Origin of the sequence: Nostoc sp., assembly GCF_036919615.1 — a bacterium.
Lineage (GTDB): Bacteria > Cyanobacteriota > Cyanobacteriia > Cyanobacteriales > Nostocaceae > Nostoc.
The window spans coordinates 1-57,671 of the sequence record NZ_JBALCN010000005.1 but is presented as its reverse complement, the minus strand read 5'-3'; the positions used below and the strand labels follow the sequence as shown (position 1 = coordinate 57,671).

Sequence of the window (57,671 nt, the reverse complement as noted above, 5' to 3'; positions counted from 1 at the left end):
GACCGTTGTTAGATAAAGTCAGTGGAATCTCATCACTGGTGCGGTTGCCGTTATCATCAAATACTGCTCCTGTTTTTCTGAGATTGCCATCAGCATCACGGGCAGAAACTCGTTGATACTGTAAACCCGCTGAGGCAGTCCAGACAGAAGTTTTGTAGGGATTGGCAGACAGGGGACGGGTAAAGGTGACACCACCACCTAAACGGAGAATCCGGGGGCGATCCTGAGAATCTCTATTAGTGGGATTATCTGGGTCAAAGGTCCTAATATCTTCATCTTTGCCATCAAAAATCAACGAAATCGAACTGCGACGAAAAATATTGGTTGTGTAAGAAGTCCGGTAGGGATCTCCCGCGATCCAGGGGTCTGTAAACCGGATGTCAAACAGCAGTTCCCGTTCTCCCACCTGTATTTCTGTCCCCAGTTTTTGATTCCTACCATTCAGGTTTTGCTGTTGATAGCTAACTGTGCCAAAAAGTCCGCTAGCAGAACTAATCCCTGCCCCAGCCGCAATAGAACCGCTGCTACGTTCAGCTACATTCACTACTACATCCACCTTGCTGGGGTCAGTACCAGGGTCAAGGGAAACATTCACATCTTCAAATAATCCCAGTCCATACACGCGCTGTAGGTCTTTTTGCACCGTGTTGCGGTTGAATACTTGTCCTGGCTTTAATTCCAATTCTCGTGTAATAATGTAATCTTGCGTCCGTCCGCGAATTGGTTGTCCCTTCTCGTCTGTCTCCTGACCATCTTTATTACGGAACCGGACTCTAATGTTTTCTACTACACCTTCTGCTACTTGCAAGGTAACAACTCCGTTTTCAGAGACTTGTGGCGCTCCAATCACGTTTGCTAGCACGTAACCTTGGTCTTGATACCGCTTATTTAACTGCTTGATGCCTTCCTGCAAGTCACGCAAGTTGAGGATTTTGCCATACTGTTCGCGAAAGACTTCATCTACAGTATTGGCTGGTAGTACAGAAGCAACACCAGTGCCAGGATTAGCTTGCACTTGTACCTTGCTGAGGACGGGGTTAGGCTGTACAACAAAGCTCACTCGCACTCCCAAGGGGGTATCTTCTGGTGCTGCTTGGACATTGGAGAAGAAGCCAGTACCAAAGATGGCGTTAATATCTTCTTGCAGTTGGCTGCGAGTTGTTGTTTGTCCTGGTTGGGTACGAATTACTCTATAAACTTGGTTTTCCAGTTCTGGTGATAGTTGTCCAGCCTGTGATCTAACTACTACTTCCGACACCAGTACGCGGGGGTCATTTGCTTCTGGGGCTGTGTTGGGTTGAGTATTTCCTGGAGTTGTCGTCGGTGGGTTAACATTCTGCGGACTTGGAGTAGCGCCTGGGCGTGGGGCAGGTGTTCTTTGTTGACTACCTGGGGGGGAAATGTCTGGAGCTGCTGATGGTTTTGGAGTTGTGGGTAATAAAGGTTCGGTTGTCGGTGGATTAACATTTTCTGGGACTGGAGTTGTCTCAGGAGTTGGGGAAGGCGTTGGTTGTTGAATCTCTGGGGGAGGAATATCTGGAGCCGCTGATGGTTTTGGAGTTGTGGGTAATAAAGGTTCGGTTGTCGGTGGATTGACATTTGCTGGGACTGGAGTTGTCTCAGGAGTTGGGGAAGGCGTTGGTTGTTGAATTTCTGGGGGGGGAATATCTGGAGCGGGAGATGGCTGTTGATTAGGATTGGGATTTATTTGAGGGATTTGTGCAGTTGTTGGCGTTGTGGAAGTTGGTACTATTACCTTTGATGTTGCGTAGGCGTAGCCCGCCGCAGTCATTGCTGCTGGATTGGCAGGGTAAATTGCGACAACACGGGATTGGGGACGCTCCGCCTCTATAACCCTTGTGAGTTTAGGTAGAGATTCTAGACTTTTACTAGAGTTACCCTGACCAGTGTCCTTTTCTGACTGCTGATTTGTTTCTAGTGTCAAAACTTCTGTTGTCTGTTTTGAACTGTTGGCGGTTTGTGCATTTGCACTCAGTGAGCTACCCAAAGGGACTGTAATTGCCACTGCTGCCAGCAATACGGGAGATAAACGCATTTTACTTATGATTCCTCTTCACAACCACACACACACGATCACAAGGCAATAATGCCCTTATACCAAAGGTAAAACTCAAAACATAATTTTTTTCTTTTGCTTTTTTACTTTACAAGGCAAAAGGCAAATTTAATTCCTTCTTAACTTTTGGTTTTTACCTGTTTAACTTTTAGTTTCTACTGCTTTTAGCACTCTCTGTAAAACCTCCTGGTAGGCATCCTCTACATTTCCTAAGTCCCGGCGAAAGCGGTCTTTGTCCATTACCCGGTGGTTTGAGTCCTCTTCTCTGGTATCCCACAAACGGCAGGTGTCGGGGCTAATTTCGTCTGCCAAGAGCAACTGCTGTTGTGAGTCCAAACCAAACTCTAGTTTGAAGTCTACTAGAGTAATGCTGCACCGCTGCCAAAAGTTACTGAGAAATTCGTTGATTTGCAATGCTAGATGGGTAATTGCGTCTACTTGTTCCGGAGTAGCTAGTTCTAGCAGGTACAGGCGATCGCTTGTCAACAAAGGATCTCCTAACTGATCGTTTTTGTAATAAAACTCAACCAAAGGCTGTTTCAGAATTGTACCCAATGGTAACCCTGTTTGTTGACACAGACTGCCAGCAGCAATATTTCTGATAACTACTTCTAAGGGTAAAATCTTTACTGCCTTCACCCGCATCTGATTCGGGGCAGGGCTGTCGATAAAGTGAGTTTTTATACCATTTGCTTCCAACTGTTTAAAAAGCTGGCTGGAAATGCTACAATTAATTTTTCCTTTCCCTTGGATACTGCCACGCTTTTGGGCGTTAAACGCCGTGGCGTCGTCCTTAAAATCTGCCAACAAGACTTCCGGATCGTCCGTTGTATAAAGAATTTTCGCTTTGCCTTCGTATAACTTGGAATTAACAAACATGGTGGCAGGTAAAGTTCTAGGCGATGGACAAAAGTTGTCCTTTGAGGCTTCACCATTTTATCTTTAGTTATTAACTATTAGCCATTGGTGATTATTGAAGAGGATGCGGGGATACGGATAACTGGGCAAAGGGGCAGAGAGCAGGCAGCAGAAGGGAAAGATTTTCCTCCATACACCCCGTCCCTTTTTTTCCTTGTCTCTTCTTAGTAACTGGTCAGTAGCCAGTTACCAAAGATTCACAACTCAATCTCTAACTTTTAACAGAGGGTAATTTGCTTTAGTATATAGTAGATTTACATAAGTATTTTCACTAATACAGTTTGTAAAAACTTTTGCAAATGAAAATACTCTTCGGATATACGGGTATGTTTTAATAGTTTATAACTCAGGGTTTAAACTGAAGTTAATCACAATCCGAACTTCATAAATTAAGATGAGATAAATTGACAACTGGAAGGAAAGTCAAACATACTCTCCAGTTACTTGCACAGGGTTTTTTTTGTAACATTTATCGTAAAAGGACTTCAAGTTCAAAGATTAAAACACAAGGTGAATTGAAAAAATTGGATAAAAAAATAGTGAACAAGGATGATTTTCTCTACCCTCGTGGTCGCTACTACGGTCAGGTAAAGCCAGAAAACTTGGTTTTTAATGCGAATCTACAGGAATTTGCCCAACGAGTAAGCTACATTTGCAACTTGGAAACAGGTGGAAAACTGCCTCCAGGTGCAGCTTACGAACAAATCAAGGATCTATGGAAACAGTTGAAACGCTCAAAAAAAGAGCTGAGAATCGGTGAAGACCCGTTTCAGGATGACCAGGGAGAGGTTCAAGGTTGAAGGGGAGACGCGGGAACACGGAGACCCAAAGACACGGAGACTCCAAACTCTACCAATTTTGAATTTTGGATTTTGGATTGCATAAAAAATCTAAAATCCAAAATTGAACGACTCCTAACTCTTTGACTCAAAACTACTTAGTAAGCATTGTCCAAACACCATCCCAAGACACTGGAGGCGGCGTTTGTTGATAATTACGCGCCCGTTCTAGGTGGATATCAACAGCTTGGTCTTGGGGTTGGATGCATTTGGCGGCTTCAAAACAGGCGATCGCTTGTGAAAAGTTGCGTGATAAATAAGCCGAGCGTCCAGTATGATAGTGAAACAAAAACTCTTGCGTATTGGCATCTAAGGGAGTAGTGCGATCGCCAATCAACTCGTAGATATTCACCGCCTGGTGTTTCCCTTTGACGCGAATTTTATCTAACTGGCGCACCCAAATGCGATCACGGCAAAGCTGGTAAGTAAATTCACTTAAAAGAATATCACAACCATAATCCTTAGTTACCGCTTCCAAGCGCGAACTCAAATTTACGCTATCTCCAATTACGGTGTAATCCATCCGTTTGCGGGAACCAATATTACCCGAAACCACATCCCCAGAACTAATTCCAATACCAATATGAATTTGTGGCTGCGTCTGGATAATTCGCCGCTGGTTAAACTCCTCTAGACGGCGTCGCATATCTAACGCTGACTGCACAGCCCTCCAAGCATGATTTTCTGTAAGTGGTAACGGCGCACCAAATACCGCCATTAAGGCATCACCAATAAATTTATCTAGAGTGCCTTCGTGGTTAAAAACTGCCTCCACCATCGTTTCAAAATACTGATTGAGCAGCGATACCACCTCCGCTGCACCGAGATTTTCCGTAAGTGTTGTGTAGTCCCGGATATCAGAAAACAAGATAGTTACTTCCTTGCGCTCACCCACCATTAAAGCATCTTCCCCTAGAGCCATAACTTGTTCGGCTACATGAGGCGTCAGGTAACGGGACATGGTAGTTTTCATCCGTTTTTCCTGACTAATGTCTTCCAACACCACCAAACCACCCCGGACTCCGCCTTCTGGGTTAGTCAGGGGATTAACAGTAAGATTGATACTGCGCTCTAACGTTTGTACCTGATCAGAGGTGAGAAACTCAGATTGGGGAGTCAGGGGTTGATTCCAGGGAATGAAAACATCGGGGTTAGTGCGATCGCGCACTGCTAAAATTGAATGCTGATTCCTAAGTCCTGTTAGCGGATAGCTATGGTTTAGTCCGTATTGAGTTTCACTTTTAACTCCTAACTCCTCACTCATAACTTGGTATAGTCCTACCATCAAACTTTGCTCTGGCACATAATGTTTAGCTCCGGTTTTTAAACTATCTTCTAGTCGCATTTGGAGATTTTCAATCGGCACAACTTCCCAAACTAGGCAGCCAATCAAATTTTGTTCCCACAAAAGCTTGTTGTTCTTAGTATTAGCCTCTCCTATCGGACAACCTAATAATTCCAGTGCCGCATCATTAATAGTGACAATCCGTCCTGCCATATCTGTAGAAATCACAGCATCTGACAGACTTTGCAAAATGTCTTTTTGATACTGTTTTTCTAATAGCACATTTTCAAACAGGCGAGCATTTTCTAAGGCAATTCCTGCCTGAATATTAAAAGCCCGCATAAATTCTTCATCAGAAGCAGTAAAACTGCTTTGTTGCTTATTAATTAATTGTGTGACGCCAATCAATTCATTTGCAGAATTAAATACTGGCAAACATAGGATATTACGAGTTATATAACCAGTTTTTCTATCTGTAGTCGGGTCAAAGCGGGGGTCTTTGTAGGCATCGGAGATATTTAGAGCTTCACCAGTGGAAGCCACATAGCCAGCAATGCCACGGTTAGCAGGAATGCGGATTTCTATCAAGTTTGTGCCATCTGCCGCTGCTGCAACTTTCGTCCAGAGTTCGCTCATCTCTTTACGATATAAAAACAGTGTACTGCGGTCTGCTTGCATTAAAATTCGAGCTTGTTCCATGACTATCTGCAAAGTTGCTTCTAAATCCAAACTTTGCCCCAGTGTCTGAGTTGCCAGTAACAAAGCCGTTGCACCTCGTTGATTGCGAGCTGCTACATAAAAAGATTGGCAGCTTTCCAGAATAATACCAATAGAAGCGGCGAAGTCTCGAAAACGTTCTTCATCATCAGAATTAAACGGAATATTCCCGGTTTTATTAGCCAGTTGAACTACCGCTACAGTCTGGTTTTTACTACTGATAACAGGCATACATAAAATATTGTGGATTTTGTAGCCCATTTGTTTTTCAAGTTCTGGGCTAAATAGGGGATGAGTATAAGTTTCAGATATATTTAGATATTGACCTGTACTGGCAACATGACCGGGGATACCCACTGTAATGGGAATACGAATTTCTAAGAATTTTTGGGTATTATCTTGAGGAACTTTTGACCACAGTTGACCTTTGTCATAGTCAACTAAAAAAATGGCTGTGTGTTCTGCTTGAAGAATTTGACCAATTTTGAGTGTGATAGCTTCTAGCACCTTCTCCAACATAGTTTCTAGAGCTTCATTATTGATCAGTTCAATAGCTCTAAGAAATTGCTGGAACTCAGCAGTTATGAAGTCGAGTAAGCAAACAAATTCATTAACAGATAAGTCTTTTACGCGACGCAGTAGGGCATGAGTACGATTAACTTGAGTCAGTTCAGTTAATGTAGCCAAGACGCTGCCAGGGTAGGGGAGTGTCATGGGAATTTTAGATTTTAGATTTTAGATTTTGGGGATTGGGGATTGAGAGGTTTGAGGTTCTGAGCTTCATTAATGAGTCTTTGAGCTAGATGAACAAGTCTCTAATTCCCCCAGTACAGCGGGCGCGTAAATAAACCAACCATACCCTCCGGGAAGCCGCTCTGCGTCTACAAAATGGTGCAAAAGCCCAGAATATAATTCTTTTGACTTTTGACTTTTGACTTTTAACTTCCGCCTTGCGGTACTAGTCCCCAGTCCCCTATTTTGTCAACTGTTCAGAAAATATCACCTTTTGGTAGTAATCTTGTAACTGCCTAGTAGCAGCTGCCCAACCCCAACTTTCTGCTTCCCGGCGAGCATTTTGACGGATGATGTCTCGTTGTTGTTTTTGTTCTAACAGGCGAATAGTAGCAGCGATCGCTCCTTGAACATCTGCTGTTGGCTCAAAAAGATATCCATTTACCCCATCTGTCACAATATCAGGAATCCCTCCCGAACGGGCTGCTACCACCAAACAGCCAGCTGCCATTGCTTCTAGTAGGACTAAGCCTAGTGTTTCTGTACGGGAAGGAAAGATAAAGGCATCAGCACTCGCAAAGGCAGAACCTAACTCTTGCCCGATAAGATACCCAACAAAATAAGTGTTTGTGCCAGCAAAGTGTTTTTGCAATGCTTGACGGTGGGGGCCATCCCCAACCAATGCCAACCGCGCTTGGGGAATTGCCTCTAAAATTGGTTTGATGCGCTCAATTTCTTTTTCAGCAGAAAGCCGCCCAACATAAAGTAGCAATGGACTTTCTGGATGATTTTGTGATAAGCGCGATCGCATCTGTACACTAGCCAAATCGGGGTGAAATAATTCCGTATCCACCCCGCGCTGCCACAAATCTACACGTTCAATACCATGTGCCGTTAGTTCCTCAATCATTGCTGTTGAGGTACATAGATTCAAAGCTGCTTGATTATGAGCGCCTTTCAGCAGTTCCCAAAGAAAACCTTCCAGCATTCCCAAGCCGTAATGCTGGAGATATTGGGGTAAATGGGTATGATAAGACGCCACTAAAGGGATTTTGAGAATTTTGCTATAAAATATGCCAGCTAAACCCAAAACTGCTGGATTCACGACATGAATAACATCTGGCTTAAACTCTTCTAAGGTGTAACCAATGGCTGGGCGGGGTAATGCCATTTTCAATTCTGGATACAATGGCAGAGGAAAGCCAGTAACCCCGTAAACTTTAGCGCCTTTGTATTCAGTGATGCCTCCATCAGGTGCAATCACTAGCACTTGATTACCACTGCGCTGTAAATGGTCAACGGTATGGCGCAGGCGCGTCACAATGCCGTCAACCTTGGGTAAAAAGGTTTCGGTAAATAGAGCAATTCTCATATAAAACTATTCAGTCCAGGCAGATAATCCCAGCTTTGCTTGCGTTTCTCCATTAAACACAGAGTAAACTGTCTCCTGTGGTGTAATCAATTCTGTACACTCAGACTTAATGTTTTGCCGCTGCTTTTGTATAAAGTCCGAAATGTCCTCAATGTTCACAATCCAATCTTTGGCGTAAGCAGCTAGCACTTGACCACTTAACCCTAACTAAATAGCGCGTCGTTCTAATTTTGTCCCAGATGGGTGATGGTCTGGATCCCATTGTAGGCGGACTTGTGATTGCTTCAGTGCTCTTTGCCATGCACTTTTATTGAGATAAAGTTCTGGAACGTAGCTGGAATGAACAGCCGCCGCTAAAATTTCATCAAAAGCCGAACGCTTAATCCAAATAGCTAACACTACCTCTTGCCCATTTTGTGTACTCCACCCAGAACGATATATCACCCAGAGGAATTAGGTTTTATCCAACTCATACGGTCAAAACTGAATTCACCACTAAAATAACCGTAGGTGGCGGCGAAGTCACCAATAGCTGGACGATACGCCTGATAAACAACAATTGAATGGTCGTCATATTGTGCTAAAATATGACGACCATTTTTCGGACAATTACTGACTTGAGTTAAATAAGGTTGTGTTATCAACCGCACGCACGCTTTACCCTAATTTCTGTGCCAAGAGACTTTAGGCAGAATTTGCTTGTGATCAACTCGTTTTTGATACTTGATGGCAAAGTTTAACAGAGAATCGAGTAAAGAATCAGAGAGCAAGTGAGGGCGTAAACCTAAATCGAGCAATTTAGTGTTTTTAGCGTTGAAGTAATGTTCTTCTTTCTCGACTCTGGGATTATCTAGGTGATTGATATCTACATTCAATCCCATAGCGTTACCAGCTTTTTTCACCATCAATGCCAAGTCACCGACGCTGAATTGTTCGGTAAATTGGTTAAATACGCGGAATTCACCAGCCTCGGCAGGGTTAGCGATCGCTAATTCTACACATCGGACTGTATCCCGAATATCCAAAAATCCGCGAGTTTGTCCGCCTTTACCATAGACGGTTAGGGGGTGTCCAATCGCTGCTTGAATACAAAAGCGGTTCAGTGCTGTACCAAACACACCATCGTAATCCAGCCGATTAATCAATAGTTCGTCCATCCCCGTTTCTTCGGTTAAGACGCCATAAACTACACCCTGATTTAAATCCGTTGCCCGTAATCCCCAAATCCGGCAAGCAAAGTGGATGTTATGACTATCATGGACTTTGCTTAAATGGTACATTGAACCAGGCTGCTTGGGATAAGGTAGGGTATCCTTGCGTCCATTGTGTTCAATGGTGATGTAACCTTCTTCTATGTCGATGTTGGGTGTACCGTATTCACCCATTGTCCCCAGCTTCACCAAATGACAGTCCGGGAAATCTTCCCGCATGGCGTACAACAAGTTCAACGTACCAACTACGTTATTGACCTGGGTAAGAACTGCATGTTCTCGGTCAATCATGGAAAATGGAGCCGAACGCTGTTCACCAAAATGCACTAGGGCGTTTGGCTGAAATTGATCTAATGTTTTATGGAGAAACTCGTAATTAGTAATATCGCCGATGAACAGGTCGATAGATTTGCCAGTCAAATCTTGCCAGCGCTGGAGACGTTGCTGAATTAGTGCGATCGGAGTGAGAGTTTCGACACCAAGTTCATTATCCCAATGCCGCCGCACCAAACTATCTAAAATTCCAACTTCATAACCTCGATTGGAAAGGTAAAGAGCAGTTGCCCAACCGCAATATCCATCACCACCAATAACCAGGACTTTCATCTTCACCAGTTTTTACTCGCTGATAGCTAAATTTATCAGGTTTCTGTCCCCTCTCAATCATCATTCTGGGGGAGATGTAGATTTAGGGACAGAGGAAGCAGGGGAAAATCAGGGAAGATGAGGGAAATTCTCCTAACTTTTCACTCCTGTACAGACGCGATTAATTGCGTCTCCTAACTCAAGGCAAGGAAATCCGATACTGCTGGGCAATGTAATAAAACAAACGATAGTAATCTTGAAATTCTTGGCTCTTGCTTCGTCCCTGCCAGTAGTATTTTACTTGACTGTGAATTAGTGTCAGTGTCATTGAACCTACTCCTTGATCAACTTCTACAACCAGCACCCCAGATACTCCTTGGGTAGTCTGAAAGTTGGGATTTCTCTTTTTCACGGACTCTTGGTCTGTAACAATCGAATTTGGTAGCTGCTGACTTGCCCATCCCCGAATTTCCACTGTTTTGTTCTGGGGTGAAATAAACGCAATTCCATCATCATTTTCTGGAGCTGCTGAAGAAGTCCAGTTACTCGGATATGGAAATTCAAAGCCATAACGGGAGTTGCTATAAGTTTTCCATGTGATAGCTCCGGCGTTAAAATCATTTGCAGTACAACCCCACAGGATTATGAACACGGCAATGGCTCCGCTAACACTGGCGGCAAACTGATAAATTCTTCGCCCCAAACTACAGGTTTTATTAGCAGTAGCCATTTACATTACGCATTTTGCCAAAGTCACTGATTTTATAGAAATACCAGAAACTCAGATATTGCCCCATTTTCAATCAGCCAACTAGTAGTCTGCCACATTAATATAGTTGTGATTCGTAATCAGCGATTTATTGCTCAATTTCAAGGGCTAGAGCCACTGACTACAAACCACATGGCTAGTTATAAATAGCATCTGAGTCCCAAAATATAAATAAATGTAACGAAACTGCCGTTAAAACGTTTTGCCGTCTTGACAACCAATAAAGAAACCGATAACTTGATATACATACCCGGGTAAGACTGTTAAAAAGTTATATGCAAACGCAAACTAAGCAAAAGGTCACTTTGTATTTATCGCCAGAGTTGCACAAAAAACTGAAGATTCGTTCAGCAGTTGATTCCGAACCAATGTCAGAACTTGCCGAACGTGCCCTCGTTTTTTACCTATCTAATTCAGAATTGGTTGACGAGGTACAAGATTCTTCTTATGGGCGGACTCATAGAGTTTATTCATGCCCAACTTGTGATAGCTCACTAGTCTTACGTGATGGGGAACTGGTTTCTTTGGGCAATCAACCAGGAGTAGTTGGTCAAGAGTATCTTTCCATTGATGAAATGGATGAAGATGAAACCTATCCCAAGGGTGAGGAAGAGTTAGTTCCTTGCTAAATAGATCGGAATTATGAATTATTCATTCATGATTCGGCTGTCTTTACCAGAAGCAATGTCTCTACTGTCTCTATAAGGTCTCAAGTAGGTCGATGTATGAAAGAAGAGCTCAATATCCTAATTCAAGCTCAATACCCTTTAATCTACCTTGTGACCTCCGAGGAAGAGCGGGCTGAGCAAGCAGTTTCCACGATCGCCCAATCGTTAAAGCCCCAGCGTCGGGTATTTGTTTGGACAGTAACACACGGGATTGTGGAGTATGGTCAACCCCGGAATGTCACCCAACATAACACCGTATCTCCAGAGGCGGCGATTGAGTGGATAATCCGGCAGAAAGAACCCAGTATATTTATTCTTAAAGATTTACATCCATTTATAGATGCGCCTGCAACAAACAGATCGTTGCGCGATGCGATCGCCAGCTTCAAAGGTACGCAGAAGAACATCGTTTTGATGTCACCGATGCAGCAAGTACCTATAGAACTGGAAAAAGAAGTTGTAGTTCTCGATTTTCGCCTGCCAGATATGGCTGAGTTGAATAAAGTATTGACTTATCATATAGACCAAAATCGTGGTCGGCGGCTGACAATAGAAGCCAGAGAAAAGCTTCTCAGAGCAGCTTTGGGTCTAACTAAAGATGAAGCGGAAAAAGTCTACCGAAAGGCGCAGGTAACTACAGGGCGTTTGACGGAAGATGAAGTAGATATCGTTTTATCTGAGAAAAAGCAACTAATTCGGCGCAATGGGATCTTAGAATACATTGAAGAAGATGAAACCATTGATGCTGTAGGTGGCTTAGAAGAGTTAAAAAGATGGCTCAAGCAACGTTCTAACGCTTTCACAGAAAGAGCGAGAGAATATGGTTTGCCTCAACCAAAGGGAATGTTAATTTTGGGAGTTCCGGGTTGCGGTAAGTCATTAATTGCCAAAACTACTTCCCGGCTGTGGGGTTTACCACTGTTGCGGTTGGATATGGGGCGAGTCTACGACGGCTCAATGGTGGGACGAAGTGAGGCAAATCTGCGGAACGCCCTGAAAACAGCAGAATCTATTTCCCCAGCGATTTTGTTTATTGATGAATTGGATAAATCTTTTGCTGGTAGTGGAGGTTCCTCCGATTCTGATGGGGGGACTTCAAGTAGAATCTTCGGCTCTTTCCTCACATGGATGCAAGATAAGAAATCACCAGTGTTTGTGATGGCAACCGCCAACAGAGTAGAACGCTTACCTGGCGAGTTCTTGAGGAAAGGACGCTTTGATGAGATTTTCTTTGTGGATCTGCCAACACCAGAAGAACGGCAGCAAATTTTCAATATTCATCTGACCAAACGCCGTGAAGACATCTCTCGATTTGATCTTGAGCAACTAGCCAAGATGTCTGATGGCTTTTCTGGGGCAGAAGTTGAGCAAGCGATCGTTGCGGCAATGTATGAAGCTTTTGCCCAAGATCGAGAGTTCACCCAACTAGATATTATTGCTGCACTGAAGGCAACTTTGCCGCTGTCTCGAACGATGCAAGAACAAGTAACGGCTCTAAGAGATTGGGCCAGACAGCGCGCCCGCCCCGCAGCATCCTCCGTAGCTGAATATCAGCGAATGGAGTTCTAAAAGCTTTCCTCTGCCATCCCAGGGGGAAAGGCTAGCTGAAAATGCTAGCAGTTATAAGAAAAGCCGCATCCTGTTAAGCGCGGCTTCGCCCAAAACAAACCGTTGTCGTTTTTCTCAATCTTCTCATTGGAGGAAACCCCAAATGTCTCACTTTAGCACCCTGCGTACCAAAATCACCGATGCCGAAATCCTCAAGGCTTCCTTGCGCGACCTCGGTATCAGCGTAAAGACTGAAGCTGATGTCCGTGGTTATAACGGTCAGCGTGTCCGTTCTGACATCGTTGCTATGTTGGAAGGTGAATATGACCTCGGCTGGTCTCGCAATAGCGATGGTTCTTTTGACCTAATCGCTGACTTGTGGGGAGTTGCTAAGAAGCACAACCAAACCGAGTTGATCAACTCCATCAACCAAAAGTATGCCGTTAACAAAACTTTGGCTGAAGTAAAACAACGCGGTCTGCAAAACGCCAATGTGAAGTTGGTATTGCAATAACAATTTCTCTGCGCGTTCCCAAAGCTACACGGGTTAACCATATAAATAGCGGTTAACCCGCTTTTTTATCGGGACTGAGATTTATTTCTCAGTCCCGATTTATTATATTAATTAATTTTTATAGAATTCAATTTGGAACTACTCGCTTTCTTCAGTAATTTGCTACTAAATTAGTCTTTTATTACTTCTTGTTGTAGCGATGGTGTGTTAGGGCTTCCACCAAACAAACCCTACAGTTTGGATAGTTTTTTACTTGAAATCCCAAATAATGCCTCATAAACTCTAAATATGTCACAATTTGAATCTGTACCACAGTTTGAGTTATCAGACTTTGAGAAGTATCAATGGACAGAGATATTAGATAAAAAAATCCCAAAAGAATGCCAGAATTACAGTGAGGAATTTCGGATAAAATCCGAAAGTCCTGGTGCTGACCGAACTGCAAATGGAATCGCAACAGGATGCCCAGTTGAGTCAACTGCTCAATCGCCAACAATCAGGTACTCTTACTGAAGGCGATCGCGCACGTTTAGTGAGCTATGACGTGGTAAATATGCCTCCAGTTAGCTTAATTCAGAATGTCCAAATGCGAGGGCAATGCTATCAATCTGATGGTATTCAAAACTTGAAAATTCCAGTTAGGATGGAATATCGCTTTCGGAATTATTTACTTCCCAAAACCTTTGCTACGCTTTTTACTTTTTCGAGGCTCTATCGTCATTAACTCTGCTGTAAAACCTCTGGAGTCTTGCAACATTAACTTACGAATTCGCTGATGTTGGTAAGCCTGCACCTCAGCAGCTAGGGGATGAGTAGGGTCAATTTTTAGGTGAGTAATGGAAGAAACATATTTTTCTTTACTTTCGGGATTATTTGGCTCTTTTAGTCCGCACACAATCCCACCTTCATCTCCTGAATAACCAACGAAATCAATTTCAAATTCTCTGTCTGGATCAGCGTTTTCTCCTTTTTGCTTTAATGTCTTCAAAAACTCTTTTCCAGCCCGTGCTTTAATTGGTAAGCTCTTTTTTAATTTTTCAGTAAGTGCCTTTGCTGCATTGTAATCATCAATTCTCGTCGCTCTAGCTCTTTATTTCAGTTTAAAAAGATTTTATTATAGTCTTTAACCTTTTACCCAGTCACAAATTACGCTACAATCTTTAACCCCTGCTAGTTCTGTACGCTCCTCTATCCCCAGTGAAACACTATCAACAACAACCCAACGCCTTCCCCAGTGATTACCTAAACAACTTGTGGGGAGAAATTCAAGCTAGTCCTTACTTCGCTATCAACAACCTCAACCGCGATTTTGTCGCCACTAAAGGATTTTCTGTAGTGTTTCAGCGTTCTGGATTACTAAAAGTAGAACAGCAGTTTCCCTACTTCAAGCCTTACCTCGATTTGGCTCTCCAGCCGAATTGTAATGCTTTTTACCTCAATCCTTTACAGCTAAAAGAAGGCTCCCGCGTCGATCCGCATATCGATCGCTCCTTACGTTCCTACTTCAAAACCATTGAACCACCTGCGGTTGTCAGTGTCCTTTATGTGCGAGTACCTGCGGATATGGAAGGGGGAGAACTGGTATTGCGATCGCACAAACGCCAACTTGGGCAAATTAAGCCCCAAATCAATACTTTACTTTATTTTCAAGGTGATTTAACCCACTCAGTTAACGCTGTGAAAACCCCAGGAAATCGCCTAAGTTTAGTTTGTGAGCAGTATAGTTTGAGTGAAGCTGAACTCCAGGAAATCCCTGAGTTTACTGTAGAGTCAAGAAGCACTCAGTCTACAACCAAAAAGAGAAAGTATGCCTCATAGTTTAGTGTTGAATTTGCTACCTCAATCGCCTATTCCAGCACAGTATCTCACCGGCAGACATCTCCACGCCCTATTTTTAACCCTTGTCAGTTCTGTAGATACCACATTAGGCGATCGCTTGCACGATTCCACCGCTGATAAAGCCTTCACCCTCTCTCCTTTACAAATTAGTAATATAAACTCCCCCCTTTTTAAGGAAGGTAAAGGGGGATCTAAATTGCAATACTCACACCAACAATCCATTCCCGCCAGTACACCTTGTTGGTGGCGCATCTCTTTATTAGATGACACTATATTTGGCAGACTTACCCAACTCTGGCTAAATCTTAATCCCAATCGCCCTTGGCATCTTGGCCCCGCTGACTTGTATATTACTAGCATTCAAGGCACACCTCAATCTATTCAATCTTGGGCAAATGCCAGTACTTATGCTCAATTATACGAAGAAGCCAGTGATTGCAATTCTTCCATTAACCTTACCTTCTCCACACCTACCGCCTTCCGTCAAGGACAGTATGATACTACCCTTCCCACCAGAGAATCTGTCTTTAATTCCCTACTTTCGCGGTGGAATAAGTACAGCGGCATAGAATTTGCTCAGATTGCGATCGAGTCTATCTTTCCTTCTTTTGTTAACATTCACACAGAAATATTAGCTGACTCACGGAGCAAATTTATTGGCATTCTTGGAGAAGTTAACTACAAGATTTTGGGAGAAATTGAACCGATCCAAATTAAGCAAATTAACACTTTAGCTGACTTTGCTTTATATGCAGGAATTGGACGAAAAACAACAATGGGTATGGGTATAGTGAGACGGCAGTATTATCCCTAATTTCAATAATCATTTAAAAACTACTTAAATTATGAAGCAAACCGAATATATTTCCATTGTGGCATTGAACCAATATGCCTTTGTCTGTATCACTGTTGGCGGATGTTTTGTGCAGGTGATACCGATAATCAATACACAATCGAAGGTACAACTTTAGTAAATATCTAGAAGAATCTGACAAAGTTTTTGAGGGAAGGAGATATAGAGGAGGCAATCTCTCACCTAATGGAGCAAGTAGAGCGAAAAATCAGGGAAGTGGCCCACGCAGAGATTGAGGCAACTTAAAAAAGTGACCCCGCCGACGCTTCAGCAATGGCCGCTTACGTCCACGATCCAGATCACCGATTGGAAACGGGAGAATTAAACATGAGGGATTTCCTCATGCACCGCCCAGAACCCATTGATGTATTTGCCGCTTATAAAGCTAAGTCTGGCTATGTTTGGGCAAAGATTGTTTCAAAGTTCCATTAGCTTTTATAGATTTAGTGGATTAAAAATAAATATTATTAATAGTTTTAGAGGTTTAATATAATTTTCAATTAACTTAAACAAAAAGGTAGCCGAAATCACAGCACTAAAATCAAAAACCTATTATTTGTCAAGTCTCCTTGTAAATAAATTCTGAGAACTATTTGCAATTGCTTAGTCATATCCTGTAATCTGTATTCTCAAGTAGCTGATTATATATCTCAGTAGCTAGCAGCTATTTACTGATTTATTGAGAGTTAATGGCAGATGGAGAGTAAGTGTAGGAGTGGCAAATGGTGTTAAGGCAAATATTGAAAATTCTGCTGGTTACAAGCTCTATTTGGTTCTGCGTTCCAATAAGTGCAATTGCTCAAGAAGTCAACAAACAAGCACAAAGTAAATATGTTACATTAGTACTACACGATTCTAGGTTGATTGGAAAGATTCTAAGACTGAATGAAGTAGAACTTCCCAATACCAGCGCTCAAATGCTAGTACAGTCATCAACAACACCGAATATGCCAACTACTGAAGTTACGGAAGTGACAGGCGTTAAGGCAAATCCCACTGACAAAGGTGTGGAGGTGATTTTACAGACTAACAAAGGTCAACAGTTGCAACTAGTCAATCACAGTGCTGGTAGCAATTTCATTACTGACATTCCCAATGCTCAACTGCGCCTACCATCGGGCGAAGCATTCACATTCCGCTCAGAAAAGCCAATAGCGGGTGTTACACAGATAACGGTAACAAATCTTGATGCCAATACTATCCGGGTGACAGTGACAGGTGAGGTGGGTGTACCAACTGTCGAGTTGTTTGATAGTCCAGACGAGGGTATAATCTTCTCTGTTGCGAGTACTGCACCTTCTGTGCCATCACAGCAGCAACCCCAAACACAACAGCCAACCAACCAGACACAACCAAGTCAACCATCAGCTTCGGGTGATCAGCCAATTGAATTGGTGGTAACGGGTGAGCAAGATGGGTATCGCGTACCTGATGCATCAACTGCGACTAAAACTGATACGTCTCTGCGCGACATTCCCCAATCGATTCAGGTGATTCCACGACAAATAATTGATGATCAAAAAACAATTAGATTGCGGGATATTCTGCAAAATGTCAGTGGGGTAACACCAGGTGCAGGCTATCAAAACTCCTTTGACAGAGTGAGAATTCGGGGATTTACGCAAGAAATAACTTTTCGAGATGGAATTCGTGACAACTTTGCGTCCACAGATTTTGCAAATGTGGAACGGGTTGAGGTACTCAAGGGGCCAGCATCTGTGCTATTTGGAGAAACCGAACCAGGTGGAATTGTCAATATTGTGACGAAGCAACCTCTAAATGACCCCTACTACAATGTCGATCTGAGTGCTGGAAATTATGCATTCTATCGTTCAGCTTTGGATTTATCAGGGCCTCTGAATGTAGACAAAACCCTCCTCTATCGCCTCAATATTGCCTACGAGAATACTGGTAGTTTCAGAGATTTTATTAGTTCCCAGAAGATATTTGTTGCACCAGTTATAGCTTGGAAGCTTAGTGATAATACGGATTTAAAGGTATTCTTCGAGTACAATGACAGAGATTATAAACCCGATCGCGGAGTGATTGCAATTGGCGATCGCCCTGGGTCAGTTCCGATCACTCGATTTTTTGGTGAACCATCCATTAACGAAGGCACTGCTACAAACTACAAGTTTGGGTACAATCTCGAACACCGCTTCAGTCGGGATTGGCAATTGCATCAGACCTTATCTACCAACATATTCAAGAGTGATGAAATCCGCGTTCAGGTGGACGAACTGCAAGCAGATGGACGCACAGCAACTAGAGATATAGCTAATTTTGGTGGAACCACCCAAGAGGACTACAGACTCCAGACAGATGTTATTGGTAACTTCAAAACAGGAACAATTACCCACAAGCTGCTGTTTGGCGTAGACCTGAACCGTTACACCAATGTTTCCAATGGCTTTACCAACGGACCTTTTGCATCCATTGATGTTTTCAATCCCGTTTACTTTGTTCCGATTACCCGTCCCACGACTCCTTACATAGTTCAAAATTTTACAGATACATTAGGCTTTTATCTACAAGACCAGGTAACTATTGCTGAGAACCTCAAGCTACTCCTGGGCGGTCGTTTTGATACGGTCAGTATTTTACAAAAGGACTTGGTAGCCCAAAGTGCAACCAACGACAATAATTCCGCCTTCACACCGCGGGTTGGCATTGTCTATCAACCGATCCGTCCTGTTTCTCTGTATGCAAGCTATGCAGAATCCTTCGTACCACAGTATGGACGGTCTAGGGACAATTCACCTTTTACTCCCGAACGCAGTAAACAGTACGAAGTAGGCGTTAAAGGAGAGCTGCTTGACGGCAAACTCTCAGCAACATTGGCAGCTTACCACCTCACAAAATCTAACGTTTTAACTAATGATCCCATTGATTCCAATTACTCCATTCAGGTGGGGGAACAGACCAGCAAAGGGATTGAACTTGATATCGTCGGACAAATAACACCAGGTTGGAATGTGATTGCTAGCTATGGTTATATAGATGCCAGAGTCACCCGTGATAATAACTTACCTGTGGGCAATCGCTTGCAAAACGTAGCAGAAAATACTGCCAGTTTCTGGACAACTTACGAACTTCAACAAGGTAAGTTAAAAGGGTTAGGCTTTGGTTTAGGTCTCTATTATGTAGGCGATCGCCCCGGAGAAATTGACAAATCCCTTATCCTACCAAGTTATTTTCGCACAGATGCAGCGCTGTTTTACAAGCAAGATAACTGGAGGGTTGGTCTCAATTTCAAAAATCTTTTTGATATTAACTACTACCTGGAAACTCAGGGACGCGACGTTGTTTACCCAGGTGATCCATTTACGGTGATTGGCTCTGTATCTTTCACATTCTAAGCTCAATTTTCTGTATCTGCATCGCTAGAACAGCAATTATGAAGCTACGCATGGAATGAGGTTTTTTGTCATCTTGAATAATATGGTGTGTGGAGACAAAATGATTAAGCAAGTATGTAAATTCACCGGCAGGCTGAAGTATTTGTTGATATTTTTCACAGTTTTGCTGGTTCAGCCTGCAAAAGCGCAAGATATTCCTAAATTTGATAATCGGTTAAGCGCTTTTACGAAAACACTACCACTAGCCAAGCCATCTGAAGCAACTGGGAAGATTGGGCAATTAAGTGAACTAGAACCCGTTGTTACCAGCGCCAAAATGTTATTAGTGCAATCATCAACACCACCAAACACGGTACAAACAGAAATTGTACAAGTTACCTCGGTAAAGGCAAATCCCACATCTAAGGGTGTAGAGGTGATTTTACAGACATCTAAAGGAGAACAGTTGCAAATCACGAATCGCAGTGCTGGTAATAACTTCATTGCTGATATTCCTAATGCACAGTTGCGTTTACCTAGTGGTGAAGCATTTACATTCCGCTCGGAAAAACCAATTGCGGGTGTTAGTGAAATCACAGTTACTAACTTTGATGCCAATACTATTAGGGTAAGTGCGATCGGAGAAACAGGTGTTCCAACTGTCGAGTTATTTGACAGTGCGGATGAGGGTTTAATTTTTAGTGTGGCAACTGCTGCATCCATAGCACAACAACCTCAAACCCAACCAACTCCTCAACAGCAGCCAGAAAGTCAAACACAGCCAAAACCATCAACACAAGGTGATGAACCGATTGAGTTAGTAGTCACAGGTGAACAAGACGGATATAGTGTACCAGATAGCACAACTGCAACTAAAACTGATACTCCTCAACGTGACATTCCCCAGTCAATTCAAGTTATTCCTCAACAAGTCATAAAGGATCAGCAAATCATAAGGATTAGTGATGCAGTACGCAATGTCAGTGGTGTAACTATAACGGGAGGGTTCGCTGGACTGGTAGATAATTACAACATCCGGGGATTTTCAACCTACAACAATTTGAGGGATGGTTTTTTCTCTGAGGGTTCTTTTACCCTGACAAATCCGACAAATATTGAGCGGATTGAAGTGCTTAAGGGGCCAGCATCTGTGCTGTATGGTCAGTTTGAGCCGGGAGGGGTGGTGAATTATGTGACTAAAAAACCACTTGATTATCCTTATTACTCTGCTGAATTTACAGCCGGAAGCTTTAGTACCTATCGTCCTTCGCTCGATTTTTCTGGGCCGCTTAACTCAGACAAAAGCATTCTATATCGCTTGAATGTTGCCTATGAAAACTCTGGTAGCTTCGTTGACTTTTTGAATGAAAAAGTCTTTAGCATCGCCCCTGAACTCACGTTAAAACTTGGGGATGCAACCACGTTAACGTTTCAATATGAATACCTCAATGCCGATCGCACTTTCTACGACGGTTTACCACCCGATCCCAAAGTTTTCAACGTGCCGATTAGTCGTTTATTGGGAGAGCCAGGAGATCATTACTCGGCTCAATCGCATATCATTAATTTAACTCTTAATCACAGTTTTAACAAAAACCTGCGGCTCCGCAGTGCCTTTTCTGTTAAGCTGACCGATGGTGATGACTTAGCGTTTCGACCAAACTCTCTTGATGCAGATGGTCGTACTGTGTTACGGCGGTATGCAGTAGATAGAAACCTTTACCGCAACTACTCCCTGCAAACGGATCTGATCGGTAACTTCAACACGGGGTCTGTGCAACATCAAGTTTTGCTGGGGTTGGAGTGGAATAAAGACCTTCTGGGCTTCGATTCTCTCCGCACTACCACTTCCCTGACTCCCAGTATTGATTTGTTTAATCCCGTGTATGGTGCTTCTTCGCCACCAGAGTTTGATGAAGACTCAGAGCGCGACCGCTACGGTCGCGACACGATCGCCTTTTATCTGCAAGATCAAGTCACACTGCTACCAAACCTGAAGCTATTAGTGGGTGGCAGATATGACTTTATCAATCGTAAAAATACCGTTCAACCACTGGATGCTTTGGGTAATAATCTGATTGGTGATGAGAGCGTTGACCGGCTTTACAATGAAGCTTTTTCACCTCGCGTTGGCATTGTTTATCAGCCGATTGAACCGATTTCAATTTACGCCAGTTACAGCCGCTCGTTTAATCCCAGTGACTCGCGGACAGTAGATGGAACTCAACTGCCACCAGAGCGCGGCACTCAGTATGAAGTAGGACTCAAAGCCGATCTGATTAAAGACAGGCTATCTGCAACCTTTGCTGCCTATGATATCACCAAAGAAAATGTCGCTACAACCGATCCTACTCCAGGGAACTCTGACTTTTCCATTGCGGCTGGAGAAGTGAAAAGTCGCGGTTTAGAATTTGACGTTTCTGGGCAGATTCTACCAGGTTGGAATGTGATTGGGTCTTTATTCCACAACGATGCTTTTGTGAGTAGAGATAATAATCTACCAGTGGGTGACTCGTTGGTCAATGCTGCTGGTATTGGGGGGAGTCTGTGGACAAGCTATGAAATTCAAAACGGTAATTGGAAAGGATTCGGGTTTGGTGGGGGAGTATTTTATACAGGCGACAGAGAAGCTGAACTCCCCAACACATTTAAAATTCCCTCCTATGTGCGTGCTGATGCCACCATTTTTTACAAACGGGATAACTGGAGGGTGGGGCTGAACTTTAAGAATCTTTTTGATACACAGTATTACGATTCTCAGGGCTACTATCTGCGTCCTGGTGCACCGTTGACTGTTCTAGGGACATTTTCTGTGCAGTTTTGATTACTGCAATTTCTGAACTGATTAAGTGCTGTTTGAACACATGTATGGTTGGTGTTTTTGTCATCTGAAATAATAAGGTGTGTGGAGACAAAATGAGTAAGCAAGTATGTAAATTCAGTTACGGAGTGGAGTGGTTGTTGATACTTTCCACAGTTTTGCTGCTTCAGCCTGCAAAAGCGCAAGAGATTCCCAAATCTGATCATCGGTTGAGCGATCGCCTCGCGAAAACACTACCACAAGCCAAGCCACCTGAAGCAACTAAAAAGATTAGGCAATTAAGTGAGCTAGAACCCGTTGTGACTAGCGCCAAAATGTTATTAGTGCAGTCGTCAACACCACCAAACACGCCACAAATAGAAGTTGTGCAAGTTACAGCAGTGAAAGCAAATCCTACCTCTTCGGGTGTAGAGGTGATTTTACAGACTACAAAAGGTGAACAGTTGCAAGTCACAAATCGCAGTACAGGTAATAATTTTATTGCTGATATTCCTAATGCTCAACTGCGCCTCCCGTCGGGTGATGCGTTCACATTCCGTTCTCCTAAACCAATTAGTGGAATTACTGAGATAAGGGTCACTAACTTTGATGCCAATACTATCCGAGTAACAGTGACGGGTGAAGGGAGTATACCAACTGTTGAATTGTTTGACAGTCCCAACGAAGGCATAATATTCGCTGTGGCTAGTGCTGCACCTTCTACGCCGTCAGAGCAGCAACCCCAAACACCACAACAACCCGAACAAGAGCAGCCAGGGAGCCAGACACAGCCAAGTCAACCATCAGCGCAACAGGGTGATGAGCCGATTGAGTTGGTGGTGACGGGTGAGCAAGATGGGTATCGAGTGCCTAATGCGACAACTGCGACGAAAACTGATACGCCTGTGCACGATATCCCGCAATCTATTCAGGTGATTCCTCAACAGGTGATTAAGGATCAAGGGGTGACTCGAACTTTTGATGCTCTGCGTAATGTCAGCAGCATCGCCAAAGAGGGGGGCTATGGAGACAGTCAAGATAACTACCGTATTCGAGGTTTTGTAACCTATGACAGTTTGAGGAACGGATTTAGGATTTCATCTCCGATTACTAATCCCACCAGCTTGGAGCGGATCGAGGTACTAAAAGGCCCAGCCTCGGTGCTTTATGGTCAATTTGAGCCGGGTGGGATTGTCAACTTCGTTACCAAACAACCACTCGATTACCCCTACTATTCTGGTGAATTTACTGTTGGCAGTTACGATTACTATCGTCCCTCGATTGATGTTTCAGGGCCACTCACGACTGACAAAAAATTACTGTACCGCCTAAATGTTGCCTACGAAACTACTGGTGATTTTGTTGATTTTGTCAACTCTAAAACGTTCTCTATTGCCCCGGTATTGACCTACAAATTCAGCGATGCCACTACATTAACTCTGGAATATCAGTACCTGAGTACAGATCGCGTTTATAACGATGGACTTCCGCCTAACCCAATTGTTTTCCAGCTTCCCATCAGTCGGTTTCTAGGAGAGCCAGATATCAACAGTTTTCGCCAGGATGCTAACAATCTGAATGTGACATTTGCTCATCGGTTTAGTGACAACTTACAACTCCGTAGTGGATTTGCCGCCTACTTCTCTGATGAAAGGGTGCGCTCAATACGACCAGGTGCAGATTTAGATGTGGATGGCCGGACAATACCTCGTGGCTTTGTTCCTAGCGATCGCATAATCAACTCTGCCTACACCTTCCAAACCGATCTGATCGGTAAGTTTAATACAGGGTCGATCAAACATCAAGTACTCCTGGGTTTTGCTTGGGATCAGTACAACTATAAAGATCCTGCCTACTTTCAAACAGATGGCTCACCCATTGATATTTTTAATCCGGTGTATGGCTCTCCTCAGCCAACCGATGTTCCGTATAGTTTTTACAAAGAAGGTTTCGACGAGTTTGGCATTTACCTGCAAGACCAAATTACCTTACTTCCGAATCTCAAGTTACTACTAGGTGGCAGAGTGGATTTCATTCATAGCAGCAGCTTCAGCCAAAATTTCGATAGTGCAGGTACCGCAACCGACAATCCGACTGAAACGCGTTTTTATAACAATCCTTTTACTCCTCGTGTTGGCGTTGTCTATCAACCGATTGAGCCGATTTCGGTTTACTTCAGCTACGCCCAATCCTTCAAGCCAAACTCGTCACGCACAGTCGATGGCAGTGCCTTACCACCAGAGAGCGGCACTCAGTATGAAGTAGGAGTCAAAGCCGAACTAATTAAAGACAGGCTATCCGCCACCTTTGCCGCCTATGATATCACCAAGGAAAATGTCGCTACAACCGATCCTACTCCAGGTAACTCTGACTATTCCATTGCGGCTGGAGAAGTGAAAAGTCGCGGTTTAGAATTTGACGTTTCTGGGCAGATTCTACCAGGCTGGAATGTGATTGCTTCTGCTTTTATCAACGATGCTTTTGTCAGTAAAGATAACAGCCTACCAGTGGGCGACTCGCTGGTAAATGCTCCTGGTAGTGGGGCTAGTCTATGGACAACTTATGAAATTCAAATTGGTGATTGGAAAGGATTCGGTTTTGGTGGGGGAGTTTTTTATACTGGCGATCGCGAAGCTGAACTCCCCAATACGTTCAAAATTCCCTCTTACGTGCGTGCTGATGCCTCAATTTTCTACAAACGCGATAACTGGAAGGTTGGGCTGAACTTTAAGAATCTTTTTGATACTACATATTACGATTCTCAAGGCTACTATCTGCGTCCTGGTGCGCCTTTGACTGTGCTGGGGACGTTTTCTGTGCAGTTTTGATTCTTTCAATTTTTGAACTGATTAAGTCATGTTTGGTATCACACACTTTCTACCATGAACTCTAAAAAAATACGCGATCTAGCATTTACTTTGCACCGCTATCTTGGTTTAGCAGTAGGACTGGTGCTGGTTATCGTTGGCTTGACAGGTAGCTTGTTAGTGTTCGAGCAAGATTTTGATCACTTGATGATTATTCAACAGTATGGACAGATTACTCCCCAACAGGTGCAGTTATCCCCAGAGTCTGTGCTGAAAACAATTGAGGCAAAGTATGCCGCACGAAGTGATCTCCATCTTTTTCGTATTTATTTGCCAGATACTCCTTCTTCTCCATATGTGGGGCAGTTGTCATCAGCCGATGAGGAAAGGACAGAAGTTTTTGTCAACCCTTATACAGGCGCAATTATGGGTGAGCGTATAACTTATAAAACTTTAATAGGTATGCTCCTTAAACTGCACTACAGCTTAATGGCAGGCGAAACCGGAACTATGTTTGTTGGCATTGCTGCCTTTCTAATGTGTATCCTCACCATCACAGGTTTAGTTCTCTGGCCTGGTTGGCGTAAGCTAATTGCAGGCTTCAAAATTAAGCTTGATGCTCATCCTAAGCGGGTGAACTTTGACATTCACAAAGTGGCTGGCATTATCGCTGTAGTTTTTTTATTCTTTACTGGCTTTACTGGCTTTTGCTGGAGCTTCAGCTTTCCTGAGCCGATTATTTACGCTGTTACATTCACCCCAAAACCATCCGAGCCAGTATCCAAGCTAATTCTTAGTAAATCAACATTAGGGCTGACAGAACAACTCAAAATTGCCAATGCTGCCTTACCTGGTGCTGTTACTAAAAGCATTTATTTTCCCAGTAAACCAGAAGATGCTCTACAAATTCGCATGAAGCTGCCGCAGGAAAATGTAGAGTATGGGAATAGTAATGTTTATCTTGATCAGTACAGTGGTGAGGTTTTGCGAGTTGACAATGCTTTAAAGATGCTATTGGGCGATCGCGTCCTCAACTCTTTTGTACCCCTGCACTACGGCACATTTGGTGGCTTACCCACCCGTATTCTCTATGTATTTGTTGGACTTGCACCACTGGTTCTTTTTGTTACTGGTTTGGTGATGTGGTGGTATCGCTATCGGGCAAAAACTGTAGTTAATCATGTCTGATGATAAGCCTGGAGTAACGCAATACAGTTCAGTTACCATGCAACCATTCAAATGATTCTCAATTGGTTTGGCGTCAAAGTACTCCACATAAATTGAGTTTGATTTACGTGAATTTACTTATTGCTTATTTGTGGTCTTTGTGGGACTCTCTTTTACATCAGAACTAAATGTATTAAATCGATAGGGTTTCCGTAGTTTAATAAAAGCCAGAAAGATGAAAACCTCTATGAGGCTGACATTCAACCAGGCACAGTTGAGTTGTAGGGGCACGGCATCAGCAAGATTCTCTGCCGAACCCAAAAATTGCGTAGGCATAGCCCGCCAACTCTTCTCTACGAGAGGCTGCGCCAAGGAGACGCACTCGCGTTATCGCTATTGGGAATTAATCTGATGTCTGAGAGTAAATCTGTAGAACCCGCTTCAGTCCACAGCCGAATTCTCGTGCCTCAACAATATCACAGGCAACCTGTAATTTCCCGACTGGTGTCTCGTTATGGTTTAACCGTCAATATCAAAGCTGCATCTCTAACATCAGATAGTGACGGTGATGGCTGGTTTGATTTGGAACTTTCAGGAAATCCCCAAAAACTGACAAATAGCCTATCTTACTTGCAAGGATTGGGAGTGAATTTGCTGCAACTAGCGATCGCTAACCAGATTCAACCCAACCAGCACTCTCTCCCTTTCCCCAATCCAACTAGCAAGCTGAATCCCAAAGACTCTGCATCGCTGACAAATCAATGGCAAGAACAATTCCAGCAATGGATTTCTCTAGGTCAAACTAATCGATTGCGCTTGCAACTGTGCGTCTTAAAAACCTATTACGAAGAACCGGTAATTTCGAAGTTAGTTTCTCGTTATGGACTAACAGTCAATATCACCAGTGCGCTACTTCAACCCGATACACAAGATGACGGCTGGTTTGACTTGGATTTGTGGGGGAGAACAAAGCAACTCTACTCTAGCCTGAGTTATTTAGAAAGACTGGAGCTACCGATTTGGCTGGATTTGTCTAGCGTTTATGGCGATCGCTAATTATTGACGCTCTCCTGACTATAACTGTAAACACCTGTGATTTCGCAGTTAATTTCTGCTTATGGCTTGGTAGTTAATATTACTAAGGCTATGCTACAGGATAAGGATGCTTTGACATTGAACTGCGGGGAATACTGCCACAAATCTGTAGCGGTCTGGCTTACCTGGAATCCCTGAATCTTAGAATTGTGGGCAAGCTGAATGCTGATGGCGATCGCTGGTTTTGCTGAAAAAATCTAAATTTCGTAGTACCAAATTTCTTCTTCTCGTAGCACAATTCGATGCAATGAAAGACGATCAATCAAGCCCTCTTGCTCAAACTGCCCAAGAACACGAGTGATGGTAACACGAGTTGAACCGAGCATTTCCGCCAGGTCTTCGTGAGTCAGACGCATATCTATTAAACGTCCCTTCTCAACTTCCGAACCAAACTTTTTGGATAACCATGCCAACAGCTTGATGAGCATAGTATCCACTTTTTTATGGCTACGAATGATCATCAATTCTTGAGCTTGTTGGATATGGGCAAGTAAAGTTTCTGTTAGTTGAGTCCACTCCTTTAGAGGTAAGACTATCACCTCCACTTTAGTTAGGCATTCCATCTGATAAGGTTCTAATTTTGACAAAGCTTTACCAACAATATCTCCAGGTCCCCACAATCCCAGAGCAACGGTTGTACCATCTTCCAGATAGGTAAAAGTCCGCACAAAACCCGTTTCAATCTTCCAAAGGTCGTTTTGATGCTCTGGCAGAAATGACCTACGGGCAAAAATTTGCTTAGTATTATTACTGCTTGTGCTAGATAAGCTTGTGTACAAAGACACCATATTATATAAAACTATTCTCCGATAAACTAACCGTAGTATTATATTTATATCAGGTTCTTAGAGCTTATGGGTATTTTAAAGACGGAAGTGGGGAAGAAGAATTTTAGATTTTAGATTGAAATTTAATCCAAAATCTGAAATCCAAAATCCAAAATTGAATTGCCCCATTCCCTAAATTCCTGCACCATCAAGAAAATCGTCAATTATCCCATCAGAATTTTTGCTCTTAGGATTGTCGGTTGGTTCGTCGCCAAGCTCAGTTGGGGACAAACTTGATTGATCTTCCAACTGCTCGAACTGTTTCTCTAGAGCTTTGACGCGTTCAAATAAAGCACGGATTACTTCAGCTTCTACGTCACGGACTTTATCATGATCCAGAACATTGGTAGGTAAGTTGTTTTGACGAGTCACCCGCCCTGGAATCCCGACTACAGTAGTGTTACTGGGCACATCTCGCAGCACCACAGAACCGGCTCCAATCCTGACGTGATCGCCAATTTGAATATTTCCCAATACCTTTGCACCCGATCCCACAACTACATTAGAGCCTAAGGTTGGATGGCGTTTGCCGCTTTCTTTGCCAGTCCCGCCAAGGGTGACACCTTGATAAATTAGGGCATAGTCTCCCACGATCGCTGTCTCACCAATCACTACTCCCATCCCGTGGTCAATAAACACTCCCTGACCAATTAATGCCCCAGGATGGATATCAATTCCGGTTAAAAACCGACTAATATGAGAGATAAATCGAGGTATGAAGGGAATTCCCATTTTATGCAGCCAGTGTGCCAATCGATGAAACACTAAAGCATGAAGTCCAGGGTAACAGAACAATACTTCTAGCCAGTTACGGGCTGCTGGGTCACGCTCAAAAATGGTTCGCAAATCAGTTAGTAGCATACTCAGTTGAGATTTTCGTTGGTAGGTGAGGCTCTGAAAACAGAAACTCAAAATAATTCCCATTAAAAGATCAAGTCATTCATGAGAATTGTATGAGATAATAATCTACGGTAAGTCGATCGGGTATAGCGTTTTTGTGGGTAATAAGTGGGATGCTATCACATTCCACACTTTGATAAAAATTAATTTCGCATAAACTGCGATAAGTCCCTCAATTCACCGTAGTATGTTGAGTACAGTCTTGAATAGCCAAAACTACGCTCTCTTGGATCTGTCTTCCAAAGTGGAATACGCGCTGCTGGCACTCTTAGAACTGGCAAGCCACCACGGAAAAAAACTTCCTCTAACTATGAGCGAGATCACTGCCAAGCAACCCATACCTGAACGTTATCTGGAACAAATTTTGACCAACCTCCGGCGTGCTGGTGTGGTGCAGAGTCAACGCGGCTCTAAAGGAGGTTTCGTTTTAGTTCGTGAACCTTGGCAGATTACAATACTTGAAATTGTCACTTTGGTTGAAGGCGAGCGGAAAGAGAAAGATAACTCTGACTCTCCGACTCTGGAAAAGACTCTGGTTTATGAAGTTTGGGAGCAAGCCAACGCTGCCTCCATTGAAGTTTTGGGTCGCTATACACTCCAAGACTTGTGCCAGGAAAGAGAAACTCGCGCCCAGCAAAGTCCGATGTATTATATTTAGACACGACGGAGTACTCACATGCGGATAGCGAAAGATATCACAGAGTTAATCGGACGAACTCCTTTAGTTCAATTAAACAAGATTCCCCAAGCGTCGGGAGCGGTTGCTCAGATTGTGGTGAAATTAGAAAGCATGAACCCAGCATCTTCTGTGAAAGATCGGATTGGAGCGAGTATGGTGGAAGCGGCAGAGGAAGCAGGCTTAATTCACCCCGGAAAAACCGTTTTAGTGGAGCCGACTTCTGGGAATACAGGAATTGCGCTGGCGATGGTGGCGGCTGCTAAGGGTTACCATCTCATTCTAACGATGCCTGACACAATGAGCCAAGAAAGACGATCTATGCTCAAAGCTTATGGCGCTCAACTAGAGTTAACGCCAGGGGTAGAAGGGATGCGAGGGGCGATCGGTCGTGCAGAGCAGCTTTTAGCTCAAACGCCCAATGCTTATATGTTGCAGCAGTTTCGCAACCCCGCCAACCCGAAAGTTCACGCCCAAACCACAGCAGAAGAAATTTGGAATGATACCGATGGACAGGTAGATATTCTTGTGGCAGGAGTGGGTACTGGGGGGACGATTACGGGAGTTGCAGAAGTTATTAAAGGGCGGAAGCCGAGTTTTAAAGCGATCGCAGTTGAGCCAAGCAACAGCCCAGTATTAGCAGGTGGAAAATCGGGGCCTCATAAAATCCAGGGGATCGGCGCGGGATTTGTCCCAGCAATTTACCGTCCAGAAATGGTAGATGAAGTGATTCAGGTAGCGGATGAGGAGGCGATCGCTTACAGCCGTCGCCTAGCAAAAGAAGAAGGATTGCTATCAGGCATTTCTACTGGCGCTGCTTTATCCGCGGCTATTCAAGTGGCACAACGGCCAGAAAATGCCGATCGCCTAATCGTCATGATTCAGCCTAGCTTCGGCGAACGCTATCTCAGTACCTCACTGTTCAAAGACCCAGAGGAGAATGAGTGGTTGAGTAAAGTTTGATTCCATATACCAATTTTAGATTTTAGATTTTAGGGACTGACAAAAAATAAATTATCCCAAAAAATCAACAAACAATATTTATTCATCCTCTGGCTGCTCGATGGATGATATTTTTACTACGCCCCTCTCATACCTTTCAATCAGCAGGTTGCCCTGTATTTCAGTGCTTGCAGGGGATTGCGACATAATTTGCTTAATGGTGGAGTCGTTCATATCTTTAACCAGTTGGTCAAGATTATTAATGAAATCCTCTCTCGATATTTCATCTCTAAGAACTTTTCTGTTGATCGTGTAAGCGTCTAATCCAACTATGTAGAAAAATGATAGCTGCTTGAATGCATCGAACAAAGGTCGTTCTCCTAGAACAGGCGTCTCTTTGCCACGATAGGCATTCTCACATAACGAACGCAATGACCGCTTGAGGGGTTCCTCAATGCTCGAAAAGTCTACCTTGCTCAAGTCGTGAGCGAATTCATTGCGAATTTTCCGCAGGCAATGAGCAGACGTAGTGATGGACGGTGGAACAAAATTTAATGCTTCCAGTAAATTTATTTTCATTGAAAAGGTGAAATTACTTGCGTTCAATAGCTTAGAATAGCGAGGTAAAAAAAGACCAAGTAGGTTATCTAGCCTGGTTTCAATTAGCAACGCTGTGATGATCGCAAGAAGGCGGTGCTCGTTCACACCTTCTACCTTATTGAATAGTTCAGGTAGTTCATTCTTACGCAAGAAATGATGAAAAGGTTTCCTGAACAAGCTATCACCGAGTTTCCCATCACATAGCCCCCGCACTTCTTCATTGTTTTTAGTCATATGTTACCTCTTGTTTGCGCCGAACTAGTTTCAAATACCAAGGGTAAACTTCTCAAATTGGCTTAGTTATCTATTAGAATTTTCGCCAATTTCATCGGCACTTTCATTATTTTTCACCAAAATCATTAAACACAAACAACTAGCAGCTAGCTTTATTAAGCTCAAAGCTTCACTTTTTAATACAATAAAAGCGCCTAATCCTATAAGAACAAAAGGCACAAGATTATTAACATAGCGAGTCAATACATTAGCTATGACTCTGTTGTTAGTTAATTTGTATGCAGCGTAGCACCAAACTCCTAACAAGAGAAAAAATAATCCGATAATAACCACAAAAGCCTCTAAGTTACTGCTAGCAAATAAAGGCACGTAGACACTAATATTATCGCTACCATTGGCAATTGTAACGCCTGCCACACTATAAGCTTGGGGAGAAAAAAAACTAGTAATTGTTGATGCTTCAGCTTCTTCTGTTGTAGCTACAACTTCTTTTGATGAATCTTCTTCCTGATTCACTAAGCTACTGATACCTATGGACATTGGTAGTAAACCAAGTAATCCAATCCAGCTTTTTGATAAAACTAACCCACCAAATAAACCTGGAAGACTAAGGATTAACAGAACTGTAAAACCTAGAAACTGACCAGCAACTATATGTCGAGGGCGAAAGTTAGCATTTATTTCCGAAAAAAACAACAATAGAATGACAATATCATCAATGTTAGTGGCAATAAATGCAATTGCCCCCGTAGTAATTGCAGTAACTAACTCGTTCATATTTTAAGATAAACATAGACATGCTTTTTCGTATTGGGAAGCATCCTACCCTGTGGTCAGCTACTTTTTTTGACGCGATTCATTCAAAAACTAATTTTCACTAATTATTAAGCAAGGTATCAAAAGCCGAAACTACATTACTTTACTTACAATTAAATTGTATAAGTAAGTCGGTGCTAATATTTCAAGCTATGTTAAGAAATTTAAATCGTTGGTGCGTTAGCTTACGGCATAACACACCCTACTTCAACTTTATATTTCTTCATATACACTGAATTTTTCTCGCCGACTTACCGTTCTTTCATCACTCTGGTTAAATAAAAATTTCAGCCAACTTCTAAGCAAGGGACAGAAACTGGGTTTGGAGCTTTATTTTTGAACATAATGCCTAAAACTCATCATCACTGTTACTAATGCCGATTCCAGCACCGCCGTCGCCGTTTTCGCTTATGGTTTCGCTGGGGGGGAATGAAATTAGTCAAGGCAATGAGGATATCAGCACCACCAGTACCACCAGTGCCAGTGGCAATGATGGTGTCATTTCTGTCCCATGCATCAAAACTGCCACTATTACTGATAGCGACTTTCTTCTAGACCACCAAGAAAGATAATTTGGTGGGGGACTTAAATCCAACAATTACCAATTACGAATTAGTGAATTTGGTATGGTGAGAAATCGTAGGTTCTAAAAATCCAGCATGAGTAAGCTAGGGACAACCTTCAGTGAAGGGATAATTGCTTTCATAGCCACTAACATAGATGACATCATTATCTTGTTAATATTTTTTTCACAGGTAGATGTTAATTTTCGACGGCGGCATATCTTACTCGGTCAATATCTAGGTTTTACAGCCATTATCATCGCTAGCTTACCAGGATTTTTTGGTGGCTTGGTCGTCCAGCGAGAATGGATAGGATTGCTAGGACTGCTACCAATAGCAATTGGTCTTCAACAATTAATATATAGAAAAGCAGAAACTACGACAGTTCAGACAGTCAGTAGTGATTTTAGTCAGTCTACACCTACTAACCCCGTATTGTCTTTTATTTTGAGTGTTTTGCATCCCCAAACCTATAAAGTGGCAGCAGTAACTCTTGCTAATGGTGGTGACAATATTAGTATATATATCCCTCTATTCGCTGGTCATGATCTTGCCAGCTTGGAAGTAATTCTAAGTATATTTTTTGTCATGGTAGGGGTTTGGTGTGCGATCGCTTATTTTTTAAGCCGTCAACCTACCATTGCTTATATTTTAAGTCGCTATGGTAAAGCTATTGTACCTTTTGTCTTAATTGGCTTGGGTCTGTTCATTATGCATGAACGAGGTACATTCACTCTACTACCTTGGGTAAGAAGTTAATCAATGTTGGATTTTATTCAACATCTTTAATGCGGGTTTTCCGTTCCAGAATCTCCTTCAGCACTAAGGTTACTACTGCTAACAACGCTAACAGTACAGCCGCAGAGAAAGCAGCTTCGGTTTCGTACTGTTTGTAAGCATCTTCTACAAACAGTGGTAAACTCTGGGTTTGGTCGGCAATATTGCCAGATACCACCGAAACCGCCCCGAATTCACCCATTGCTCTGGCATTGGTCAAAATTAAACCGTAGAGTAAGCCCCAACGGATACTAGGCAGGGTGATGCGCCAAAATATCTGCCAATCTTTCGCACCTAGAGTTCTAGCAGCTTCTTCTTGATCCTTACCAAATTCCTCTAAAACAGGAATTACTTCCCGCGCCACAAAGGGCATACTCACGAAGGCTGTGGCCAGTACCATACCTGGAAAGGCAAAGATTATCTTGATATCATGAGCCTGGAGCCAAGGGCCAAACCAGCCATTCCGTCCGTAAAGTAGCACAATCATCAATCCTGCAACTACGGGCGAAATCGAAAAGGGTAGATCAATAATGCTCAAAACTACGGCGCGTCCAGGAAATTTGTGGCGAGCGATCGCCCAGGCTGCACATAGCCCAAATACTGTATTTATAGGTAGAGAAATCAAAGCCAGCAACAGTGTCAGCCAAGCTGCATGGAGAAAAGCTGGCCGCGTCAGGTTGGACAGAAACGGCCCAAATCCTTTGCTAAAGGCTTGGACAAAAACGTTGATTGCGGGGATGTATTGAACCAGAACTAAATAGGCGATCGCTATCCCAATTAAAACTATTGGTACCCAACTCTTTTGCTCTTGAGGCTTGGCTATTTCTGTATCAGACGCAGAAGATGAATGAAAACTTGGCTTATCTACTGTCATATCGCCTTGCCCATGCTTGTAAGAAATTAATTGCCAATAGTAATACCAATGAAATTGATAGTAAAACTATGCCAATTACTGTTGCCCCAGAATAGTCATACTGCTCTAACCGTTGGAAAATCAGCACAGGTGCAATCAAATCTTGGAATGGCGTATTGGAAGAGATAATCACAGTTGAGCCATATTCCCCAACTGCACGGGAGAAACCCAAGGCAACACCAGTTAAAATTGTCGGAAATAAAGGCGGCAAAATTACTTTCCAGAAAGTTTGCCATTGAGAAGCCCCCAGACACCAGGCGGCTTCTTCAATTTCGTGTTCCATTTCCTGAAGCACAGGTTGTACAGTTCTGACGATAAAAGGTAGTGAGATAAATATCATTGCCACCGCTACTCCCGTGCGGGTAAAAGCCACCTTAATTCCCAGTGGTTTTAATAGCGAACCTATCCAGCCATTATCGCTGTAAACTGTTGCCAGGGTTAGCCCTGCTACCGATGTTGGTAGCGCAAAGGGTAAATCCACTGTGGCATCAATCAAGCGTTTTAAGGGAAAGTCATAGCGAACCAAAACCCAAGCAATCAGAGTCCCAAAAATCCCATTCAGCAAGGCAGCAAATATTGCTGTAACAAAAGTAACATTATATGTTGCTAATGCGATCTCACTGGTTGCGATTGCCCAAAATCTCGCCGGAGGTTCCGTACTCGCTTTCAGGAACATCGCAGCTATCGGAATAAACAACATCACCGTCAGGTATGCAATGGTGATTCGCCAAGTCCAAGGAACCCGCCTCAATCTCTTCCAGAATGGCGTTTTGCGTTCAACTTCCACAGAAGGAGATACAGTCGTCATAGTCAAAAATTCAAAATTTTAATTTCAAAAAAAGTTTTTTGCCAGTGGTCGGTTGTTTTTTCTACTGACCACCGACCATTGATTAATGACTAATTACCGTTTAACTTGGGCTTGAATCTTATCAAACACGCCCCCATCTGCGAAGAACTTCTTATCGATCGCGCTCCAACCGCCTAAATCTGCAACTGTACCCAGAGTTTTCAGCTTGGGAAATTTGTCTGTGACTTCCTTGTTTTGAGCTAAAGTCTCATCCACAGGACGGAATCCCAATTTAACAAACTCTTGCTGTGCTTCTGGACTATAAAGGTATTTCACAAAACCTTCAGCAACTTCGCGGGTTCCGTGCTTATCGACATTTTTATCTACCACAGCGAGCGGATTGTCAATGGATATATTCACATCGGGAACGACATAATCAACCTTCTCGCCTTTTTGCTGTGCTAAAATAACTTCGTTTTCGTAGTTGATTAAGACATCTCCCTGCCCTTGCTTGGCAAATGTATCAGTAGCTTCCCGCGAATCTTTAGGCAAGATTGGCACATTTTTGTAAACTTTAGTTACAAATTCAGTAGCTTTAGCCTCATCGCCACCTGTTTTAATTACGGAATCCCATAGTGCTAAGAAATTCCACTTAGCACCGCCAGAAGTTTTGGGGTTAGCAGTAATCAATTTCACACCGTCTTTGGCTAAATCTTGCCAGTTCTTGATGCCTTTAGGATTGCCGGAACGAGTGACTATTGCTGCAACAGATTTGGAAACAATACCATTGTTGGGAACTTCTTTTTCCCATCCTGGCTGAATCAATCCAGCCTTTTCAATCTTTGAGGTATCTCCAGCTAGTGCTAAGTGAACAACATCTGCTTCCAAACCATCGATAACGGCGCGAGTTTGGGAACCAGATCCGCCATAGCTTTGCTTGAAGACGACAGTTTGGTTATGATCTTTCTTCCACTGTTCTACAAACTTAGGAATGATCGCTTCGTGAGCTGCTTTGGTAACTGCAAAAGAAACGAGGGTTAGTTCAACATTATCCTTGCTTGCAGCAACAGGACTAGCAGTAGGGGTTTCAGAGGAAGAATTACTTCCAGTTCCACCAGAGCAGGCGGCAAGCGCCATACTCAATACGGTACCTACTAAAAAGAGCGATACAAAGCTTTTGAGCGAATTTAGCCGGAACCGATATATTCTATGTTCAGCGATCGCTTGTAACCTTTTCAGTGGGCGTTGCCACAAACTCATTCTATTTCCTCCAATAAATCTACAAATAACTGATGGGAATACAGTTGTATAGTGTTTATCATACTGGATGATTACATGTATCTAGTTGCAAATTCCAAAAAACCTCACATTCTTTATCAAGAATATGGTGATTCTACCAGTTTTGTGAGGAATTACAAATGCTTTTAGTTTCTACTATTTAAGTTATCATCACAATTGGTTACTTAATGTATCAAGCAAATTGCTAGTGAATAGCTAATTTTTGAGACTCACTGCTATTTCCAAAGTTGGAAATGTAGTTTCTGCTGATGACGATGCCTCAATAGCTGATTTGGGCTTATTCTTTTGATTGTTAGGTAAACAAAAAATCTCGCAGTCATAGAAGTATGTAAAATCAGAGGTTACAGCTTCATATAATTGTCTTTCTGTCAATGGGAAAATACTATTTTTCACTCAAACGAGTTCTTTTTTGTTCCTTAGTTAAGAAAACGCGAATGCATATTATCAAAGTTGCTTTTCCAAGATAGAGGAAAAATTTTGCAATATGATCCCAACTTCTGTTTTAGAGAAAGAACAAACCATTGCACAGCCTGGATTTAATCGCTGGTTGATTCCTCCGGCAGCATTAGCAATCCACCTGTGCATAGGACAAGTGTATGGCTTTAGCGTGTTCAATCTGCCAATGACGAAACTGATCGGCATCAGCCAATCAGCGCCGACAGATTGGAACCTGCCAACTCTCGGCTGGATATTTTCTAGTGCGATCGCCTTTCTAGGGATTTCTGCGGCTTTTTTTGGCAAATGGGTTGAAAAAGAAGGGCCCCGCAAAGCGATGTTTGTGGCAGCACTCTGCTTTAGCGGCGGATTTTTCATTTCCGCTCTTGGAGTATATCTACATCAAATTGTGCTGGTTTATCTTGGTTACGGCGTATTGGGTGGGATTGGCTTAGGTATTGGCTATATCTCTCCGGTTTCCACGCTGATTAAGTGGTTTCCTGACCGTCCAGGGATGGCAACAGGGATGGCAATTATGGGATTCGGCGGCGGAGCGATCATTGGTTCGCCGCTGGCGGTAGCACTGATGAATCATTTCAAATCATCGACTTCCGTCGGTGTATGGCAAACATTTGTGGTGATGGGTGCAATTTACCTTTGCCTAATGATGTGTGGTGTTTTTCTTGTACGCGTTGCGCCACCTGACTGGCAACCCGCAGGCTATACACCATCTGTTCAGCCGAAAAAATTGGTAACAACTGCAAATGTTAATGCTGATAACGCGATTAAAACCCAGCAATTCTGGTTGTTATGGGTTGTACTGTGTACCAACGTCACCGCAGGGATTGGTGTTCTTAGTCAAGCATCACCAATGATTCAAGAAATGTTTAAGGTTTCAGCTTCAGTCGGGGCTGGATTTGTCGTATTGTTGAGCTTATTTAATTTGGTCGGTCGGTTTTTCTGGTCATTTCTATCAGACTACATCGGTAGGAAAAGAACCTATATGATTTTCTTTGGTCTTGGGATGATTTTGTATGCTTTAATTCCGACAACTGGCAAAATCGGCAATATTATCCTTTTTTACGGAGGTTTTTGCATCATTTTGACCATGTATGGCGGTGGATTCGCAACTATTCCTGCTTATTTACGTGATCTATTTGGGACGGTACAAGTTGGCGCTATTCATGGACGGTTGCTTACAGCATGGTCTGTAGCAGGTGTTCTCGGCCCAGTTCTTGTGAACTACATTCGTGAGTTACAGATTAATCATGGTATACCGAAAGCTGAAGCTTATACATTGACAATGTATATCATGGTAGGGGTATTACTTGTTGGCTTTATTGCAAATCTACTTGTCCGTGAAGTCCATAGAAAATATAGCATTGGACAAGAGAGGTTATTATAGAAAGCATTAAAAAGAAAACCCATTTAGATGATTTATAAATGGGAAAAATATCTAGTTAATTGTGAAATTCGTCAAAAATATCAGATATTTTAGCCAAGCATTTGTTGAGTAATATTCTCACTTGACATAACCTATACTTGTTCGGAACTGAACGCATATTTCAGGGGCAGCCCGTCCTGAAAAACTATTAATTCTCCCGGTTGGATTTGTGTCCAAACTTCGTTGTCAGTGAGGGGTGTGGTAGCAATAACAGCGACGCGATCGCGTTCAGTAGTCACCTCTCGAAAATCTACAGTCATGTCTTGGTCAATTAAATGGGCAGCTGCAAAGGGCGCTTGGCGGACAATATAGCTGAGTTTGGTTGAGCAATAAGCAAATAAGTGTTCTCCATCCGACAATAAGTAATTAAATATACCTACTTGTGCAATTTGATCAGTAATTTCTTTCAGTACAGGGTACAGTTCCTTGATGTCAGGCTTACCCTCAGGAAAGCGCGATCGCAATGTTTCTAGGATCATACAGAATGCTTTTTCACTATCAGTGTCACCTACAGCTTGATAAAAGCCGAAATTTTCCGGATCAAAATCTGGCAAATTACCGTTGTGGGCAAACACCCAATACTGACCCCACAATTCTCTGCGGAATGGATGGCAGTTGTGTAGGGCAACTTCACCCTGAGTGGCTTTGCGGATATGGGCAATGACATGGGTTGAGTGGATGGGATAACTCCGCACCAACTCCGCTATTGGAGAAACAACAGAAGGTTGGGCATCTAAAAACATCCGACATCCCTTTCCTTCAAAGAAAGCAATGCCCCAACCATCGCGATGATCATCCGTTTTTCCTCCCCGTGCAGAAAACCCTTCAAAAGAAAAGCAAATATCCGTTGGAACATTGCAGTTCATTCCGAGCAATTGGCACATGGATGTTGTAGCTCTCAATTTTTGACTAAGGCCTCAGGATCAAGATACTTCAGAATGCTGCATTGATTCTGGAGCGATCGCTTCAATCTTGAAATTTAATGAGATATTCCAAATGCTCTTCTACAATAAAAAATCTGCTTCAAGTTAGCAATATCTGACTATGCCAAAAGATGGTATCGGCGGACATCTGGTGCAGCAGTCACTAAACCTTCGAGTTTAGCTACTGCCGCTTGAAGATGGGGTGAATCTAGATGAGTATTTAGGGTTTGATCAGAAGTCCACTCCTCTATAAAAGTAAAGTCTGTTGGATCGGACTGGTTTTGCAAAAGTTCATACTTGATCGCACCTACTTCCTGACGGGTTGGCTCAATGAGTTCCAACAGTACAGCTTTTAGTTCTTCTACTTTGTTAGGCGAAGCAATAAAATGGGCAACTACGCGAATAGTTTGGTTAGTCATTTGTTATTCGTTATTTGTCATGGAGTAGAGAGGATACAGGGGCGAGGAGAAAAACTTGCTGCTCCCCTGCTCCCCCCTATGCTGTTAACATTTATTAAAACATCTGCTGTAAATATTGCTCATAGCCTAGTTGTTCTAGTTTTGCTTGCTTTGCAATTACTGATTCAGATAGGGTTTGGCGATATTGCTGCACTCTTTCTAACAATTCTGGTTGCCCAGTTGCGAGGATTTGTACTGCTAAAAGTCCGGCATTTTTGGCATTACCGATCGCGACTGTTGCCACAGGAATACCAGCAGGCATCTGTAAAATAGAATACAAAGAATCAACACCTTGTAAGTTACGGGTGGGTACAGGAACACCGATCACAGGAAGTGGAGTTAAAGACGCTACCATTCCAGGCAGATGGGCAGCACCACCGGCACCAGCAATAATCACCTTAATACCACGTTGGTGTACAAGTTGAGCATATTGCACCATCCGTTCTGGAGTCCGATGAGCAGAAACAATCGCCACTTCGCTCTCAACGCCAAATTCCTCACAAACTGCGATCGCGTCTTTCATAATGGGCAAATCAGAATCGCTACCCATGATAATACCGACTAGGGGAGTCATAGAATTTTGGATTTTGGATTTTGGATTTTGGATTTTGGATTAATCGCCGATTGTTTCATCTAAAATCGGATGAGATTTAGCTCTCTTTTCACCAGTGTGATGATCCAAGCAACACAAAATCCTGTAGACATTATCAATGCTAGAGTACCAGGGTACAAAGATTTGCAGATGCTCTTAGTTAATCAAGAGGGCATAATTGAGCAAATTTTGCCAATGGATACAGTAGGAGTACACAGTGGTGCGCCCCTACTAGATGTAGCAGGTGACTGGATTTCTTTAGGCGGCGTTGATTTGCAAATTAACGGTGCTTTGGGTTTGGCATTTCCTGATTTAACAGATATTAATGCTCACTTGCTGGTGAAGATATCACAATTTTTGTGGAATGCCGGGGTAGATGGATTTTTACCGACACTTGTGACAACTTCGGTAGAAAACATTCAGCGATCGCTTGCGATTATTGCTGAGGTTCTCCCTAATCAACAAGCAGGTGCCAAGATTCTGGGAGTACATCTAGAAGGCCCATTTTTGAATTTCCAAAAGCGCGGCGCACACCCAGCAGAGTACTTGTTACCCTTAACAATTGATCAGGTAAAGCGGGTTTTGGATAATTATGCTCATATTGTGAAAGTGATCACCTTAGCACCGGAGTTAGATTTGACTGGTGAAGTCATTCCATATTTGCGTTCTCTGGGAATTACTGTCAGTTTAGGGCATTCTCAAGCAACAGCTGCCCAAGCGCAACGTGCCTTTGAGGAGGGTGCAACGATGGTAACCCATGCTTTCAACACCATGCCAGCATTACATCACCGCGAACCAGGATTATTAGGGGCAGCAATTATTCATCCTGATGTGATGTGTAGTTTTATTGCTGATGGTAAACACGTTTCACCCACGATGCTGCAAATTTTACTTCGCGCTAGCTATGAAGAAAAAGGGCTATTTCTTGTCAGCGATGCCCTTGCACCTTTGGGGCTACCCGATGGCGTGTATCCTTGGGATAGTCGGAAAATTGAAGTTAAAAACGGTACGGCACAACTAGCGGATGGCACTTTGTCGGGGACGACTTTACCCTTATTGGTGGGAGTGCAGAATTTGATGAAGTGGGGAATTTGTGACGTAGAAAGTGCGATCGCTTTAGCTACTAATGCACCTAGACAAGCGATTGGTTTACCAAGAATTGCCAAGAGTCAACCCGCTAATTTATTACGCTGGCATTGGGATGAGACTACAAAAGAATTAACTTGGGAACGATTATTTATTGTAGGCTAAAATGCAGGCTTGAGATCCGGGTGACTTGTATATCCGATGAATTACAAAATTAGCTTTTATTTAGAATTTGTTGGAAACAACTAAGTTAAATTGAAATTGGTAAAGTCACTTTAATTTTAGGAAATTCTATAGAACTCATATTTAATTTTTTAAATACATGTAGAGAGCGTTATCCTTCTAGCTAACGCACCATCCAAAGGTTTTGGTGCTGAACCTGCTGGATATCACTTTTTTTGGGGAGAACCATCTGAATTTCGCTCACCAGTAGGTATAGTAAAAGCAGTTTTCTCAAATAGCGATGCCTACGGCAGGCTACGCCTACACGGCATTATTCAACTCGAACTGTTACTATTAATTGCTACTCAAATTATGCGCGTTTTTATTTTTCTATTGGTTTTCCTACTATAGTGATAATTTATCCATATGAGTGTTACCTTATTAGTAATGGCTAGTCTGATTTCCAGTCTTATCTGAGTGGAGTATTAGTAATATTTTCAAATTGTTAAAAGGTAAATTCAACCTTTTCCCTTTAGAGGATGTTTGGAAAGTCAACAAGTATACTCAAAACCTCACTTCTATTCCTCTCTCCTGCTCTTGCAAGACTTTGAAACCCCCATTACCTTGTAGATAAAGGGGGTTAGGTTTCCGAGGCTTTGATATTAATAATAATACTTTTCAAACATCCTCTTAACCCAAAGGTATTGAGATGCACCCAAAAATAACTTATTCAGACCTATTATGATCCTTGCAAAAGCTCATTAATTGAACTTATACTTTGTTTGATTTGTTCTGCCAGAGAAGTTATTAATAAGTCAAGAGTTACGGCTGAAAAATTAACTAGCCCCAAAGCATATAAGAGGCTCGAAATCCCAATAAATAGAGCCAACAATCTACCAAAACAACCGGGATTAATTTCAATAAAACCTAATTTAGATTGTCCAATAACAGCAATCGTTATAAAAACAATTCCTACTATTAAAAATGTGCTATTTGGAGTTAAATCTGTCATTTTCCGATTAAGATGCCTCAGTACTTTTATTGTAGCTATTATTAGTTCAAATTTCTGCACTGGCTATATGCAAAAAAATAAAAGTTTTGCTACTCAACATCCACTCACCCAACCTTAAGGAGGCTCTGGCTAGGGTGTTGGATCTCATCGGGTACTATGATTTAGAAAGATATATTCTGATTTTGAAACCTATTGAACGAATTGGGATGGGTGATGGGTCTACATTAAAGGCTTTGTTCCGTAAGCTAAAAAGCCAGTGATAAAAACCACACCCACCAGAGATAGGATTTTTGGGTATATTGAGGATACGATTGGCTTTGCCACTGCCCCGAAAAGCGATCGCCATATCAATCTGCCAATTCAGCTAAAATGCTTAACTTAATGATAAACTTTAGCATTACTACACAGAGTATAATTACGAAAACTCCGCAGTAGAGGCATTTAATATTGACCGGGATAAGACGACTAGAAAACTAGCGATCGCCGTCAGTTATTGACAATAAATGATGCTATTCGTCCTAACCACAACTAGTTTTACCACCACAATAAGTCTAATAGAAGAGGAATTGTGTAGTACCGATGCCACAGATTTCCTCTGTACCTCTTGCTTGAGTACAACAGTTGCAGCTGCGCTGATTGTACCCCAAAGCCAAACACAACTCATTATGCACATTGTATTGCATCATGGGAGTCATGACGTTGGAGCGAAAGTCGAGGGGTTGCTCTGGCGATCGCACTCATGCGCTTCTGGTAGAAATCAGTTATTGTTAAGTTGTAGCTGAGTTAAACCTAAATTTTGCTTTTTACTATTTTGCTGAAACTATGCAGTGGTAAAACTTTCAGCATCAAAAAGCCAAAATGTTATCATTCCTGTACTAGACTTTGATTTAATTTATATATTAAACTACACTAAGACGATAGGAATAGTGGGTTTTTATGGAAAGCGTCCAAAACGTTAGTCAAGAGTTGAATGTAACAGGAGACACAACTCTGGAGGACTTACAAGAATCTACTCCAGAAGAGTTCAAAAAAGACATTTTCAAAAAACTCAGAGGTGGATTTTTTCTCATACTGGGATATTTGTTGTCACCACTATGTTGGTGGAATGACCTACTGTTCAATCTGCCAATAGCTTATGCTTTTGGGTATGCATGTAGTTTACTTTCCCCAAAATTACTTCTACCTTGTTCAATTATAGGGTACTGGCTCTCTAATATTGTGGGAATTCTCTTGATGCAATTCGGTTCTAAGGATATTTTTCAAAAAGAACCTCAAGAGCATAACCTCAAAAAAGAATTATTCACGGGTCTAATTTCTTCAACAGCTTATACCCTGTTGATTATACTATTGATCCAGTTGAAGATTCTCGATTCTCCCATTTTATTCTCCAACGACTAATTTAGTTTATCACCTTTTTAGAAAGGAATTGGTTCTAGGGGTACACATCTGTGCGCCCCTATGTCTTATTTAGCAAATATTTAGTGAAAAAGAATATCACTTTTCATCAAATTTTAAAATTTCACTTAAATTCAACAATTTTGGAGTTTCCTTACTTACAATTAATGGCAGCTTTCCATTCCATTTTTCTATTGCTTGCCTTTGCAGAATTTCTGGAGTTAAACCGTCACGTAATAATCTGTGTGTCTCAGCCTCTCCTTTTGCTAAATTAACTTTTGCCTCAGCCTCTTTTGTTGCTTTCAGTGCGATAAACTCTGCTTGTTTTGCTTCTTGTTCAGCAATCTGCTTCGCCTCCACCGCCTCACCAAATCGTTCTGAAAAATGGACATGAACTAGAGAAATATCATCAACTGCAACGTGATAGCTACCCAGTCGTGTGGACAAAGCATCATCTACTCCATTTTTGACTTCTCCTCGTTTAGTAATAATTTCTTCAGCAGTATACTTTGCCATTACTGCTTTTAGTACTTCTTCAACTGCTGGGTTAATAATCCGAATAACTACATCTTGTTCATCTCCAATTTCCTGAAAAATAGCATTTGCTTCCTGGGGAATAATATGCCAATTGAGAGCAACATCGGTGAAAACATTTTGTAAATCTTTGGAAGAAGCTTCAGCAGAAATTTCCTGTTTTTGGACTCGAATACTTAACTTTTTCACGGTATTCACTACAGGAATAATTAAGTGAAGTCCTTCTCCTAATATCTGGTTTTGAACTTCGCCAAATTTCATCAATACACCACGTTCACCTGCATTTATAATCACACAAGGCGTGAGAAAGATAGTTATCAGGAACAAAAGAGCAGTCAGTTTACCGGCACTGTTAAAAGTTGTATTTTTTCTCATCTGTGTGAAATATGTATGCGTCTTGCATAGAGACACATATTTAGGAGTTGTAAGCTTCTTCTCGTCATGCTTTGATAACTTTGGCTCTAAGTCAGTTTTCATGTGACTCTAGCCAAGGTAACAAATCAGTATTACTAATAAGTAGCAAGTCCCTGACTGAGCAGTTAATCTGTTCAATGTACAGGCATATAGGTAAGCCACCAATGTGTACTTTACTACCCAAACTTGGAGATAGTGAAGGTTAGGGTAGCTTTATGTTTACTTAAATTACTGTAATAATATCGAAAAACTGTAGTATTTGAAAAGATAAGTTTGCCCCATTAGGCATCGCATCACCCAGACCAGACCATAAAAAAGCCCCACCGAGTCATGGGGATAGGGACTGATGAATTTTTGGCGTGATCTCTCTTTAGAGTGCGCTTGGCGCAAGCTCTCTATCTATTCAATTCTTCTAATGCAGAGCTATCAGGGTTAACTGATGGACTAATCACATATTCAGGGTAGGCTGGTATACCATGCTCGTGTAAATCCAAACCTTCCAATTCGCCTTCTTTCGACACACGCAGTGTCCCTGTCAAATTTACCAAATACATCAACCCCATTGCCACAGCGAATGTAGACACAGCAATGATTAGGTTACCAATAACTTGTGCGCTCAACACTTGTATCCCTCCACCATAAAACAGACCTTTTAATGGTGCAGAGACATCAGGTGAGATAGGGCCAGTCGCGCCAAATTCACCAGTGGCAAACAAGCCCAGCGACCACGTTCCCCAGATTCCGCAAAAACCATGTACAGGAACTGCACCGATGGGGTCGTCAATCCGAAGCCATTCCAAGAGGTCTATTCCTAGAACTACAACTACACCAGCTACCGCTCCAATGATGATAGAACCTGTCGGATTAACCCAATAGCAAGGGCAAGTAATCGCAACCAAGCCCGCCAAGAAACCGTTGACTGTGAAACCCAAATCCCACTTTTTTGTTTTCGGATAAACGAAAAACAGTGCCGACAGACCGCCTGCACATGCTGCCAAGGTAGTATTGGCGGCAACCCGTCCAGTCCCCACAAAGTCCATCGCTGAGAGTGTCGAGCCGGGGTTGAAACCGTACCAGCCGAACCACAGAATCAGACCGCCGGAAGCAGCAATTACAAGGTCATGGGGTAACATCGGGCCGCCACCATCGCGCTTGAACCGACGACCCAAACGCGGGCCAAGGGCGATCGCACCTGCCAGGGCAATGAATCCCCCAATGGTGTGAACAACTGTAGAGCCTGCAAAGTCATGGAAGCCAATTCCCAAGAAAGGTAGGAAACCGTCTTTGCTACCCATTGTTGCCAGAAAACCGTCTGGCCCCCAAGCCCAGTGTCCAATAATTGGGTAGATGAATCCAGAAACGCCAGTGCTGTAGAAAAGATCGCCAATAAACCCTGTCCGCCCAATCATCGCCCCAGAGGTAATTGTCGAGCAGGTGTCTGCAAAGGCGAACTGAAACAGCCAGAATGCCAGAAACGCTACACCTGTACTTTCATAAGTCGAGGGCGCACCTTGCAAGAAGAACCAATTCAGTCCAATCAAGCCGTTACCATGACTGAACATGAAAGCAAAGCCCCAGGCATAGAACAGTAACCCGCAAAGACAAGTGTCAACGATGCACTCCATCAAGACGTTGACGGTTTCACGAGAGCGACAAAAACCTGCTTCTAGCATCGTAAAACCTACCTGCATTGCGAATACTAGGAAGGCGGCTAGTAGGGTCCAGAGGGTATTAATCGGGTTAACAATGTCATTGCCTTTGAGTAATGGATCGGCTGCTAGAGCTGGTGTGACCATTAAATTGGGGATGAAGGCCAATACCATGAACAGCATCATGATCGCCATTGCCTTGCCCAGTAGTAGTAAGTAACCGTAGCGCCTCCATTCTGGGTCACGTAAACGCTGTCTCAATCGTGTCAACTTGTTAACTTGCTGACTTTGCCCAACAGTCATCGGCAATTTCTTCCTTGTGGGGAATTGCTGATGCTTAACCCGGAAAAAGCCTTTCTTGACTGGGGTAGATCCCGCCTTTAGAAAAAAGTTCCAAAAGCTTGTTACTAAATAGAGAATTATATTGAGGTAATTTAGGCTCTTTTTTCCCAAAGAACTACAAGCCTTAAATAAGACAGTTTTTAGTCTGCTTTTCTTGTTATCCACTAAGTAAAACCTCCATCAATGTAAGTATTTTTCAATAACAAAAATCTCAATTCCCAGTCAAGCTGCTGAGGAAGAATATTAAGGTATTGATGCCAAATCAACTTGAGCATGATTGTCTCAAAATCGACAGACCATCACGTTACGATAGTTGCGGCGGCATCAACAATAAAAAAGAAGTTTTTCTGCAAGTCCTTAACCACATTTTTCTAATATTAAAAACACTGATATTGTGAGAAATCTAAATGTTACTTTACAGTAATAAACTAATAAATTTCACTAATTGTTTATTTTTTCCTTTACCAAAACTGTATTAAATAATACAGTTTTGCTGAGGAGTCGCATGAAGTTACTCTGACTACATCACATCTAACAAATGTATCCTTTGTAGTAACAGTATTTACTGATATTAAGATAGAAACATCCAGAATATTGTTAATTTTATATACAAAAAATCAAGAAGTTGTTACTTTTAAGCAAATCAATCTTGTCACATTTTCGTCATAAATTTGTCATAGGTTTGTCAAACAAATATGCAGATATGACTGTTTAGCTGATAAAATCAGCTTATATTTGCAGCACTATTATCTCTTTACAGCTGTAATATTCCCCGTCGTTAAACATTTGAAGTCACGAAAGTTGAGAAGCTCTAAAGCTCATACTCAAGGGGATCATCAAACGAAATCGCTAGCCGTCTAACCCATCCATTAATAGTTCAGATATTTCCAGTTATTAGAAACAAAAGAGCAGTCAGTTTACTGGCACTGTTAAAAGTTGTATTTTATTTATCATCTGTGTGATATATGTATGCATTTAGCATATAGACATTTGCTGGTGTAGGATAAATTCCAATGGCTGCTGCACGCATCGCTGCTCTGCTTTTATCACTATCGGGACGAATTTTTGTTAAAAACTCTTCCCCATCCTGAATTTTTCCCAGAGAGTGGTAGAGCTTCGAGAATAGCCTTCTGTGTGAACGCGTTTAAAAACTGTAATAAAACTATCGCCTAAAACTTCTGGTGTCTACGATGCTTAAGCAACAATCACTTCCGCAATGGCAATACTCATTTGGGTGTCGTCGGTGTAGCTGCCAAAAATGGGTCGAAAACGCAGATGTTCAACGTATCGACTCAAATCGTTGTTAACGATCATCTCGTCAGTATATTCAAAGCCTCCACTGTAGGCATCTGCATAAACGTAGCCCCCGTAGGCATTGCTAACTCTAGCAGCATATTGGTAATTAAACTAAAAACGGACGCGCCAGAAAAAAGCTAGATATGGATTTAGCATCTACCGATTCTCCCTCCAGAATAGCTTTCTCTAATTCTTCAGGAGTCAAAAATACAGTTTCGATATCTTCGTCTCCATCTTGTGGTGGTGGTGTCTCCAGCTTTTCTAAATCTCGCGCCAGAAAAGCATAGATAATCTCATCAGAATAGCCGGGAGCTAGGAAAAACTCGCCTAGTTTGTCCCATTTTTGGGCACTATAGCCAGTTTCTTCTTCAATTTCACGCTGTATTGTCTCTAAAGGCTCTTCATTTGGTTCCACAGTTCCCGCCGGAAATTCTAATATCCGTCCCTGAATTGCAAAACGATACTGGCGCACCAGTACAAGTTTACCCTCTGGCGTCATCGGTACAGCTAGGGCACCACCAGGGTGACGAATACATTCCCATTCTCCTTCCGCTTTATTAGGCAAACGCAAACGATTAACTTCAAAATCAAACTTGCGTCCTTTATAAAACAAGCGTTGTTTCAGCAGTTGCGGTAATTCTCTACCTAATGGCATAGTAAAATCTGATTATCTGTGAATACAGAGGTGAAATCAGTGTTCTTCTGCGTTTAAGGATGGTAATTTTAATTGCCCATCAATAAATGTACATCAGAACAATCTACCTCTTTCAGCAGTTCTTTAATAACACACCCAGAAACTGGTTCTATCCAATCTGGGGCAATTTCTGCCAGTGGTAGTAACACAAAGGCCCGATCCCGCATTCGCGGATGGGGAATCTGGAGGTTTGGTGTATCGACAATCAAGTCATCATATAATAACAAATCCAAATCCAGGGTTCGTGGCCCCCAGCGTTCCTGACGCACACGCCCAAATTGTTGTTCAATTTTTAACAAAATTTCTAATAACTGCTGGGCCTGGATTTCTACCTGTAATGTGATACAGCCATTTAGGTAATCTGGCTGTGGTGGCCCCACAGCTTTGGTTTGGTACCAATTGGATCTGGCTTCTAAGAGAATACCTGGGGTTTGGGCTAAAGTCTCTATAGCTGCTTCTAAAATTGTCTGTGAATCACCGATATTACTACCAAGGGCAAGGGCGCTTCGTCTGGGTGTTACGTAGGTGTAGCTCGCCATAAATATTGCACTCTCCTTAAGTAAGCCGTTTTCTGGCTCTCTTTGCGGATACTCGCTGCATCTGTTCCAGAAAATGCCAATAATATATATTCTGAATAGTTATCAAAATTGCAGCATTTTTACAAAACTAAATTAAATAAATCTAAGAAACATTATTTTTATAGTGAATTTAGTTAATTATTTATAGGATATTATACTAACACAATGATGGTGCGCTAACCCCAAAGCTGATTGATGGTGGTTAGATAATTACTACTTTGAGCGAGGAACTGACGTGGGGAAGCTTACCTCCTGGTTCAAGCGAAAACCAACTAATTTGAGTGACTCTGGACAAGGAGGAACGAATGAGAGCTTACCATCGGCACATGTGGCGCAGACGAGGCAGTTACTGAGCAAAATGAAAATTTTACCTAGGATGAAGTCCAATCAGGCAACTGGCGGTAAACCACTCTATCGTCGCATATGGTTTTGGGTAGGCTTGGGTGTAGGTGGTGGGATAGTTGCCTTGATCTACGGCGTCAGTTTAATAGATCGGACTTTGCCAGATAAGGCACAGTTGAATGCCGTACTGAGAGAGCAAACACTGACCATCAAAGCTGCTGATGGCACCATATTACAACAACAAGGTGAAGCGACTAGAGAACAGCTAAAACTCGAACAAATACCAGATAATTTAAAAAAAGCTTTTATCGCCTCGGAAGATAGAAGGTTTAAGCAACACAACGGAGTTGATCCTCAAGGGATTGTCAGAGCGAGTTTGAATAATTTGCGATCGCAAGGTGTGGTAGAAGGTGGTAGCACCATCACCCAACAGCTAACGCGGATTCTCTTTTTGAAACAAGAACAGACAATCTGGCGCAAACTCAAGGAAGTCCGTTTGGCACAAAAAATGGAGCAAGAACTAACCAAAGATCAGATTCTAGAGCGTTACCTGAATCTGGTTTATTTGGGAGGTGGAGCTTATGGTGTGGCAGATGCAGCCTGGGTATACTTTAGTAAATCGCCAGATCAACTGTCACTCGCCCAAATGGCAACGATTGCTGGATTAGCTCCTGCTCCTAGCTTATACGCCCCAGACAAGAATCCTGAAGCGGCGAAACGGCGGCGAGACTTGGTATTGCTACGGATGCAAGAAGATAAAGTAATTACACCGGAGCAAAGACAGGCAGCCGTTCAGGAGCCACTAACCCTCAAAAGCAGTTCACCTAAGCGAGTACAAGTAGAATCACCCTACTTTACCAGCTATATCCAAAAAGAATTGCCGAAGTACGTTTCTCCTAAGGTGCTAGCAAGTGGGGGTCTAGTAGTAGAAACTACGCTGAATCCGACTTGGCAGAAGGTGGCAGAAGAGGCAGTAGCTAAAACACTGCGAAATCAAGGACGCTGGGAAAACTTTAAGCAAGGAGCAATGGTAGCCATTGACCCCCGTAACGGTGAAATTAAGGCAATGGTTGGGGGAAAAGACTTTGGTAAAAACCAGTTTAATCGGGTTACCCAGGCACAACGGCAGCCAGGATCGACATTTAAAGGGTTTGTATATGCTACTGCGATCGCTAGCGGTAAAAGCCCCTATGATACCTATGAGGATGCACCCCTTGTGGTAGATGGGTATGAACCAAAAAACTATGGTGAAAACTTCCACGGCTCAATGAACATGCGAGATGCCCTCACCCGCTCTATCAATATTATTGCGGTGAAGGTGCTGATTGATGTGGGATTTACGCCAACGATTAAACTTGCCCATGATATGGGGATAAAATCTGAACTCAAGCCCACCTATTCCTTGGCTCTCGGCTCCAATGAAGTCAATTTGCTAGAGTTAACCAGCGCTTATGGTAGCTTTGCAACTCAAGGAATGCATACAGAGCCTCACGGTATTACTCGCATCCTCAACCGCCAAGGCAAGGTGATCTGGTCAGCTAATTTCAAGTCTAAACAGGCCCTTGACACTGACAGTGCCGCGATCATGACTTGGATGCTACGCAACGTCGTGGAAGCGGGGACTGGTGGTGCTGCCCAATTAGATAATAGACCAGTTGCTGGCAAGACCGGCACCTCTGATGAAGCCCGCGATTTGTGGTTTATTGGCTACATTCCCCAGATGGTGACAGGGGTTTGGCTAGGTAACGATGACAACCACCCCACAGACGGCAGCAGTGGTAGTGCCGCTTACACCTGGCACGAATTTATGGAAAAAGCGGTAGAGGGGATGCCCGTAGAAAAGTTTCCCAAACGACCCAAGTTAGAAGGTCGCAAAGGCACCATCAAAGCCCAGACCATCAAGCCCAAACAAGTGCTGAATCATTCTCTTGACTCGGATGATAACTCAGAAGGGGAAAGTTCTAGAAATTCTGAAGATAGTGGTTCATCTAGGAGACATAGAAGCAGGAGAAGCTATTCTCAAGAAGAACAGCAATCCAGCGATTCTACCTCAAGACGGAGAAGGCGCGATCGCAGCGAAGAATCAAGTTCCAGTAATTCTTCCTCAGAATCATCTACTCCACGGCGGCGCTCTAGAAGAGTAGAATCTGATTCTCCTTCTTCTTCCCCGCCTCGAAGAACTCGGCGATCTTTGCCTCCCCCAAATAGTTCTGGTTCTTCAGGTTCATCATCACAGCCTAGCTGGCGGGATAAACTTAGACCTCCTCAGTAATGAGGAGTGGGCATTGGGCATGGGGAAGAGACAAGGGAGACAAGGAAGAGAGGGAAGACAAGGGAGAGACTTATTCAATAATTCCCCCTTGTCCCCCTTGTCCCCCTTGTCCCCCTTGTCCCCCACCCTGCGGGAAGCTAAAGCTACATCTCCCCCTACCCCCTGCCCCCTGCTTTTTCCTGTGCAATATCAAGTTGCTCAAATTAAACTATGGGGGGATGTCAAGTGATACGCTCATTTTATAGTGTGTCAAGTACTGTTACTTAACATTTGGAGAATATACTCATGCATATATTGATGCAGGCAGCAGATTCAGTCGCAACAGGTGGTGGTCAATTTCCTTTTGCTTTCACCCTGGTGTATGTCGTTGGTTTTATTGCTGCTGTAACCATTGGTTCAATAGCTTGGTACAACTCGAAACGCCCCGCAGGTTGGGAAAGCAAAGAACGTCCTGATATTGTGCCTAAGATTGATAAAGAAGAAACTCCCGGTGTGGGTGAACCGAAGTCAAAGTAGTGATGAGTCACCGTTCGCCCTTGGTGTCTCCCCTTCTCTACGAGACGCTACGCGAAGGGAAAAAATTTCATCGGCCACCGAACTTCTGAGCGCCAACTTCCGGCGCTCAGAGTCAAGGGAAGCCGCCGCTCAAACTTCTTGCTGAGTGCTAAGTGATGAGTCACCGTTCGCCCTTGGCATCTCCCCTTGGGTAAAAGTTCAGTTTGGCGTTGGCGCAGCCAGACGCTGGCGGACTCGCTAACGCTGTGCTATCGGCCCAAGCCGCCGCTCGGACTTCTCGCGCTCGTTTAATTGCCAAACTTTTAACAATTCAAAATTCACGCATTCAAACATTTTAGATATTTTCAGACGGGGATTTAAACCCCGACTGAAACTGGTGCTACATGTAGACGTAGGGGTCTTAAACCCTTTAATTTACGATAAATCATCTAAAGACGCGATTCTTCGCGTCTTGGCAACTCATAACTCCCTGTTAGTTTTGCACTTCAACCCAACGGCGGTAAAGCTTTTGAATTTGTTTGAGAAGTGCATTGTGAGTCGGTTGAGTTAACTCATTCGGCTTCGCTATATCCTGCAATTCCGTCAAGAGTCTGGCTTCTTCGACGGCAACTTCACCATCGCTATAAATTAAGCCACTGATGGCTTCAATCAGATTTTCACAATCTTCAAGGCTGGGGCGATCGCCTAAATACTCCCGCACCCAGTCATAGCACTCTTTTGGTTGTACAGGAATTAATTCGTACAGCCAAGGCTTAATTTCTGGATCGTTAGCCAAGCCTTTTGCTTGAGCTATTTCGCGCAGATATTGCCGTTCTTCTGGCTGGATTCTGCCATCGATCCAGGCTGCTCCAATCAGGATTTTAACTAAGTTTTTCACATTGGAATCGGTAACCATTGCTGCCTCCTCTGGTAGATTCAGGCCTCCATCAAATCGTACAATCCTAAACAGTATTCACTCGGAATTATTGGTTTTTCTTAAGCGCACCATAAAAAAGCCATCCATGTCCTGTCGATGGGGCCAGACTTTAAACCAACCTTGAGGCGTGGTATGGGCAGAATAAGGTGACTCAAGACCTCTGGGAGACTCAATTTCCCAATCAGGTGACTCAGCTAAAAATGCCGAAATTACTTGTTCATTTTCTGCTGGATGTAATGTACAGGTGGCATAAACTAGTACACCACCCGGTTTGACAAAAGTAGATGTATGTGTTAATAGTTCTTTTTGCAGCACCGAAAGTTCTCGGACAGATTCTGGTGTCTGTCGCCAACGAGCATCAGCATGACGGTGCATGGTTCCTAACCCAGAACATGGAGCATCAAGCAATACGCGGTCTGCGGTATTTTTAAATTGGTTGAAGTGGCGACTGTCACCAGTGTAAATTTGAATAGATTGTAAATTCAGCCGTTGAGAATTTTCTTGGAGTTTGCGAAGACGAGAAGGAGTGCGATCGCCAGCCCAAATTTCTCCCTTATCTGCCATCAATTCAGCGATGTGGGTTGTTTTCCCCCCTGGTGCAGCACACACATCAATTACCACCTCACCTGGCTGGGGGTCGAGCAAATGACTTACCAATTGGGCACTACTATCTTGTACAGTCCACCAACCTTCTCTGAAACCCGGTAGTTTTTGAATTGACCCAGCACTACCAATCAATCGTAGCGCTTGGGGTAAATGAGGAATTCGTCTCACCAAAATACCAGCAGATTGCAAAGCCGCCTCAACTTCCTCGATTGAAGTGCGAAGCGGGTTGATACGCAAGTCGATTGTTGGTGATTGGTTCATCCATTCACATAATTGTTCTGTCTGGGCAAAATCCAATTGTTCTAACCAAACTTGAATCATCCAGTCAGGAAAGCTGTGTAAAATCCCCAAGCGTTTTACCTGACAATTCACCTCATCTGGAACGGAACCTAACCCCCCAACCCCCTTCCCTACAAGAGAAGGGGAAGAATTCAAAGCCTTTTCCCTTTTAGGAGAGAGGTTTTCCAAATCGGGTGAAAAGTCAAAACGTTCCACTAAGTTTTCTGGAAATTGTAACGGATCTCCCTTTATCTTCTCTGCAAGGCGGATGTACTGGCGTAATACACCATTAACAAAACCTGTGAGTCCAGAAAAACCGTTTTCTTTAGCGAGCTGGACGGTGGTATTAACAGCAGCTGAGGCGGGGATACGCTGTTGATAACGCAGTTGGTATAAACCTAGATGTAGGATGCTGCGAAGGTCTTTTGGTTGTTGGTGAGATTTTTTTTGAGCGAGTTGATCGATGAGAGTATCAAGAGTGCGCTGCCTTCTGACACTGCCATAAACCAATTCTGTCAGTAGGCGGCGATCGCTATCAGCCAAATTAACTTTTTGCAGCACTCTATCTAAGGCAACATCAGCATAAGCCCCCTTATGAACATCTCGCAGGGCGATAAAAGCTAGTTGACGGGGGTTTGTCATGGAAACATAATTCAGGAGTCAGGAGGCTTTTGTATTTTAACTCCCAACTCTTTACTAATTCGTAATTCGTAATTGTCGGGTTTAATTCTCTCTTGTTTCAATACCTTAGCCAAAAAAAGAAGTAGTCTAGTTTTTGCCGAAATAGGTCAACACAAGACCATGCTTGATTATTAGGCAAAACGTCAAATCTTAGTCCAGATGTACACGATTTTCATTATTATTTCCACACAAACCATACAGGATTTTATTGGCTCAGTTTTTTGTCATCCAGCAAAATTTGGGTTAAGGATTTTTGGTACTGATTTTTGACCTGTAGAGACGCGAAATTTCGCGTCTCTACCAAGGATTTTGGGCTTAACTGAACAGTATTGCGACTGGAAGTGTCTTTAATTACGAATTACGTTAGTGTAACAGTAGCTAGTCTGCGTACCCCTGTGGGGAAGCAAGCTACACGTAGCGTCTGTCTGCGACACGCTGCGCGAACGTAGAGAGAGTCATGAGAAATTACGAATTATTTTAACTTCCCTATCAAGTCATATACGGGTCTACAGTAGCGATTTCAAGCTCACATGCTCTAGAAACTTGTTCTGCTGGTAATTTCCCAAAGCTGATTAATGGTAAATATGTGGGGTTTGCCATCAGTTGTTTTGCTAATAAAAACCCAGTAATTGTCCAAGTTTGATATTTCCTAGCTTGTTTTCCAATCAGTCGCCCTTTCTTACCGTCGTAATACTCTGGCCATTCATCTGTACTGAGGCGTCCTTGGGCAGTTTCAATAGCCTTTTGTGCAAGACTCATTTTGTTAGTTTTCACAGCCGCAGCTGCTAACATCCACATTAAGACTGGCCAACTACCAGCATTATGATACGACCAGGGGATATTTTTGGGGTCACATCCAGTTACAATTCTGTATTCTTCATGTTCTAAAGCTGGGAAACAAATTTTCATTGGCATATCTCCCACCAAGTCATCCCATCGTTCCTCAATGAGAGTCATAATCGCTTGTGATTGTTCTTCAGTGGCTAAGTCTGAAATGATCGCCATTAAGTTTCCGAGTGAAAAGAAGCGAGTATCTAGCTGCGACGGCCCGACATTACCTGCTAGATAACCACCTTTTTTTGGCAGCCACTTATCTAATTCATAATAGGGAACAGAATCTACATATATGTTGAACAAATTAACAGCACCCTTGCCATATTCTTCACTTTTGAAGCGATAAATTGCATTCAAGCGATTAATATCTATCCAATAATGCTGGCGAATATGAGCACATAAAAGAGGCAATCGGTTATCAATGGCTGCAACAATATCAGAATTTCCTTGACAAATTAGCAGTTCACGAGATGCACGCAATGCCGTGTAAAAAAGAACTTGTAGTTCTAGAGGATGTCCATAAATGCCCATACGACGGTCAATCATACAAGCACCATCTGGAACCAACAGCGTTGGGTACATATCAAAACGATTTGCTAAGCAGATTTCCATAATTAACCTGATCCCATTTTGAAATTCAGGTTGATAGGCTAAAGAAAAATCTTCTGTGGCGACTACATAAGCACGCAATAAAATAATCCACCATAGGCAAGAATCTACAGGTGTAACTCTAGCGATCGCATGTTCACCAAAGTCTGCTTCTAAATATTCTTGCCCATTTTCTGATACAACTTTAAAGCTAGCTGGTATTAATCCTCGTCCCGGCTTATAGGCATCTAATGCCTTTTCTTTCGGCTGTAACTTTAAGGTTTCTTCTAAGAAATTACGAACAATATCTGTTCTACCTTTGATCAGAAAAATTAGACCGGCAGAGACAAAATCCCTAACAAAGCACTGATCATAATTAAGCGCCGCTACAGATTCATCATAAGCAGCTACTGTACCAACGGGGCGGCCTTGATAGTAGAGAATTGATTTTTCTAGTGTTTGCCACGCTTGTTCCACTTCTTTTAAATTTTCAGTAGTTTCCAATTCGTTTAGGTGCATCGCCAGAATAACTCCATTTGGGTTGTGAATTTGTGGTAGATGCGTCTTCATTTATTATTTTTGCTATTCTCAGCATAACAAAAACGCTTCTTTGAATAGCAAATATAATTTGCAGAAAAATTAATCAACTAACTATAAACAAATCTGCTGACATTTATGTAGCTTTCTTGCTAATTAATTTGCTTATATTCGATTACTCTTTGGGTTAATTATAGTTGTTGCTCTTCACTACAAGCAGTAATATAATTATTAAAAATATTCACACAAGATATATTTTTAGATTATTTATTGTTCCGTTTAATATCCGGAATCTTTGCTTTACTAAACAAAAATATATCTTCAGTCCTGTTTAGGGTTTGCGTGAAGTTAAAACTGGTTGCAGTATATTTACTTGAGCCGGATTATTTTTTGACACTAAGAGGTCAGATTATTCCCCCATAATCTAATAATTTAGAACTTTTTTTCAGAATATGCAAGATGAATGGTTGAGAAAATTAAGATATCAATACTTCTGAAAAGTTATATCTTTTGCCCTTCTGACAGATCTGACTTTTCACGGGATGTGGAAAAGGGGATTGGTTCGCGATAGCTCATCGCGAACCAATCCTTTGGACTTAAGATGATTTGCGTCCTTTA

At 42.7% G+C, this 57,671-nt stretch carries 51 protein-coding genes and 3 pseudogenes (1 of these 54 running past the window's edge); 27 read left to right on the top strand and 27 right to left on the bottom strand.

The annotated features are described in order from the left end of the window. Together V7K48_RS02150 and purC are read right to left on the bottom strand one after the other, a co-directional pair. Positions 1–2,056 carry the 5' portion of a BamA/TamA family outer membrane protein gene (locus V7K48_RS02150; RefSeq protein WP_335069165.1) on the bottom strand. Its footprint begins 578 nt before the window's first position, so only the first 2,056 of its 2,634 coding nucleotides appear in the window; it begins with the start codon at positions 2,054–2,056; its stop codon lies beyond the left edge, outside the window. Between the two features lie 162 nt (positions 2,057–2,218). Next, positions 2,219–2,956, bottom strand: coding sequence for a phosphoribosylaminoimidazolesuccinocarboxamide synthase (gene purC, locus V7K48_RS02145; RefSeq protein WP_335069163.1), 738 nt, complete (start codon positions 2,954–2,956; stop codon positions 2,219–2,221). A 578-nt stretch (positions 2,957–3,534) separates the two neighbouring features. Between purC and V7K48_RS02140 the strand changes: the two genes are divergently transcribed. Continuing rightward, positions 3,535–3,795, top strand: a complete 261-nt coding sequence (locus tag V7K48_RS02140; protein ID WP_335069161.1) for a DUF7219 family protein — start codon at positions 3,535–3,537, stop codon at positions 3,793–3,795. Between the two features lie 133 nt (positions 3,796–3,928). Here the strand turns inward: V7K48_RS02140 and V7K48_RS02135 are convergent, their stop codons facing one another. The 5 genes and pseudogenes from V7K48_RS02135 to V7K48_RS02115 all read right to left on the bottom strand — a co-directional run bounded on the left by V7K48_RS02135 (position 3,929) and on the right by V7K48_RS02115 (position 10,466). Beyond that, positions 3,929–6,550, bottom strand: coding sequence for a GAF domain-containing protein (locus tag V7K48_RS02135; RefSeq protein ID WP_335069159.1), 2,622 nt, complete (start codon positions 6,548–6,550; stop codon positions 3,929–3,931). A gap of 259 nt (positions 6,551–6,809) precedes the next feature. Next, positions 6,810–7,940 carry a glycosyltransferase family 4 protein gene (locus V7K48_RS02130; RefSeq protein WP_335069157.1) on the bottom strand — a complete coding sequence of 377 codons (1,131 nt, stop codon included), beginning with the start codon at positions 7,938–7,940 and terminating at the stop codon, positions 6,810–6,812. 6 nt (positions 7,941–7,946) lie between these two features. Further along, positions 7,947–8,590 (bottom strand): annotated as a pseudogene (locus tag V7K48_RS02125) (DUF4291 domain-containing protein). Positions 8,591–8,602: 12 nt separating this feature from the next. Further along, positions 8,603–9,757, bottom strand: a complete 1,155-nt coding sequence (locus V7K48_RS02120) for an NAD-dependent epimerase/dehydratase family protein (protein ID WP_335069283.1) — start codon at positions 9,755–9,757, stop codon at positions 8,603–8,605. 178 nt (positions 9,758–9,935) lie between these two features. Continuing rightward, positions 9,936–10,466 carry a hypothetical protein gene (locus V7K48_RS02115; RefSeq protein ID WP_335069155.1) on the bottom strand — a complete coding sequence of 177 codons (531 nt, stop codon included), beginning with the start codon at positions 10,464–10,466 and terminating at the stop codon, positions 9,936–9,938. Positions 10,467–10,780: 314 nt separating this feature from the next. Here V7K48_RS02115 and V7K48_RS02110 point away from each other — a divergent pair, with 314 nt between their 5' ends. The 5 genes and pseudogenes from V7K48_RS02110 to V7K48_RS02090 form a co-directional block, all read left to right on the top strand. Continuing rightward, the gene (locus tag V7K48_RS02110; protein ID WP_335069154.1) at positions 10,781–11,134 is read left to right on the top strand and encodes a hypothetical protein; all 354 of its coding nucleotides are present in this window, start codon (positions 10,781–10,783) and stop codon (positions 11,132–11,134) included. Between the two features lie 96 nt (positions 11,135–11,230). Then, a complete protein-coding gene (gene ycf46 / locus V7K48_RS02105) occupies positions 11,231–12,742 on the top strand; it encodes a stress-responsive protein Ycf46 (protein ID WP_335069152.1) in 1,512 nt (503 codons plus the stop codon). A 142-nt stretch (positions 12,743–12,884) separates the two neighbouring features. Continuing rightward, positions 12,885–13,235, top strand: a complete 351-nt coding sequence (locus V7K48_RS02100) for a DUF1257 domain-containing protein (RefSeq protein WP_017655886.1) — start codon at positions 12,885–12,887, stop codon at positions 13,233–13,235. 288 nt (positions 13,236–13,523) lie between these two features. Next, a complete protein-coding gene (locus tag V7K48_RS02095; protein WP_335069287.1) occupies positions 13,524–13,748 on the top strand; it encodes a hypothetical protein in 225 nt (74 codons plus the stop codon). A gap of 13 nt (positions 13,749–13,761) precedes the next feature. After that, a pseudogene (locus tag V7K48_RS02090) lies at positions 13,762–13,899 on the top strand (type I-D CRISPR-associated protein Cas5/Csc1); the annotation flags it as partial. Between the two features lie 3 nt (positions 13,900–13,902). Here V7K48_RS02090 and V7K48_RS02085 read toward each other — a convergent pair. Next, the gene (locus V7K48_RS02085) at positions 13,903–14,223 is read right to left on the bottom strand and encodes a hypothetical protein (protein WP_335069150.1); all 321 of its coding nucleotides are present in this window, start codon (positions 14,221–14,223) and stop codon (positions 13,903–13,905) included. A 209-nt stretch (positions 14,224–14,432) separates the two neighbouring features. On the opposite strand from V7K48_RS02085, the gene V7K48_RS02080 reads away from it, so the two are divergent. From V7K48_RS02080 to V7K48_RS02045, 8 genes and pseudogenes are all read left to right on the top strand, one after another. Beyond that, complete coding sequence (locus V7K48_RS02080) at positions 14,433–15,053, top strand: 2OG-Fe(II) oxygenase (RefSeq protein WP_335069148.1); 621 nt, start codon at positions 14,433–14,435, stop codon at positions 15,051–15,053. Beyond that, on the top strand, positions 15,043–15,888 hold the full coding sequence (gene cas6 / locus V7K48_RS02075; RefSeq protein ID WP_335069145.1) for a CRISPR-associated endoribonuclease Cas6: 846 nt from the start codon (positions 15,043–15,045) through the stop codon (positions 15,886–15,888). The genes V7K48_RS02080 and cas6 overlap by 11 nt, the downstream gene beginning before the upstream one ends. 31 nt (positions 15,889–15,919) lie before the next feature. Next, positions 15,920–16,044, top strand: a pseudogene (locus tag V7K48_RS02070) (CRISPR-associated protein Cas4); the annotation flags it as partial. Between the two features lie 156 nt (positions 16,045–16,200). After that, positions 16,201–16,359, top strand: a complete 159-nt coding sequence (locus V7K48_RS02065) for a hypothetical protein (protein WP_335069143.1) — start codon at positions 16,201–16,203, stop codon at positions 16,357–16,359. 290 nt (positions 16,360–16,649) lie between these two features. After that, the gene (locus V7K48_RS02060) at positions 16,650–19,286 is read left to right on the top strand and encodes a TonB-dependent siderophore receptor (protein ID WP_335069141.1); all 2,637 of its coding nucleotides are present in this window, start codon (positions 16,650–16,652) and stop codon (positions 19,284–19,286) included. Between the two features lie 100 nt (positions 19,287–19,386). Beyond that, entirely contained in the window at positions 19,387–22,089 is a 2,703-nt protein-coding gene (locus V7K48_RS02055) for a TonB-dependent siderophore receptor (RefSeq protein ID WP_335069139.1), read from the top strand. 92 nt (positions 22,090–22,181) lie between these two features. Continuing rightward, on the top strand, positions 22,182–24,893 hold the full coding sequence (locus V7K48_RS02050; protein WP_335069137.1) for a TonB-dependent siderophore receptor: 2,712 nt from the start codon (positions 22,182–22,184) through the stop codon (positions 24,891–24,893). 54 nt (positions 24,894–24,947) lie between these two features. After that, on the top strand, positions 24,948–26,060 hold the full coding sequence (locus V7K48_RS02045; protein ID WP_335069135.1) for a PepSY-associated TM helix domain-containing protein: 1,113 nt from the start codon (positions 24,948–24,950) through the stop codon (positions 26,058–26,060). Between the two features lie 117 nt (positions 26,061–26,177). On the opposite strand, the gene V7K48_RS02040 is transcribed toward V7K48_RS02045, so the two are convergent. Continuing rightward, positions 26,178–26,375 carry a hypothetical protein gene (locus tag V7K48_RS02040; RefSeq protein WP_335069133.1) on the bottom strand — a complete coding sequence of 66 codons (198 nt, stop codon included), beginning with the start codon at positions 26,373–26,375 and terminating at the stop codon, positions 26,178–26,180. A gap of 75 nt (positions 26,376–26,450) precedes the next feature. Between V7K48_RS02040 and V7K48_RS02035 the strand changes: the two genes are divergently transcribed. Further along, positions 26,451–27,095, top strand: coding sequence for an NIL domain-containing protein (locus V7K48_RS02035; protein WP_335069131.1), 645 nt, complete (start codon positions 26,451–26,453; stop codon positions 27,093–27,095). 236 nt (positions 27,096–27,331) lie between these two features. On the opposite strand, the gene V7K48_RS02025 is transcribed toward V7K48_RS02035, so the two are convergent. Together V7K48_RS02025 and cysE are read right to left on the bottom strand one after the other, a co-directional pair. Further along, positions 27,332–27,922, bottom strand: a complete 591-nt coding sequence (locus V7K48_RS02025; protein WP_335069129.1) for a Crp/Fnr family transcriptional regulator — start codon at positions 27,920–27,922, stop codon at positions 27,332–27,334. Positions 27,923–28,093: 171 nt separating this feature from the next. Continuing rightward, positions 28,094–28,822 (bottom strand): serine O-acetyltransferase, encoded by a 729-nt coding sequence (cysE, locus tag V7K48_RS02020; protein ID WP_442949396.1) that lies wholly within the window; start codon positions 28,820–28,822, stop codon positions 28,094–28,096. Positions 28,823–29,048: 226 nt separating this feature from the next. Here cysE and V7K48_RS02015 point away from each other — a divergent pair, with 226 nt between their 5' ends. Both V7K48_RS02015 and cysK read left to right on the top strand, forming a co-directional pair. After that, positions 29,049–29,519 (top strand): RrF2 family transcriptional regulator, encoded by a 471-nt coding sequence (locus tag V7K48_RS02015; protein WP_335069125.1) that lies wholly within the window; start codon positions 29,049–29,051, stop codon positions 29,517–29,519. An 18-nt stretch (positions 29,520–29,537) separates the two neighbouring features. Further along, positions 29,538–30,500, top strand: coding sequence for a cysteine synthase A (cysK, locus tag V7K48_RS02010; protein WP_335069123.1), 963 nt, complete (start codon positions 29,538–29,540; stop codon positions 30,498–30,500). Positions 30,501–30,578: 78 nt separating this feature from the next. Here cysK and V7K48_RS02005 read toward each other — a convergent pair whose 3' ends face one another. After that, positions 30,579–31,313, bottom strand: coding sequence for a DUF4145 domain-containing protein (locus V7K48_RS02005; RefSeq protein ID WP_335069121.1), 735 nt, complete (start codon positions 31,311–31,313; stop codon positions 30,579–30,581). A 66-nt stretch (positions 31,314–31,379) separates the two neighbouring features. Beyond that, positions 31,380–32,090 (bottom strand): cadmium resistance transporter, encoded by a 711-nt coding sequence (locus tag V7K48_RS02000; RefSeq protein WP_335069119.1) that lies wholly within the window; start codon positions 32,088–32,090, stop codon positions 31,380–31,382. 413 nt (positions 32,091–32,503) lie between these two features. Between V7K48_RS02000 and V7K48_RS01995 the strand changes: the two genes are divergently transcribed. Continuing rightward, positions 32,504–32,701, top strand: a complete 198-nt coding sequence (locus V7K48_RS01995) for a hypothetical protein (protein ID WP_335069117.1) — start codon at positions 32,504–32,506, stop codon at positions 32,699–32,701. A gap of 87 nt (positions 32,702–32,788) precedes the next feature. Then, complete coding sequence (locus tag V7K48_RS01990; RefSeq protein ID WP_335069115.1) at positions 32,789–33,451, top strand: cadmium resistance transporter; 663 nt, start codon at positions 32,789–32,791, stop codon at positions 33,449–33,451. A gap of 13 nt (positions 33,452–33,464) precedes the next feature. Here the strand turns inward: V7K48_RS01990 and cysW are convergent, their stop codons facing one another. The 3 genes from cysW to V7K48_RS01975 form a co-directional block, all read right to left on the bottom strand. Then, complete coding sequence (gene cysW / locus V7K48_RS01985) at positions 33,465–34,343, bottom strand: sulfate ABC transporter permease subunit CysW (protein WP_335069113.1); 879 nt, start codon at positions 34,341–34,343, stop codon at positions 33,465–33,467. Continuing rightward, a complete protein-coding gene (gene cysT, locus V7K48_RS01980; RefSeq protein WP_335069111.1) occupies positions 34,330–35,190 on the bottom strand; it encodes a sulfate ABC transporter permease subunit CysT in 861 nt (286 codons plus the stop codon). Before cysT ends, cysW begins: the two co-directional genes overlap by 14 nt. 93 nt (positions 35,191–35,283) lie before the next feature. After that, positions 35,284–36,429 (bottom strand): sulfate ABC transporter substrate-binding protein, encoded by a 1,146-nt coding sequence (locus tag V7K48_RS01975; protein WP_335069109.1) that lies wholly within the window; start codon positions 36,427–36,429, stop codon positions 35,284–35,286. A gap of 523 nt (positions 36,430–36,952) precedes the next feature. On the opposite strand from V7K48_RS01975, the gene V7K48_RS01970 reads away from it, so the two are divergent. Then, positions 36,953–38,308 (top strand): L-lactate MFS transporter, encoded by a 1,356-nt coding sequence (locus tag V7K48_RS01970; RefSeq protein WP_335069107.1) that lies wholly within the window; start codon positions 36,953–36,955, stop codon positions 38,306–38,308. Positions 38,309–38,439: 131 nt separating this feature from the next. On the opposite strand, the gene V7K48_RS01965 is transcribed toward V7K48_RS01970, so the two are convergent. From V7K48_RS01965 to purE, 3 genes are all read right to left on the bottom strand, one after another. After that, positions 38,440–39,231 (bottom strand): class II glutamine amidotransferase, encoded by a 792-nt coding sequence (locus V7K48_RS01965; RefSeq protein ID WP_335069105.1) that lies wholly within the window; start codon positions 39,229–39,231, stop codon positions 38,440–38,442. Positions 39,232–39,389: 158 nt separating this feature from the next. Beyond that, positions 39,390–39,689, bottom strand: coding sequence for a putative quinol monooxygenase (locus tag V7K48_RS01960; protein ID WP_335069103.1), 300 nt, complete (start codon positions 39,687–39,689; stop codon positions 39,390–39,392). A gap of 94 nt (positions 39,690–39,783) precedes the next feature. Then, positions 39,784–40,302, bottom strand: coding sequence for a 5-(carboxyamino)imidazole ribonucleotide mutase (gene purE / locus V7K48_RS01955; RefSeq protein ID WP_335069101.1), 519 nt, complete (start codon positions 40,300–40,302; stop codon positions 39,784–39,786). A 99-nt stretch (positions 40,303–40,401) separates the two neighbouring features. Between purE and nagA the strand changes: the two genes are divergently transcribed. After that, positions 40,402–41,571: an N-acetylglucosamine-6-phosphate deacetylase gene (gene nagA / locus V7K48_RS01950; protein WP_335069281.1), complete on the top strand. Its 1,170-nt coding sequence runs from the start codon at positions 40,402–40,404 to the stop codon at positions 41,569–41,571. Between the two features lie 736 nt (positions 41,572–42,307). Here nagA and V7K48_RS01945 read toward each other — a convergent pair. Continuing rightward, on the bottom strand, positions 42,308–42,580 hold the full coding sequence (locus tag V7K48_RS01945; RefSeq protein WP_335069099.1) for a hypothetical protein: 273 nt from the start codon (positions 42,578–42,580) through the stop codon (positions 42,308–42,310). A 256-nt stretch (positions 42,581–42,836) separates the two neighbouring features. Here V7K48_RS01945 and V7K48_RS01940 point away from each other — a divergent pair, with 256 nt between their 5' ends. The 3 genes from V7K48_RS01940 (at position 42,837) to V7K48_RS01930 (ending at position 43,978) form a co-directional block, all read left to right on the top strand. Then, the gene (locus V7K48_RS01940) at positions 42,837–42,962 is read left to right on the top strand and encodes a hypothetical protein (RefSeq protein ID WP_335069097.1); all 126 of its coding nucleotides are present in this window, start codon (positions 42,837–42,839) and stop codon (positions 42,960–42,962) included. A 121-nt stretch (positions 42,963–43,083) separates the two neighbouring features. Beyond that, on the top strand, positions 43,084–43,362 hold the full coding sequence (locus V7K48_RS01935; protein WP_335069095.1) for a hypothetical protein: 279 nt from the start codon (positions 43,084–43,086) through the stop codon (positions 43,360–43,362). Positions 43,363–43,516: 154 nt separating this feature from the next. Next, on the top strand, positions 43,517–43,978 hold the full coding sequence (locus V7K48_RS01930; RefSeq protein ID WP_335069093.1) for a hypothetical protein: 462 nt from the start codon (positions 43,517–43,519) through the stop codon (positions 43,976–43,978). Between the two features lie 96 nt (positions 43,979–44,074). Here the strand turns inward: V7K48_RS01930 and V7K48_RS01925 are convergent, their stop codons facing one another. The 4 genes from V7K48_RS01925 to folK all read right to left on the bottom strand — a co-directional run bounded on the left by V7K48_RS01925 (position 44,075) and on the right by folK (position 49,443). Next, entirely contained in the window at positions 44,075–44,884 is an 810-nt protein-coding gene (locus tag V7K48_RS01925) for a prohibitin family protein (RefSeq protein ID WP_335069279.1), read from the bottom strand. Between the two features lie 434 nt (positions 44,885–45,318). Further along, a complete protein-coding gene (locus tag V7K48_RS01920) occupies positions 45,319–46,875 on the bottom strand; it encodes an ammonium transporter (protein WP_335069091.1) in 1,557 nt (518 codons plus the stop codon). 1,441 nt (positions 46,876–48,316) lie between these two features. Further along, entirely contained in the window at positions 48,317–48,865 is a 549-nt protein-coding gene (locus tag V7K48_RS01910) for an NUDIX hydrolase (RefSeq protein WP_335069087.1), read from the bottom strand. Positions 48,866–48,933: 68 nt separating this feature from the next. Continuing rightward, a complete protein-coding gene (folK, locus tag V7K48_RS01905; RefSeq protein WP_335069085.1) occupies positions 48,934–49,443 on the bottom strand; it encodes a 2-amino-4-hydroxy-6-hydroxymethyldihydropteridine diphosphokinase in 510 nt (169 codons plus the stop codon). Positions 49,444–49,840: 397 nt separating this feature from the next. Here folK and V7K48_RS01900 point away from each other — a divergent pair, with 397 nt between their 5' ends. The 3 genes from V7K48_RS01900 to V7K48_RS01890 all read left to right on the top strand — a co-directional run bounded on the left by V7K48_RS01900 (position 49,841) and on the right by V7K48_RS01890 (position 52,950). Next, positions 49,841–52,096: a transglycosylase domain-containing protein gene (locus V7K48_RS01900; RefSeq protein ID WP_442949395.1), complete on the top strand. Its 2,256-nt coding sequence runs from the start codon at positions 49,841–49,843 to the stop codon at positions 52,094–52,096. Between the two features lie 285 nt (positions 52,097–52,381). Then, positions 52,382–52,612 carry a photosystem II assembly protein Psb35 gene (psb35, locus tag V7K48_RS01895; RefSeq protein WP_335069081.1) on the top strand — a complete coding sequence of 77 codons (231 nt, stop codon included), beginning with the start codon at positions 52,382–52,384 and terminating at the stop codon, positions 52,610–52,612. A 209-nt stretch (positions 52,613–52,821) separates the two neighbouring features. Next, positions 52,822–52,950, top strand: a complete 129-nt coding sequence (locus V7K48_RS01890; protein ID WP_335069079.1) for a hypothetical protein — start codon at positions 52,822–52,824, stop codon at positions 52,948–52,950. Between the two features lie 134 nt (positions 52,951–53,084). On the opposite strand, the gene V7K48_RS01885 is transcribed toward V7K48_RS01890, so the two are convergent. The 3 genes from V7K48_RS01885 to V7K48_RS01875 all read right to left on the bottom strand — a co-directional run bounded on the left by V7K48_RS01885 (position 53,085) and on the right by V7K48_RS01875 (position 57,035). Further along, positions 53,085–53,507: a tellurite resistance TerB family protein gene (locus V7K48_RS01885; protein WP_335069077.1), complete on the bottom strand. Its 423-nt coding sequence runs from the start codon at positions 53,505–53,507 to the stop codon at positions 53,085–53,087. Positions 53,508–53,564: 57 nt separating this feature from the next. Beyond that, positions 53,565–55,055, bottom strand: coding sequence for a 16S rRNA (cytosine(967)-C(5))-methyltransferase (locus V7K48_RS01880; protein ID WP_335069075.1), 1,491 nt, complete (start codon positions 55,053–55,055; stop codon positions 53,565–53,567). A gap of 528 nt (positions 55,056–55,583) precedes the next feature. Continuing rightward, positions 55,584–57,035: a glycoside hydrolase 100 family protein gene (locus tag V7K48_RS01875; RefSeq protein ID WP_335069277.1), complete on the bottom strand. Its 1,452-nt coding sequence runs from the start codon at positions 57,033–57,035 to the stop codon at positions 55,584–55,586. Positions 57,036–57,671: the final 636 nt, after the last annotated feature.

What these genes read in the sequence shown, in the direction of transcription:
- V7K48_RS01920 (WP_335069091.1), bottom strand. Translation starts at nt 46,875, where the DNA reads ATGACTGTTGGGCAAAGTCAGCAAGTTAACAAGTTGACACGATTGAGA.
- V7K48_RS01875 (WP_335069277.1), bottom strand. Translation starts at nt 57,035, where the DNA reads ATGCACCTAAACGAATTGGAAACTACTGAAAATTTAAAAGAAGTGGAA.
- folK (WP_335069085.1), bottom strand. Translation starts at nt 49,443, where the DNA reads ATGGCGAGCTACACCTACGTAACACCCAGACGAAGCGCCCTTGCCCTT.
- cas6 (WP_335069145.1), top strand. Translation starts at nt 15,043, where the DNA reads ATGCCTCATAGTTTAGTGTTGAATTTGCTACCTCAATCGCCTATTCCA.
- V7K48_RS01995 (WP_335069117.1), top strand. Translation starts at nt 32,504, where the DNA reads ATGCCGATTCCAGCACCGCCGTCGCCGTTTTCGCTTATGGTTTCGCTG.
- V7K48_RS02015 (WP_335069125.1), top strand. Translation starts at nt 29,049, where the DNA reads ATGTTGAGTACAGTCTTGAATAGCCAAAACTACGCTCTCTTGGATCTG.
- V7K48_RS02000 (WP_335069119.1), bottom strand. Translation starts at nt 32,090, where the DNA reads ATGAACGAGTTAGTTACTGCAATTACTACGGGGGCAATTGCATTTATT.
- V7K48_RS01910 (WP_335069087.1), bottom strand. Translation starts at nt 48,865, where the DNA reads ATGCCATTAGGTAGAGAATTACCGCAACTGCTGAAACAACGCTTGTTT.
- V7K48_RS01930 (WP_335069093.1), top strand. Translation starts at nt 43,517, where the DNA reads ATGGAAAGCGTCCAAAACGTTAGTCAAGAGTTGAATGTAACAGGAGAC.
- V7K48_RS02055 (WP_335069139.1), top strand. Translation starts at nt 19,387, where the DNA reads ATGATTAAGCAAGTATGTAAATTCACCGGCAGGCTGAAGTATTTGTTG.
- V7K48_RS02005 (WP_335069121.1), bottom strand. Translation starts at nt 31,313, where the DNA reads ATGACTAAAAACAATGAAGAAGTGCGGGGGCTATGTGATGGGAAACTC.
- ycf46 (WP_335069152.1), top strand. Translation starts at nt 11,231, where the DNA reads ATGAAAGAAGAGCTCAATATCCTAATTCAAGCTCAATACCCTTTAATC.
- V7K48_RS01965 (WP_335069105.1), bottom strand. Translation starts at nt 39,231, where the DNA reads ATGTGCCAATTGCTCGGAATGAACTGCAATGTTCCAACGGATATTTGC.
- V7K48_RS01945 (WP_335069099.1), bottom strand. Translation starts at nt 42,580, where the DNA reads ATGACAGATTTAACTCCAAATAGCACATTTTTAATAGTAGGAATTGTT.
- V7K48_RS02035 (WP_335069131.1), top strand. Translation starts at nt 26,451, where the DNA reads ATGTCTGAGAGTAAATCTGTAGAACCCGCTTCAGTCCACAGCCGAATT.
- V7K48_RS01900 (WP_442949395.1), top strand. Translation starts at nt 49,841, where the DNA reads ATGAAAATTTTACCTAGGATGAAGTCCAATCAGGCAACTGGCGGTAAA.
- V7K48_RS01960 (WP_335069103.1), bottom strand. Translation starts at nt 39,689, where the DNA reads ATGACTAACCAAACTATTCGCGTAGTTGCCCATTTTATTGCTTCGCCT.
- cysK (WP_335069123.1), top strand. Translation starts at nt 29,538, where the DNA reads ATGCGGATAGCGAAAGATATCACAGAGTTAATCGGACGAACTCCTTTA.
- V7K48_RS02040 (WP_335069133.1), bottom strand. Translation starts at nt 26,375, where the DNA reads ATGCCTACGCAATTTTTGGGTTCGGCAGAGAATCTTGCTGATGCCGTG.
- V7K48_RS01925 (WP_335069279.1), bottom strand. Translation starts at nt 44,884, where the DNA reads ATGAGAAAAAATACAACTTTTAACAGTGCCGGTAAACTGACTGCTCTT.
- V7K48_RS02120 (WP_335069283.1), bottom strand. Translation starts at nt 9,757, where the DNA reads ATGAAAGTCCTGGTTATTGGTGGTGATGGATATTGCGGTTGGGCAACT.
- V7K48_RS02135 (WP_335069159.1), bottom strand. Translation starts at nt 6,550, where the DNA reads ATGACACTCCCCTACCCTGGCAGCGTCTTGGCTACATTAACTGAACTG.
- cysT (WP_335069111.1), bottom strand. Translation starts at nt 35,190, where the DNA reads ATGACGACTGTATCTCCTTCTGTGGAAGTTGAACGCAAAACGCCATTC.
- V7K48_RS02025 (WP_335069129.1), bottom strand. Translation starts at nt 27,922, where the DNA reads ATGGTGTCTTTGTACACAAGCTTATCTAGCACAAGCAGTAATAATACT.
- V7K48_RS02100 (WP_017655886.1), top strand. Translation starts at nt 12,885, where the DNA reads ATGTCTCACTTTAGCACCCTGCGTACCAAAATCACCGATGCCGAAATC.
- V7K48_RS01970 (WP_335069107.1), top strand. Translation starts at nt 36,953, where the DNA reads ATGATCCCAACTTCTGTTTTAGAGAAAGAACAAACCATTGCACAGCCT.
- V7K48_RS02130 (WP_335069157.1), bottom strand. Translation starts at nt 7,940, where the DNA reads ATGAGAATTGCTCTATTTACCGAAACCTTTTTACCCAAGGTTGACGGC.
- V7K48_RS02110 (WP_335069154.1), top strand. Translation starts at nt 10,781, where the DNA reads ATGCAAACGCAAACTAAGCAAAAGGTCACTTTGTATTTATCGCCAGAG.
- V7K48_RS01880 (WP_335069075.1), bottom strand. Translation starts at nt 55,055, where the DNA reads ATGACAAACCCCCGTCAACTAGCTTTTATCGCCCTGCGAGATGTTCAT.
- cysW (WP_335069113.1), bottom strand. Translation starts at nt 34,343, where the DNA reads ATGACAGTAGATAAGCCAAGTTTTCATTCATCTTCTGCGTCTGATACA.
- V7K48_RS02060 (WP_335069141.1), top strand. Translation starts at nt 16,650, where the DNA reads ATGGTGTTAAGGCAAATATTGAAAATTCTGCTGGTTACAAGCTCTATT.
- nagA (WP_335069281.1), top strand. Translation starts at nt 40,402, where the DNA reads ATGATCCAAGCAACACAAAATCCTGTAGACATTATCAATGCTAGAGTA.
- V7K48_RS02050 (WP_335069137.1), top strand. Translation starts at nt 22,182, where the DNA reads ATGAGTAAGCAAGTATGTAAATTCAGTTACGGAGTGGAGTGGTTGTTG.
- V7K48_RS02095 (WP_335069287.1), top strand. Translation starts at nt 13,524, where the DNA reads ATGTCACAATTTGAATCTGTACCACAGTTTGAGTTATCAGACTTTGAG.
- V7K48_RS02065 (WP_335069143.1), top strand. Translation starts at nt 16,201, where the DNA reads ATGGCCGCTTACGTCCACGATCCAGATCACCGATTGGAAACGGGAGAA.
- V7K48_RS01975 (WP_335069109.1), bottom strand. Translation starts at nt 36,429, where the DNA reads ATGAGTTTGTGGCAACGCCCACTGAAAAGGTTACAAGCGATCGCTGAA.
- V7K48_RS01935 (WP_335069095.1), top strand. Translation starts at nt 43,084, where the DNA reads ATGATGCTATTCGTCCTAACCACAACTAGTTTTACCACCACAATAAGT.
- V7K48_RS01885 (WP_335069077.1), bottom strand. Translation starts at nt 53,507, where the DNA reads ATGGTTACCGATTCCAATGTGAAAAACTTAGTTAAAATCCTGATTGGA.
- V7K48_RS02045 (WP_335069135.1), top strand. Translation starts at nt 24,948, where the DNA reads ATGAACTCTAAAAAAATACGCGATCTAGCATTTACTTTGCACCGCTAT.
- purE (WP_335069101.1), bottom strand. Translation starts at nt 40,302, where the DNA reads ATGACTCCCCTAGTCGGTATTATCATGGGTAGCGATTCTGATTTGCCC.
- V7K48_RS01990 (WP_335069115.1), top strand. Translation starts at nt 32,789, where the DNA reads ATGAGTAAGCTAGGGACAACCTTCAGTGAAGGGATAATTGCTTTCATA.
- cysE (WP_442949396.1), bottom strand. Translation starts at nt 28,822, where the DNA reads ATGCTACTAACTGATTTGCGAACCATTTTTGAGCGTGACCCAGCAGCC.
- V7K48_RS02115 (WP_335069155.1), bottom strand. Translation starts at nt 10,466, where the DNA reads ATGGCTACTGCTAATAAAACCTGTAGTTTGGGGCGAAGAATTTATCAG.
- purC (WP_335069163.1), bottom strand. Translation starts at nt 2,956, where the DNA reads ATGTTTGTTAATTCCAAGTTATACGAAGGCAAAGCGAAAATTCTTTAT.
- psb35 (WP_335069081.1), top strand. Translation starts at nt 52,382, where the DNA reads ATGCATATATTGATGCAGGCAGCAGATTCAGTCGCAACAGGTGGTGGT.